Origin of the sequence: Micromonospora sp. NPDC047707, from assembly GCF_040704235.1 — a bacterium.
In the GTDB taxonomy this organism is placed as follows: Bacteria; Actinomycetota; Actinomycetes; order Mycobacteriales; family Micromonosporaceae; genus Micromonospora.
Map to the genome: position 1 here is coordinate 1 of NZ_JBEYSU010000010.1, position 57671 is coordinate 57671.

Sequence of the window (57671 nt, forward strand, 5' to 3'; positions counted from 1 at the left end):
CACCCGCCCTCTCAAACTCCACACCCTTGTGCACCAACAACGTCGCGTCCCCACCGTCGTCGAGGATCATGTTCGGACCCCCACCATCCGGCCACGCCAACACCTGCTCCGTGCACCACCAGTACTCCTGAAGGCTCTCGCCCTTCCACGCATACACCGGCACCCCCGCCGGGCTGTCCGCAGTACCGTCCGGACCAACCACGACCGCCGCAGCCGCATGGTCCTGAGTGGAGAAGATGTTGCACGACGCCCACCGCACCTGCGCACCCAACGCCACCAGGGTCTCAATCAACACGGCGGTCTGAATCGTCATATGCAAAGAACCCGTGATCCGCGCACCCGCCAACGGCTGCGCCCCGGCGAACTCACCACGAATCGCCATCAAACCCGGCATCTCATGCTCCGCAAGCCGGATCTCCTTACGCCCAAACTCAGCAAGCGACAGATCCGCCACCTTGAAATCGCCCTCGGCGAGGGTGCTCGGCCGGGGCGTTCCGCTGGCGGACGCCGGGAGGGTGCTGGTCATGAAAGCTCCTGTCGGACGATGTGCAGCGCGACCATCCACCTTACGCGCGCATCCCGAGGGACCACCGCCCGGTCGGTGAACAGCGCACGGGGCGGTCGGTGGTGGACGGACTTTCCGCCCACGGGCCGGCCGCCCCGTGCATCCCCCCGGTTTGGTTCCCCGCGCGTTCTCGGGACCGTCGTCGCGATAACGCTGCGTACTCATAGAGTCACACTGCGCTGATACCGCGTCAAGCCATTCCGGGAAAGTCGGACTTGTTCGTTCGACAGGACCCGCGCCGCTCAGCGCAGGCCGCAGCTCGCGACGTACGCCTCACCCGCACCCGAGAGGTGCAGGTCACCCGCGGCAGCCGGGCCCACGGCGGCCTGCCCCGGCGCGAGCGCCACCTTGCCGGTCCCGTCATCGACCGTGAGCCCGCCAGCCCCGCAGAGCACCACCCGGGGCCCGGCCAGCGGCAGCGTCACCTCGGGCAGGTCCGCGCCCACCCGCACCCGGTGCAGTGCGAAGTCGTCCACCGGCACCGGCCAGCAGACCACCCCGGGCGCGACGTCGCGGGCACGCACCACCGGGTCGTGCAGCACCTCGAACCGCAGCACCCGGAGTAGCTCGTCCACGTCCACACGCTTCGGGGTGAGGCCACCGCGCAGCACGTTGTCACTCGCGGCCATGATCTCCACGCCCGTGCCACGCAGGTAGGCGTGCAGGTTGCCGGCCGGCATCCAGATCGCCTCTCCCGGCGCGATCCGCACGCGATTGAGCAGCAGCGCCACCAACACCCCGGGATCACCCGGATAGGCCGCCGCCAGATCGCGCGCCAACTCGGCGTCGAGCCCGCCGCCCGGCGCCGACGCCACGGCGGCCACCAGCGCGTCCCGCTCGGCGGCGGGCCAGGTCAGCAGCAGGCGTACGGCGTCGGACAGGCCCGCCGGCCCGGCGCGCAACGCGGTCAGCACCGGCTCCAGTGACGGTACGCCGAACGCGGCGAGCACCTCCGCCGACACCGCCGGATCACGGAAGCCGCAGAGCGCCTCCATCGACGACAGCGCCACCAGCAGCTCGGGCTTGTGGTGCGGATCCACGTAGTTGCGTTGCGCCTCGGGACGCGCCGCGTCAGCGGCGTGCCCGGCGCGGGCCTGGTCCGGGTCCGGGTGCGCCTGGAGGCTGAGCGGCGCGTCGGCGGCGAGCACCTTGAGCAGGAACGGCAGCCGGGTGCCGAACCGGTCGACCACCTGCTCGCCGAGCCAGTGCCCCGGCTCGGCGAGCAACAGGTCGACCAGGCTGACGCGGTCGCCGTCCCGGTCCACCGTGGCCGGAGCGCCCGGGTGGGCGCCCAGCCACAGCTCCGCCTCCGGCTCGTCGCTCGGCACCGGCCGCCCCTGCAGGGTGGCGATCGCCGATCGGGACCCCCAGGCGTAGTTCCGGATCGGCCCGTACAGCAGCTCCACCCGTCAGCCCCCGGACCGCCCGGCGGCTTCTCCGGGCCCGGTGTGGCCGGCGGCGCCGGAGTCGGCCCGGTCCGCGCCGGCGTGGTAGATGTCCGGCTCCAGGTAGATGACCCGGGCGGCGGGAACGGCCGTGCGGATCCGCGCCTCGACCGCGTTGATGCCACCGGCCAGCTCCTCGGCGCTGTGCCAGGTGCGGACGCCGATCTTCGCCGCCACCATCAGCTCATCCGGGCCCAGGTAGAGCGTCTTCATGTGGATGATCCGCTCGATCTCCGGGCCGGCCGTGATCGCCTTCTCGATGGCCGTCACGTCGTGCGCCTCGGCACCCTCACCGAGCAGCAGGCTCTTGGTCTCGATGGCCAGGATGACGGCGATGACCACCAACAGCACACCGATCATGGCGGTGCCGGCGGCGTCCCACCGCGAATTGTCCGTGATCAGCGTCATGCTCACGCCGAAGAGCGCGAAGACCAGACCGAGCAGCGCGCCGAGGTCCTCCAGCAGCACCACCGGAAGCTCGGGGGCCTTGGCCCGCCGCACGAAGCGCACCCAGGACTGGTTGCCCCGAACGCGGTTCGACTCCACGATCGCGGTGCGGAAGGAGAACGACTCCATCACGATCGCCACCACCAGCACGACCACCGGGACCCACTGCCACTTGTCCGGAGTCTCGGGGTGGGACCACTTGTGGTACGCCTCGTAGAGCGCGAAGAGGCCACCGACGGTGAACAGCACGATTGACACGATGAACGCGTAGATGTAGCGCTCCCGCCCGTACCCGAACGGGTGCTGCGGGGTGGCGGCGCGCTTGGCCCGCTTGCCGCCGAGCAGCAGCAGCGCCTGGTTGCCGGAGTCGGCGACCGAGTGGATCGACTCGGCCAGCATCGACGAGAGGCCGGTCAGCAGGAACGCGATGAACTTGGTGATGGCGATGCCGACGTTGGCCAGCAGCGCGGCGACGATCGCCTTCGTACCACCGTCGGCACTCACGCCGCCGCCTCGCTCCGCCGCGCCGTCTTGCGTTCGCTCACTGGTTCGCCAGCTCCTTCATCTCCGTGATGGCCGGGACGGCCATCGGGTCCAGCCCGTGTGCCAGGGCAAGGTAGATCGAGGCGAAGTCCGGGACCGCGACCAGAGAGGCGAGCCGCTCCAACGCGGAACCGCCCTCGGCGGTGACCACGTCGCAGCGCACGCCCCGCCGTTCGGCGAGCGTCTGGACGGCCTCCGCCCGCCGCTCCTCGACCGCGAGGGGCTCGTCGGCGTCCTCCTCGGGGTTGAGCCCGCCGTCCCGCAGCAGCACCAGCCGCAGCCGCGTGCCGGCGGGCCGCTCCTCGTCCGGGTCGGCGAAGATGTCCCGCTCCCCCTCGACCAGGCCGCCGAAGACACCGTCGAGGAGGCCGACGCGGCCCCGGCCGGCCTCGCCGAGCGCCCCGGACACGACCGGGTAGCGGGCGTTCGCCGACAGCGTGTCGCCGAACCGGCGGGCCGCGACGGTCGCCAGCGGTGACGAGCCCCAGACGATGGGAACGGAGCCGGCCAGGCCCAGCGCGAGCGACTTCGCCGGGTTGACGAAGGACTCGGCCGTCGGGCGGCAGCGGTCGGCGTCGGCGTCGAGCCGGGCCGCGGTCTCGGCCAGGTCCGCCTCGTTCACCTTCACGAGGCCGAGCGTACGGGCGGCGAGCAGAACCGGCACGGTGAGCGCCCAGAGGCTGGCCCGGGCCGGCGCGCGGCGGGGCACCGGGATGAACGGCGCGCGGGCGCGCTCGGCCACGGACTGGAGCTGCGAGTCCGGGGCGCCGACCGCGACCAGGCGGGCACCGCGCCGGTGAGCCGCCTCGGCCGCGCCGAGCGCCTCAGGGCTCCGGCCGGAGGCACTGACCGCGATGACCACGTCGGCGGCGCCGACCCAGCCGGGCACGCCGGCGCTGCGGTGCGGGATCACCGGGACCGGGCAGCGCGGGCCGGCGACCGTGGCGAGGACGTCACCGGTCCGCCCGGCGGTGCCGATGCCGGCGATGACGACCGCGCGTGGCCGCCCCTCGTCACCGAGCACGGCGAGGTTGGCCTCGGCGGCGAGTGCCGCCGACTCGCGGACCTGCGCACCCGCCGAGGCGATGTGCCGCAGCATTCCGCCCGGGTCCCGCTCGGCGAGCGCATCCGGGTCGTCGAGCAGGGCCTCGTCGGCGTCGCGGTGGCCGCTCACTCCGGCCGTACCGTCGATCACGACCGCTCCGCGGGGCCGCCGCGCGCCTCGTCGAGCAGCAGTACCGGCACGTCGTCGCGGACCTCGAAGATCCGGCCGCACTCCGTGCAGGTCAGCGTCTGCGCCTGGGCGTCGTAGTCCAGCGGGGCGTGGTGCGTGTCCGGGCAGGCGAGGATCTCGAGCAACTGCGGATCCAGGGCCATGGCACGGCTCCTTCCACGTGTGCGGCTTCACCGGACGGCGGTGCCGACCGGCGCACGCGATCTTATCGGCGAACCCGGTCGAGCACCTCGTCGCGGAGCGAGGTCATCCGCTGCCGGGTCGGCGCCTCCACGTTGAGCCGCAGCAGCGGCTCGGTGTTCGAGGCCCGCAGGTTGAACCAGGCGCCGTCGGGGAAACGCAGGGTGAGGCCGTCCAGCTCGTCCGCCTCCGCGTCGGGGTACGCGTCGCGCACCTCGGCGATCTTCGCCGCCTGGTCGGCCACGGTGGAGTTGATCTCGCCGGAGGCGACGTACCGCTCGTACTCGCCGGCCAGCACCGACAGCGGCAGCGACTGCTCGCCCAACGCGGCCAGGGTGTGCATCGCCGCGAGCATGCCGGTGTCGGCGAACCAGAAGTCCCGGAAGTAGTAGTGGGCGGAGTGCTCACCACCGAAGACCGCGTTGGTCCGGGCCATCTCCGCCTTGATGAACGAGTGCCCCACCCGGGAGACGACCGGCTGGCCGCCGTTCTCCCGGATGATCTCGGGCACCGCGCTGGACGTGATGAGGTTGTGGATCACCGTCGAGCCGGGGTGCTTGGCCAGCTCACGGGCGGCGACCATCGCGGTGATCGCGGACGGCGAGACCGGCTCCCCACGCTCGTCCACCACGAAGCACCGATCCGCGTCGCCGTCGAAGGCCAGGCCGATCTCCGCGCCGTGCGCGAGCACGGCCCGCTGGAGGTCGACCAGGTTCTTGGGGTCGAGCGGGTTCGCCTCGTGGTTGGGGAACGTGCCGTCCAGCTCGAAGTAGAGCGGCACGATCTCCAGTGGCAGGGCCGGCAGCGCGGCGTCACCGAGCACGGTCGGGACGGTGTACCCGCCCATGCCGTTCCCCGCGTCCACCACGACCTTCAGCGGCCGGATCCGGGAGAGGTCGACCAGCTTGCGCAGGTACGCCGCGTAGTCGGCGAGTAGGTTGCGCTGCTGCACCGGCGCGGTCGGGTCGCCGGCGGGCCGCGCCTCGCCCGAGTCCAGCAGAGCCTGCGCCCGGTCGCGGATCTCGGCCAGGCCGCTGTCCTGGCCGATCGGCCGGGCCCCGGAACGGCACATCTTGATGCCGTTGTACTGCGCCGGGTTGTGGCTTGCGGTGAACATCGCCCCGGGCAGGTCGAGCGATCCGGAGGCGTAGTAGAGCATGTCGGTGGAGGCCAGGCCCAGCTCGATGACCGTACGACCCTCGGTGCGGACGCCGGCGGCGAAGGCCGCGGCGAGGCCGGGGCCGGTGGCGCGCATGTCGTGGGCGATCAGCACCGCCTCGCCGGGCTCACCGGAGGCGTTGAGGACCTGGGTGAAGGCCACGCCCAGCGCCTCCGCCGTGCGCTCGTCCCACTGGTCCGGCACCGTCCCACGAATGTCGTAGGCCTTCACGATCTGGGACAGATCAGACACCGGTTCCGCTCCTCGGGCTGCAGGTCGTCAACGGCCTGAGCGTATCGGAGGGCGGCTCCGCGGCTGGGCTCAGGCGCGGAGCCGGGAGGTGAACTCGTGCGGCCACCCGTCGACGGGCCACGTCCGCAATTCCCAGAATAATTAGATTTGTGTATGCGGGGTTGCCGGGATTCCTTAACGCGCAATAGCCTCCGTTCCAGCGCCTGAGGAATGCTGCCGAACAGCATCCGCGCCAATCCCCGGTCCGGGCACCTTTATCGGTGTCGGGACGTGGCGTACCGCAATGCAGGCGCTATGGAAATGGGAGCAACCTTGGCACGAAGGAAGCGACTTCTCCGGCTCGCCGCGATGTCCGTGGCCGCCACGTCCCTGGCCGCCGCGGGAGCGCTGCTACCGGCCTCCCCCGCCGCAGCGCGGCCGCACGACTGCAGCCTCAGCGTGAAGATCAGCAAGGACCCGGGCTCGATGTACGCCCGGGCGGACGTGAACTGCCTGAAGAAGGAACACTTCGCTATTCGCATCTCCATCTATCGCGACGACTGGCACGGCAACACCTCCGTCGCCAGCCGGTACAAGGGCTTCCACGCCTCGGGTTACACGTATCTCTCGACCTCCGAGCCGTGTTCTGACGTCGATCCGAAGAAGAAATACCACGCGATCGCGAAGCTGTACGACACCCGTTTTGGTCCGGGCATCGAGGTCAAGGACATCAAGAGCACCACCGTGTCCGGTCACTGCTGACCGGCAGCAGGCGCCCGGCCGAATCACCGGCGCCCTGCACGGTTCCACCCGGGCGGGCGGCGCGCTGCGCCGTCCGCCCGGAGTCAGTCGGGCATCCGGGGCATGAACCGGGTGCGGTTCTCATCCCCGGCGCCTCCGGGCGTTCCGGAAGCCGGCGTGCCGTGCTGCCCGGGTACGGGAGGAGTCGACGGTGGCGGGGTGCCGTAGGGGTCCCGAGGGGTGGGGGCACCCGGCATCGCCTGGGTCGCATCCGGCGGGGCGCCGTAGAGGCCGGCGGAACGCTGGGCGGGCGGGGCTCCGTACAGGCCGGGCGTGGCCGGACGGCCGGTGGCCGGCTGCCCGTACACCTGACCGGGCTGGCCGGGCAGGACCGGCGGGCCCTGCGCCGAGCGGTAGGTGCTGCCACCGGAGGTCGGGGCACCGCTCCCCGGCTCCTCCTTGTCCTCCCGGAAGCGGCGGACCAGCAGGACGATCAGCACGATCCCGACCGCGACCATGGCCAGGCCGAAGAACATGATCGGGGACCCGCCGGACTCCTCGGCCGCCACCGGGCTGGCCGCCCCACCCGCGGGATTGGCGAGGGCCTCGACGGACGCCCCGTCCTCGGCGGCGGCCTCCGTCACGGCCGCGCTGGGGGTCGGTGACGGGGTCCGCGACCGCGACGGCGTGGGCGAGGCGGAAACCCGGCCACCGTCCACACGGGAGTTGTCGGACCCTCGACCCAGCACCTGCCCGACCGCGTTGGTCGCCTCGCCGACGACGGTCAACCGGCCGTCCGGTGTGCCGGCGGCGAACGCCACCCGGTACCGCACGGTGATGCTTTTGCCCTTGCACAGCCGCGGGTTCGCCGGGGAGGTGGCCGCCGTGCTCACCCCGCCCCCGCTTCCGGACAGCGCCACCGGGAACCAGCGTCCGCCCGCGTTGACCTCCACCCGGACCTGGTCGGCCCGGAGCCCGTCCAGACGAAGGGCGAGCGCGGTACGCAGCAGGACACAGCCGTCCGTACGCTTGCGCACCTCCACGGCGACGCCCTCAGCCGAGCCACCGGCCTTGAATCGCCCGGCGGCGCCCACCCGGACCGAGTCCTCGTCGGCGAGCGCCGGGGTCGCACCGAGAGCGACGAGGCCGCCCACCACCGCGCTGACCGCCGCGAGTCGCGCCGCGTGCCGCCGAACCGACATGATCACCTCGCCGTTCCTCCCCCAGGGACGGGGGTCCGCCGGTCAGGCTACTACCGGGGGTGGACAACGCCCGGTCATAGAGCGCTCCGGATGTGCCCCGCATTACCCTGCTGGACCGCCGCTGCACCCGCCCGCGTCCGCCCGTCTCGTGCCGCCCGCCCGGCCCGTTCGCCCGTCTCATGCCGCCCGCCCGGGCCCCGCCCGGCGCGCTTGCAGGTCAACGCCTGCTTGGCCGTCTGAGGCTCGACACGATCGTCAGGCCCATGGATGCTGCGGCCTCCTGGACCTCAGCCAGAACCTCTGCTGCCTGAGCCTCAGACAGTTCCGAGGGCATCTCGACATCGAGGCGCCACTCTGACGTGTCAACGTCCCGCCACAGTTCGACTTGGACCGACTTGTCGCCGATCGCCCTCGTGCCTTCGCCAAACAACTCGTCCCAGTCGTCCGTCAGCCTGCCCGACGCGCGCATGCCCAGCTTCGACCTGAGTTCATCGAGGCTCGACTGGTCAAGCTTCTCGCCGAGCCTGACGGCCCAACTGTTAATCACGGCCGCCCTCGATTCGCCAGTCGGAGTCTCTGAAATGGGACGATACGCCTAGGTGTGAGCGGTCCGGCGGCCCGGCACCCGTGAAGATCGCTGGCACAACGTCCCGGCCAAGGAGTCGCGTGTACTCGTCGGCCCATGCGAACAGGGCAGGGAAGCACAGTCGGGCGATCTTCTTCGTCACGAAGCCGTATGTCTTGTTGACGACCGGCACATCCGGAAAGTGCTGGGCACCCAACTCCCGCGCTCGGTCCACCATCGGGTCCGACGAAAGCTGGAAGTCATAGTCGCTCGGATCCTCCAGGCCCAACTTGTGCATAGAGTCGAACGGCCGCCGTACGGGTAGGTCACCGTCTCCCCGCCACGCGTCCAGCCGCGCCGCGGCTTCCGGACGTTCGGCCAACTCTTCCTTTGCCGGCAGCCGCTTATGAAGACCGGAAAAGAAGGCGGACGAGGAGCCTTTGAGGCGAACATCGGCCTGATTCGCCTCGATGCCATCTGCCTCGAGCGCACGGAAGAGATCCTTGGAGAGCCGATCGAACTCCTCTGGCGTCAAGCCGAGGGGCGCGATCCTCTCGGCCCACATCGCTACCGCCTCCGGTGTGATACCGAGGAATTCGCAGTCCCGTGGCGAAATCCGATACCCAGAGTCATCCGACGGGAGGAGCCCTCGCACGCGCTCCCAGTGCCCTTGACTCCCGCTCTCGCCCTGGCCTCGTCCCGGTTGTTCTCCTCCGGCATGGGCAGATTCAGGGTCTGCGGAGCCGGGGGTGGCGAGGAGGTGAACGCGGTTGAGGTACGGCTCGCCGTACCCCTGATGCTCGGTCGCCGGTGGGTACGCCGGCAGGTCCGGTCGTTGGCTGAACAGGCCACGCCGCAGCCCCGCCAGCGGCATCGGTTCGCCGTCACCGGCGAGGATGAGGACGTCCGCGTCGACGGCGTTGTACGGGTGCGGCACGCCCCGGTGGTGGCCCAGCGGTTCGTCGGCGATCTCGCCGGACTGCGGGTCGAGGTGGAGGACGGTCCCGTTCTGGTTCAACGCCACCCAGATGTGGGAGCCGCCGCCCTCCCACCGGTTGATGACGAACGCGAAGCTGCCGTGGCCGCCGACGAGCAACTGGTCGCGCAGGTTCCGGTAGCCGGTGTCGAGAACGCGCGCCCGCTCGGCCGGCGGCATCTCCGTCGGCGTCTCGCAGAGGCGCTGGAAGCGCCCGCCGGTGACGTCCTCGATCCGCCCCGGACCATCCGCCTCACCGTTGAGGGGCCGGGTGACGTCGCCGAGGGCGTACGCGTCGAAGGTGCGGGGTGCCGAGACCCGGGGACGCCCGTGCACCCAGGTGTCGAAGAGGGACAGGGTGCAGTCGACGCAGTTGATGCCGCGCGTCGGGTCGGCCTGCGGCCCGCCGTCGTTGACCAGCCCGAACCACCCGCCGACGCGCGGGTCCGCCGTACGGGTCACGGTGCCGTCGGACCGTCTCGGCATCCGCCGCTCCACGTCGCGCTGGTGCAGCGCCAGCGGCGGGCGCAGGCCACCTCGACGGTGGTACCGCCGGGTGCGGTCGATCGGCGGCGGATGGTCGTCGCCGGTCAGCGCCGAACGGTCACTGGTCCCGACCGCGCCGCGCGCAAGGTCCCCCACGTCGTCGTTGATGCGCTCGAAGTCGTCGCCGACGACCGCGACGACGCCCGGCGCCCGCGTCCCGGCCAGGACCGCGTCCGCGACATCCCGCTGCCGGTGGCACCAACTCTCGCGCTCGCGGCCCTCGGCGAAGATCCGCTCTGACACCGCCCGGTACCCGGCCCGGGCCAGTCGCCGGCTCTCGCCGATCAGCCAGCGCGCCTCGTCGTACGCGCGGTCCGCCGCCTGGCGCAGGTGGTCGGCGCGGTCCCGGCGGCGGTTCTCCTCGTGGTTGTTCCGCTGGTGCTCGAAGTGCCCCCGGTAGCGGCGCCGTTCGAAGGCCTCGTGGTCGGCGGCCCACCGCGCGGCGTACCACTCGGGGGTGCGGGGCCGGAGCGCTTCCGGTCCGACCACCAACGGGGCGTCCGACGGCCGGAGGGTCGGTGGCGGCGTCGGCGGGAGAGGTGGCGCGAAGCCGGTGCCGTGCCGGGTGTCCGGCCCGGCCAGCGGCGGCGCGCTCCCGGACCGCGTCACCGCGTCATCCGGGGCCGGCGTGTTCGGGCCGGTGAGCGGCGGCGCCACAGCACCGGACCGTGCCACCGGATCGGTGGTGACGGGCGGCGTCGGACCGGCGAGCGGCGGCGTCGCCGCGCCGGTCTGGGGCACCGGGCCAACCGGGACGGCGGCGACCGAGCCGGCGAGGGGCGCGGCGGCGGACTGCGCCACCGGGCCGGCGGTGACCGGTGACTGTCCCGCGGAGACCGGTGGTGCGGCTACCGGCGGACCGTCGGCACCGGCCAGCCCGGCCGAGGGCAGCGGCCCGTTGGCCACCGATGAGAGCGTCGGCGTCCCGGCCAGCGACGGCGACGCGTCGACCTGCATGGACGGCACGTCAAGCGGCCGGGACGGGGCGGCGACGGGCGGCTCGGCCCGCACCTGCGGCGGCTCCACCGGTCCCGCAGCCGCGGACACCACCGGATTCGACGCTGCCGCGGGGCTGGCGGTGTCGGGCCCGTCAGCCGTCGCACCAGCTACGGCCTCGGCCGGCCCAGCAGTCGTCGCAGGACCGGCGGCCTCGGCAGACCCGACCGCCACCGGCGGGACGGCGGGGCCGGCGGCCAGAACGCTCGGCGCGGACGCCATCCCACCGGATGCCCCACCCGCGTCCGCGCCGCCCACTCCGGATGCCCCTCCCACGTCCGTGCCGGGCAGGGCCCCGCCCGTCGACGGCGCGTCCGTGCCGACGGCGACCGGCGGGGCGAGCACGGATGGCGGCAGGCTCGTGCCGGCGAGGGCGCTGAGCCGGCCGTCGAGGCGGGCCTGGAGCGCGGCGTCCGCCTGGGTGGTGGCCGAGCCGCGGGCACCCGAGACGGCCGCCCGCGCGGCCTCCTCCAGGGAGGTCGGCCCCTGGCCGGTGGCGAGGCTCGCGGCCTGCTCGGCGAGCACCTCGCCGGTCATCTCGCGGGCGACGTGTTCACCGACGCGGGCGCCCCGGCCGGTCGCGTGCCGCCCCAGCCCGGCCAGCGGCGCCACCGCGCCGCCGGCCAGCCCGCCGACGGCGGAGGTGCCCAGCTCGGCCATGTCGAGGCCGTCCCGCCGGCCGGTGGAGTTCTGGTACGCCTGGGTGGCGAGGGTGACGCCGGTCTCCTCGCCCGCCTCGGCCAGACCGCCGGCGGCGGCCCGCCGGGCGAAGCCGCGGACGCCGCCCTTGCCGACGTCCTTGGCGGCACGCTCGCCGGCCTCCTTCAGCCCCTGCCGGAGGGTCTTGCGGGCGAGCTGCGCCAGGAGTCGCTTGAAGATCTGCTGGACGATGACGCGGGTGGCGGTGATCGCGGCGGCGGCCGCGGGTGAGGCCGCGCCGGCGGTCAGCACGGTGGCGACCGCGAGGCCGACCAGCTCGACGACGAGGATGCCCAGCTCGATCCAGACCTCCAGCTTGGCCGCCTCGATGTCGCAGCCGCACTCCTCGACGAGACGACCCAGGTCGGTGCTGACCGTCAGGAGCAGCGGCAGCGGGGCGTCGTCGCCCTCGGCCACGCGTCGCCAGGCGCCGTCGAAGGCCGCGGCGACCGCGCCGACCCCGCCGTACCCGGTGCGCACCTCCGCGGCGGCGGCGGCCGCGTCGGCGTGCGGGCCGGCGAGGACGGCGGCGACCGCGTACCACTGGTCGGCCAGGTCCCACACGGCACGTTCGTCGCCGTCCGGCCACTCCACACCCACGACCCAGTCCAGGGCGTCGTACATCCAGCCGGGCAGATCCCAGGGCGAGTAGTCGAGCGGGTGCGGAATCGGACTCGGCAACAGGGTCATCCGGACCTCCTCGCCGGTCAGCGCCCGTCGGCCACGCGGTCGATCCGGCCCGCGTTCACCGCGTCGGTCCGTACCGTGGCGTCGACGGACCGGACCACGTCCGCGCCGAGACCCTCCAGGTGACGGCCGACGCCCTCCCAGACCCGGAGCACGGTCTGCTCGAACCCCCGGTAGCTGCGTTCGAACGCGGCACCGATGTCGTCGCGGCCCCAGGGCCGCCCCGCGCTCGCCGCCGCGATCTCGCCGCCGACCTGCCGGCGCCGGTCGGTGACCTCCGCGCCGGCGTGCGCCAGGTCCGCGCCGCCGCGCCGCGCCCGGTGCGGGTCGAGCCAGAGCTGATCGCCCATCACGCCTCCCGGTGCAGTGCGGCGTCGGCCCGCCCGAGCAGGGCCGACAGATCGCCGGTACGCAGGAAGCCGGCCGCCCCGGTGTCCTCCGGGAGGTAGCCGGCGGTGAGGTCGCGGGTGGCCTTCCCGGCCGCGGCCGCGGCGCGCTGCGCCGTCTCGGTGATCGTCCGGGCCAGCCCCTTCGCGTCCCGGTCCCGGTAGATCGCGGGATCCAGGTCCACCGAGACCAGGTCGCCGCGGGCGCCGACCACCACGGTCACCCGTCCGTCGTCCGAACGTTCGGTGACACGCAGCTCGGCCAGCTTCCGCTGCAGGTCGTCCACTCCGGACCGTAACCGCTGGTACTGGCCGTACACCTCGTCGAACCGCGCCCGCAGCGCGCGATTGGCGTCCCGGTCCGCGTTCTCGCCCAACGTCACCCTCCCCCGGTCACTGTCGGTAGGGCGAACCATACCGGGCGCCACGAAACCGTGGGGTCCGGTAGTTTCAGAGGCGTGATCGACCGCCAGCAGGCCGAGCAGCTCGCCGCCGTGTGGGCCCGCCGCGACTCACAGCGTCTCGGCCACGAGTGCCATCCGATCGTCGACGAGTTCGACCTCGGGTTCGTGATCCGGTCCACTGTGGCCGCCGAGGTCCGCACGGTCCCGGGCGACCTGCCGACCACGGTGGTCGACAAGCAGACCGGCGAGGTGACCACGTGGCCCCGCGTGCCGATCGAACAGGTCGAGCGGATGTACCGGCGGAACCGGCCGGAGGGGCCGCCCGCGCCGCGCACCGTCGATCCGGCAGGTCAGCTGCTCCGCGAGATCCGGCGGATACCGACGCCGGCCACCGCCGCGCACCTCAGCGTCGACGGGCAACTGTTCCGCGCGCAGGGCGCCAAGGGTGACGTCGAGCTGAACCACCACCCCCTCGTCCGGGCCTACCTGGACGAGCTGCCCCCGGGCCATCTGGTCCGCGGTGGGGAGCGGCACGCCGAACTGGTCGTCGTCTCGGACGTCCTGCACGAGTACGACCACCGCCGCGCCGCCGAGGGCATCGAACCGATGGCCATGCCGGACGCGGAGACGCTGCTGGCGCGCGCCCGTTTCGAGGTGTTCCGGGTCCGCGAGCCGGGCGACCGCTACGCGGGGCGGGCCGAGCGCAGCTGCGACTCGTGCGTGAACTTCCTGGTGCACTTCAATGTCCTGCCCTGGTCGGAGCTGGCCTTCACCGCCGAGTGGCGGCCCGACCCGCAGGTGCCGCACCACCCGGGCCGGTTCCCGACCGAGGTCGCCGACGCGCTGATGGAGGGCGGCTGGGAGGACAGCGAGTTCAATCCGGCTCTCGCGAACGGCGCGATCCGGGAGACGTGCGAGGTGCCGGGCCGGACGCACCGCCACGAGCCGTTCCCCGCCGCCCGGCGGGCCCTCACGGCCTTCCCCGCCGTGGTGAGCAGCCGCCGTGGCCCCGGCGAGACGGTGTGGATCAGCCGGTTCACCACCAACCCGCTGCACGGCGCCCACTCGGCCGACATCCTGGCCGACCTCGGCGCGGTGATCGGGGCGCGCCTGTTCCCGTTCGGCTCCGAGTTCGGCGAGAGCGTCTTCGCCGTGGACGAGCACGGCCGGGTCTTCGCACTCGACCAGGCGGGCGAGTGGTTCCTCGGCGAAGACGTGGACACCGCCCTGACGGCCCTCGTCCTCGGCCGCAGCCCGGCCCGCGTCCGCGACGACGGCACCTGGTGAGCCCGGCAGGTGTCAGGAAGGGACCCTTTCAGTACGCCAGGCGTTAACAGGGGGCCCTTCCTTACAGCGCCACGCCGGTGAGGACCACGACGCGCGGCTCGGTGTAGTCGTCCATCGCGCTGCGGACGCCCTCGCGGCCGACGCCGCTGCCCTTCATCCCCCCGTACGGCATCTGGTCCGCCCGGTACGACGGCACGTCCCCGACGATCACCCCACCGACCTCGAGGACCCGGCCGGCGCGGAAGGCCGTGTCCAGACGGTGGGTGAAGACGCCCGCCTGCAACCCGTACGCCGAGTCGTTGACCGCCGCGAACGCGGCGTCGTCGGTCTCCACCCGGGCGACCACCAGCACCGGGCCGAAGACCTCCTCGGCGCTGACCCTGGCGTCCTTCGGGACGCCGGACAGGACGGTCGGCGGGTAGCTGGCGCCCTCGCGCCGGCCGCCGACCTCGATCGTCGCGCCGGCCGCGACGGCCTCGTCCACCCACGCCTCGACCCGGAGCGCCGCGTCCTCGGAGACCAGCGGCCCGACGTCGGTCGCCGGGTCGGTCGGGTCACCGGTGCGCAACTCCTGCACGGCGGCGACCAGCCGGGGCAGGAAGCCGTCGTAGAGCCACTCGTGCACGTACACCCGTTGCACCGCGATGCACGACTGCCCGGCCTGGTAGTTGGAGAAGAGCGCGATCCGCCGCGCGGCGAAGCTGAGGTCGTCGTCGGAGTTCCAGTCCTCGCAGATCACCGTCGCCGCGTTGCCGCCCAGTTCCAGGGTCACGTGCTTGTCCGGCACGGACCGGCGGATGGCCGCGCCGACCGGCCCGGAGCCGGTGAACGACACCACCGGCAGCCGCGGGTCGGTCACCAGGTCGGCGGCGCGCTCGTTGGGCAGCGGCAGCACCGAGAACATGCCCGCCGGCAGGTCCGTCTCGGCCAGGAGTTCACCGAGCAGCAGCGCCGACAGCGGGGTGGCCGGGGCCGGCTTGACGATGATCGGGGCGCCGACGGCGATGGCCGGGGCGACCTTGTGGGCCACCAGGTTCAGCGGGAAGTTGAACGGTGCGATGCCCAGGACCGGGCCTCGCGGCACCCGGCGGACCAGCGCGATCCGCGCGGTGCCGGCCGGGTCGGTGTCGAGTCGTTGCAGCTCGCCGGAGAAGCGCCGCGCCTCCTCGGCCGCCCAGCGGAACGTGGAGACCGCCCGGCCGACCTCGGCGCGGGCCCACTTGACCGGCTTGCCGTTCTCGGCGGTGATCAGCGCCGCGACCTCGTCGGCCCGCTCGGCGAGCCGCCGGGAGACGTGGTCCAGGGCCGCCGCGCGCACGTGCGCGGGCAGGGCCGCGGCCGCCGCGGCCACCCCGGCGGCTGCCGCGATCGCGGCCTCGACCTGGTTCGGCGTGGCGAGGGTGGTACGCCTGACGGCGCGGCCGTCGTACGGGTGGTGGACGGTCAGCTCACCCTCGCCGTGGGCGGGCCGGGAGGCGACATAGAACGCTACGGACTCCACGCTGAGCAGCCTAGACGGGACGCCGACCAGACCCGCGGGTGCGAGGAAGGGCACCTTGTTAACAGACGTCTGTTAACAAGGGGCCCTTCCTTGCACGCCCGGCTAGCGGAGCACCTCGACGGTGTTGCGGCGGACCAGGTTCTTGCCGGGCTCGCGGATCGCGTCCATGGCCGACAGGTTCAGCAGCGCGCAACTGCCCGACGGGCCGGTGACGCTCACCGTCACCGCCTTGCCGTTGTCCAGGTTCGTCACCCGCAGCCGCGTCCCGACCGGGAACCGGTTGCTGGTCGCCGCCGGCGCACCGGCCTCACCGGAGAAGGTGAGCGCCCCCTGGCAGGCCGACACCGGGGCCGGGCCGGACGCCCCGGGCGAGGCCGCACCGGGCCGTATCGTGCCGGCGTCCGGAGGCGTCGCACCCGCCCCCGACTGCGCCGCGCCGCCACCGACCACCTCGACGACGTTGCGCCGGATCACGTTCTTGCCCGGCTCGCGCACGAGTTCCATCGCCGCCGCGTTGAGCAGGACGCAGCTGCCCGACGGCCCGGTCACGGTCACCTCGGCCGACCGGTTGTTGTCCAGGTTGGTCACCCGCAGCCGGGTGCCGGCCGGAAACCGGTTGCTGGTCGCGGCCGGCGCGCCACCGTCGGCCGAGAAGGTCACCGACCCCTGGCAGACCGACGCCCGGGTGGAGTTGGTGTCCGCGAACCCGAGTCCGGTTCCCACCGCCACCGCTGCCGCGGCTACCACCGCCACGCCCGCCGCCAGTACGTGCTTCCGCTGCACCTTCACGTCGTTCCTCCTCGTCCGGTGGTGCCGTGTCGCGGGCGGGTACGGCGTGGGAGCGCGGATCAGTTCAGCGCTGTGACATCTATCGAAAACAAACCTGCGAATGAACCGGCCACCGATCCGCCTTGGCGATCGGGGGTGAGCTGCGTCACGATGGGGTTGGAGGAGGTCGCCGATGGCTGACCCGTGGCTGGCTCTGGAGTTCGGCGCGGATCCCGCGGAGCGGATCGCGCAGGTCGGCGCCGCCCACGAGGCGTTCCTCACCGCCGGGGCCGCACCGCACCGGGTACGCGAGGTGGTCCGCCGGTCCTGGGAGCGGTCGGCGCTGCTCGACCCGGAGACCACGCCCCCGGTCGAGCTGACCGACGACGCGCTGGAGCGCTACCGGGCCGCCCACCCGCTGTCCCGGGTGCTGCCGCTCTTCCGCGACCTGCTCGGCGGCATCGCGCAGGACGGCGCGCACCTGATGGCGGTCTGCGACGCGTACGGGCGGCTGCTCTGGGTGGAGGGGCACCCGGGGGTGTTGCGGCACGCCGAGCGGATGAACTTCGTTCCCGGCGCCCGCTGGGACGAGCCGCACGCCGGCACGAACGCCCCCGGCACCGCCCTCGCCGTCGACCACAGCGTGCAGATCTTCGCCACCGAGCACTTCAGCCGCCGCGTACAGCGGTGGACCTGCGCGGCCGCCCCGATCCACGACCCGGCGACCGGCCGGCTGCTCGGCGCGGTCGACATCACCGGCGGCGATCACCTGGCCAACCCGCAGAGCCTGGCGCTGGTCCGGGCCACCGCCCGCGCCGCTGAGGCGTTCCTGGCCGGCGCGGCGCCCGTCGAGCCGGACGTGGTCCACGTGTCCGCACTCGGCCGGGACGAGGCGGAGCTGCGCGTCGGCGGGCGCCGGATCCGGCTCGGCCGCCGACACAGCGAACTGCTGGTCCTGCTCGTCGACCACCCTGAGGGGCGCACCGGCGAGCAACTCGGCCTCGACCTCTACGGCGACGACCGGCTGCACCCCGTCACCCTGCGCGCCGAACTCTCCCGCCTGCGCCGGGTGCTCGGCCGCGACCTGCTCAACTCCCGCCCGTACCGGCTGCGCGGGCGGGTGCGCGCCGACTTCCGTACCGTCACCGACCTGCTGGAGCGCGGCGACCCGGCGGGCGCGCTCGACGCGTACCCCGGGGTTCTGCTGCCCGGCTCCGACGCGCCGGGAGTGACGCGGCTGCGCCGGCTGGTCGACGGCCAGCTGCGCGCGGCCGTGCTGGCCACCGCGGACCCGGCGCTGCTCGCGGCCTGGACCGCGACGCCCGCCGGCGCCGACGACCTGGCCGCCTGGGAGGCCCTGGCGCGGGCCCTGCCGCCGGGAGCGCCCCGCCGGCCCCTCGCGGTCACGCGCATCCGCCAGCTCGCCGAGGAGTACGACGTGGGCCGCGCAACGTCGCTGCAACGTACCCGGAACTAGCGTCACCGCCGTCCACCACCTGTAGACGGCGGAGGTCCCCATGACGCGCTACGACGCGCCCACCCACTGGCAGTCCCGCTACGACCACTTCATCGGCGGCGAGTACGTGAAGCCGCACGGCGGGCAGTACTTCGAGAACCCGACCCCGGTCACCGGGCAGACCTTCACCGAGGTGGCCCGGGGCACCGCCGAGGACGTCGAGAAGGCCCTCGACGCCGCGCACGGCGCGGCCGACGCGTGGGGCCGCACGCCGGTCGCCGAGCGGTCGCTGATCCTCAACCGGATCGCCGACCGCATGCAGGACAACCTGGAATCCCTGGCGATCGCCGAGACCTGGGAGAACGGCAAGCCGGTACGCGAGACGCTGGCCGCCGACCTCCCGCTCGCCATCGACCACTTCCGGTACTTCGCCGGGGCGATCCGCGCCCAGGAGGGGTCCCTCGGCGAACTCGACGACGACACCGTCGCGTACCACTTCCACGAGCCGCTCGGCGTGGTCGGCCAGATCATCCCGTGGAACTTCCCGCTGCTCATGGCCACCTGGAAGCTCGCCCCGGCGCTCGCCGCCGGTAACGCGGTGGTGCTCAAGCCGGCCGAGCAGACGCCCGCGTCGATCCACTACTGGCTGTCCCTGGTGGCGGACCTGCTGCCGCCCGGCGTGGTCAACGTCGTCAACGGCTTCGGCGTCGAGGCGGGCAAGCCGCTCGCGTCCTCGCCGAGAGTGGCGAAGGTGGCGTTCACCGGCGAGACGACCACCGGACGGCTGATCATGCAGTACGCCAGCGAGAACATCAGGCCGGTCACCCTGGAACTGGGCGGCAAGAGCCCGAACATCTTCTTCGACGACGTCAGCGCCTCCCGCGACGACTTCTTCGACAAGGCCCTCGAAGGCTTCACCATGTTCGCCCTCAACCAGGGCGAGGTGTGCACCTGCCCGTCCCGGGCGCTGATCCAGCAGGGGCACTACCCGGACTTCCTGGCGGCGGCCGTGGAACGGACCCGCGCCGTCGTGCAGGGGCACCCGCTGGACACCGACACCATGATCGGCGCCCAGGCGTCGAACGACCAGTTGGAGAAAATCCTGTCCTACCTGGACATCGGCCGGCAGGAGGGCGCTCGCGTGCTCACCGGCGGCGCCCGGGCCGACCTCGGGGGCGAGCTTTCCGGCGGGTACTACGTCGAGCCGACCATTTTCGAGGGGGACAACTCGATGCGGATCTTCCAGGAGGAGATCTTCGGACCGGTCGTCTCGGTGACCTCGTTCGCCGACCTCGACGACGCCGTGAAGATCGCCAACGACACCCTGTACGGGCTGGGCGCCGGTGTGTGGACGCGGGACATCAACACCGCGTACCGGGCCGGGCGGGCCATCCAGGCCGGGCGGGTCTGGACGAACTGCTATCACGCGTATCCGGCGCACGCCGCGTTCGGCGGGTACAAGCAGTCCGGCATCGGCCGGGAGAACCACAAGATGATGCTGGAGCACTACCAGCAGACCAAGAACCTGCTGGTCAGCTACTCCCCGAAGAAGCTGGGTTTCTTCTGATGGCCGATGTCGTGACGGTGACCCCCGCGGCGGCCGGGCTGATCCGGTCGCTGCGGGGGCGGCACGGACCGCTGATGTTCCACCAGTCCGGCGGCTGCTGCGACGGCAGTGCCCCGATGTGCTACCCCGCCGGCGAGTTCCGGACCGGATCGTCGGACGTCCTGCTCGCGTCGCTCACCGTCGAGGGCGTGCCGGAGCCGGTCGACTTCTGGATGTCCCGCTCGCAGTGGGAGCTGTGGAGACACACGAGGCTGACGGTCGACGTGGTCCCCGGCCGAGGCAGCGGCTTCTCCCTCGAAGCCCCGGAGGGAGTCCGCTTCCTCATCCGCTCCCACCTCGCCGGGCCCGTCGAGGAGGCAGTATCGGACAACTGACAGAACATGCACGTTCAGCCGAACAGTTGGCCGTTCAATTGACGCGAAGCATCCAGATATCTGATCGAGACGTTTGACTATTCTGTCCACAATGGCAAGATGCCATCAACGACGTCGCAGAAGATGCGCGCCCTGGCCGCCGCCGTTTCGGCGCTCGTCCTCACGGTTGTCGCGGTCTTCTGGGGTCTGCGCGGCGTGGAGGTGGTCAGCTGGCTGGCCGGCTTCGGCAGCTTCGTGGCAACAGTGGCATTCTTCGCCTCCGGCACCGGCGGCGCACTTTCCCGCCAAGTGGGCCACCGTCTCACCGCTCGGCTCGGCGGGAAGATCCGCAGGGTGGTCCTCCCCAGCGAGGGCGGCAGCACCTTCCACGCCGGGACCGGCGGCGTCATCGAGGACATCCAGGCGGCCGGGCCGGCGGCGCCGGCACTGCCGGTCGCGCCGACGCCGCCGGTCGCGCCGACGCCGCCCGCCCGGCCGGAACCACCGCACCTGGACGACCCGAGGTCGGAACGAGGTGCAGGATCGGCGCGTGGGACGGCGGTGGCCGCCGCCCCGGCGCACGGGGTCGTCGCCGTCACCGAGGCGGGGCCGGCCGGCGTGGCGAGCGCATCCGGCAGGACCGCCCCCGAACCCGTCATTCACGTGGTCGACGGCTTGATCGACCGCGACGACCAACTTCGCACGGTGCTGACCGGCATCCGTGAGACCGGCCGGGGAACCTTCGGGGTGGTCGGCGGGCACGGCATGGGCAAGACCTCGTTCCTGAACATGCTGCGCGACGCCGTCAGGCGGGAGTTCCCGGACGCGGTGCTGATGCCGATGCGGCCGCATGAGTCACCGGAGTTGTACGGGCTCAGCGACGCGTACAGCGGCGAGTACGGTTCCGCCACCACCCCCGCTGTCGCCGCCCTGCTCCTGGACAAGTCGACACAGCTCCTCGGCGACCTGGTGCAGGACGTGGTGGAGCAGTTCAGCGGGTTCGTCGTCGCCAAGGAGGGGGCCCCGCGCGCGACCGCCGTCACGATGCACAACACGTTGGTCGCGAAATCCTGGAGCACCCTCTCCAACGCCCAGTTCGACGTGAACGTGAAGACCCCGGCGGAGAGCGCGATCGAACGGCTGAGCCGGGCCCAACGACGCATCGACGACGCGTTCCTCGCCGATTGGCGCACCTTTCTGGCCGGTCGGCGGGCGATCCTGATCCTCGACGGATTCGAGACGCTCATCGACGACGCGGTGGGCCAGTGGTTCGTGAAGCTCGCCCGACGCCTGCCGGACACCGCGGTGGTGCTGTCCCTGGTGCCGCGGGAGTACGCCGAGCACGGCCGCCGGGTGCTGGACCCGGATCTCGTCGAGGAACTGCCGCGGTTCACCGTGGCCGAGGCGCATGCCTACCTGACGTACCACTTCGGCGACCGGGCCGGGGTCCGCCTCGCGCAGGTCGTCACGAAGTTCACCGGCGGCCATCCGTACGGGCTCAAACTCGTCGTGCAGTTCATCCACGCCCACATCGACGACGCACTCAACGCGGACCGGCTGTGGGAGATGCTGATCCACCTTTCCGACGGCGGCGATCCGCGGCTCGACCGGCTGGTCCGGGAGGTGATCCGACCGGACCGGAACCCGAACGTGTGGCGGGTGGCCGAGGTGGCATCGCTCCTGAACAGCTTCGACGTGCCGATGTTGCTCGACCTGCTCGACGGCGACGAGTTGGGGGCCGACCCGGAGCAGGTGAGCAACGCCGTACGGCAGGTCGAGCGACTCGGTCTGCTCGACCCGCTGTCGGTCGCCGGACGGTTCCGCCTGCACGACTTCATCCGACCCGCGATGGCCGAGGCGGTACGGAGGTTCACGCCGGACAGGTGGACGCACATCCACCGGCGGGCGGCCGCCTACTACTACCGCCGGATAACCACGATCGAGGCGAAGACGGCGAGCGTGTACGGGTCCTGGTTCAAGTACGAGGACGCCGTCTGGCAGATGCACGAGACCGAATGGATGTTCCACTCGGCCCAACTGTCCGACGATCGGGACCTGACCCGGGCGCAGATCGTCGTGCTGTTCCTGGAGGCGTTCTGGTGGTGGGGTCTGTACGTGGACTTCTCGTTCTGTCACCAACTGCTGGAGAGTTGGCAGCGGGCGGTCCGGACCCAGCACGACAGAGACCTGCTCGACGAGATGCGCCGCTTCCACCGCAACTACCCGACCGGGCCGGACAAGCCGGCGGGCGCACACTGGACCGAGGCGCGGCACGCGCTGCGTACGATCGGTGAGCTGTGCGGCATCCGCCACGGCTGGCGGGCTCCGGGACGCTCGTCGGAGGCTGCGGAGGTCCACCGTCGGGCCTGGCTCTACCTGCGCCTGTTCACCGCCCACACCTACTGGTACGACCGCCGGTCCGCCGAGGCCGAGGACGCCTACCGTCAGCTGGAACCAGAGTTCCTCGACCTCGACGACGAATGGATGCTCGCCTGGCTCTACTTCGAGTGGGCGGAGGTCGCGCTCGGGGCAGGTGACCGCAGCTCGGCCGCAGCCCGCTGCCGACGGTCGAGCGCGCTGATCCGACGGCTGGCCGAAGCGGGGGAGGTCGAATCGGAGTTGCTGGCCTACCTGCACCGACTGCTGGGCGACCTGCTGCACGACACCGACCCGGTCGCCGCCGCGCAGCAGTACGGGCAAGCTGTCAAGCGGGCGTTCGTGTTCCACCGCATGGACAACTCGCTCGATCCCGCCATCAGCGCTCCCGACGAGTACACCAGCCAGTTCTACGACGAGATGACCACCCGAGCGGCCAACCGGATGGCCGAGTGGGCCGGGCACGTCCACTGTAGGGCCATCCTGGCGGCCCTGGTCGAAGCGACCGCCGGCACGGTGCCGGACGTCGAGGTCCTCGGCTCGGGCGGCGATGCGGGCACCGACGCCGCAGCGCTGGCGGCCACGCTCTTCCCGCGTGGGCCCCTGCCGAACGAGCTGCACCAGCGCAGAGGCCCCTTCACGGACTACTGGGGGGACCTCGTGGACCGACTCGACCTGGACGCCGGGGCCGAGCTAGACCGCATCGACCAGCTCGCCGACGCACTGGCCGATGAGTCAGTCGCCTGAATTCAACCCCAGACGGTCGACCAGCCAGCCAGCCTGCCAGCGCCGCTCAACGTCGTCGCGGTCACCGGCCGGGTCGGGGCGGCGGGCCTGAGCCGCCCGGGCCGCGACATAGCTGAGCGCCGGCACCGGGTAGACCGTGGCCATCTCGACAGCGTCGGCCAGGTAGCCGCAGACCAGGGCGGCCGTTCGCCGAGCGGACCGCGCCGCCGCCTCCTGCCGGCGCAGAGCCAGCTCACGAACACCAGTGAACGGGTCGAGGCCCGCGACGGTGGCACCATCTCCGGCCGCCGGCGCCAGCAGCCGTTCGGCCACCTCGGTCAGGGAACCGTCGTCGAGGTCGCCACACTCGGCGGCGGCATGCACCGCCGTCCGCCCGACGCATGCCCGGGCGAACGCAGCCGAGGTGACGGCGTTCCACCGGGACACCCGAGCCGACAACCGGCCGCGCCGGCCGACCACCTTGTGGCCCACGGCGGTGACCGGGCCATCGAATTCGATCAACCACAGTTCGTCGTGCAACCAGTAGGGCAGGTCCTCGACCCGGCACGCATGCAGCCCGCGCTCGCAGGGAGATACCTCCGGCACCTCCAGCCAGCTGGTCGACCACGCCTGGCCTGAGAAGGGTGCGACCTGGCCCGCGCCGAGGAACTTGTAGTACCTCACGATGGAGTGCCCTCCGCCAGCTCGCCCTCGCCCGTCCCGGCTGTGGACCCCGCCGGAGCGGTCCCCAGCATCAGGGTGGCCAGGTGCTCCGGGGCGTGCCGGCCCGGCAGCGCGGTGAGGCTGCTCCGCATGAGCTGTACCTTGCGGACGTGCTGGAGGCAGGATGGGCAGGCCAGCAGGTGCATCTCCACCAGTTCCCGCCGGTCCGCGGCCACGGTGCCGTCGGCCAGACGAGCGGTCAGTGCCACCACGCTGTCACAGCGCAGGAAGGCGTCCACCGGTCCCCTCCTCGTCGAGTCGTTGGTCGATGAGTGCGACCACCTCGGCGCGAGCGGCTCCGACCAGCTCCTGGTACTCCTCCTCGCCCTGACCCAGGACGGCCGCCGCCTCGGCGGGCGCAACGCCGAGTACGTCGGAAAGGATGAGCGTGACCCGGGGCAACGGAGGCAACCGCCGGACGGCCTGCGCGACCAACTGCTGGAGCGGCATCTCGTCGGTCCACTCCGGCGGGTCCTTGCGCCACCATCCGGCCCACGGGTCGTCCTCGCCGGCGAACCACCACTGGAGCACGGCCGCGTCGGCGGGTTCCGCCGACACGAAGAGCAGTCCGTCGTGCGACAGCGCGTCGAGCAGTTCGGTCAGTACGGCGACCCGTGGCCGGGGCAGCCGTTCCCCTCGGGCCAACCGGACCAGCACGCGCGCCCAGGCGGTGTCGAGCACCGCTCCGGCGCGGTCGTCGGTGGCCAGCAGGTCCAGCGCAGCGGCAGTCGCCGGGTAGTCCCGACGGAGCAACTCGGCCGGCACGTCCAGGGTGGGTATGTCCGCGTACCGGTCGGGGGCGAGCGGGGTCAGCGCGGGCGGCTGCCGATCGACGGCCGCCAGCAGGGCAGCGAACTCAGGATCGTCGTGTACGCCCTGCCCCTCGGCTTCTTCGTAGTAGTCGACGACGAACGACCTGACCAGTTCTTGCGGTACCGCCTCGCCACTCGGGTGCACGGCGAGGAACATGCCGCGTTCCCGTTCGGCGTCGCTGCTCACCCGCGGCTGGACGAAGGGGATCGGCAGCAGGCCGAACCCTGCCCGCTGGTAGAAACGTAGCCGGGCTGCGGGGTCGCCGAACTCACCGGCAGGGTGCACGCGGGGGTCCTCGACCTCGGCGAACACCAGGTCGCATCCCGAGCGGCGCCGCCAAGCCGGCAACAGGTGGCTGAGCAGCGCACCCCCGACCCCGCCACCGCGGATTCCTGGACGAACCGCCAGGTAGCTCAGCAGCAACACCCGGTCGAAAGGATCGGACACGATAGCGCCGACGGGAGACCCGTCGTGCAGCGCGACACCGACGTACGTCGTGTCGGATTCGGCGATGGAATCGAAGCTCACCAACTGGTCCGGCGTGAAGCTGGGCGCGAGGATCTCGTGGTACGCCTGCCGCAGCAGGGCGGGCTCGGGCTCCCTGGTCAGGTCACGCAGTTGGATCCGCCCGATGGCCGCATCGGCGGTCGACGGCGTCATCCCCACATCCTCAGCCCCCGGCACGTCACCCGCAAGCCTCGCCCCCGTCGATCATGAAGTTGGCGGACGATGTGGAGATCGATCCACCCGCTAACTCCATGATCGACGCGGAGGGTCTGGGGTGGGTGGGTCAGTGGGTTGGGGGGATCACGCGGAGGTGGCCACGGCGGCCGGTTGGCGGGGTGGTCGTGGCCGGGCCGTGGTCGTCCTCCGGGGGGCGGGGGGCGACCGGGCGGGCGGCCTCGCGGACCGCTCCGGCCAGGGCGACCAGGTCGTCCGTGGTGGGCGGGGGCGGCTCGAACTCGCCCTCGTGCCGGACCACGTCCCAGCCACGCGGGGCGGTCAGGCTACGGGCGTGCGGCTCGCAGAGGTCGTACGTGTGCGGCTCGGCGAAGGCGGCCAGCGGGCCCACCACGGCGGTCGACTCGTTGTAGACATAGGTCAATGTGGCGACCGCTTGCCGGGGGCAGCCGTTTCGGGAGCAGCGCCGTGGTGACCTCACGGCGGCAGGGTATCTCCATTACCGGCTCCGGCGCACCGGCTCGCGTTACGACACGCCCGTCTTGGTGATCACAATTCGGCCGGTCGGCTCCCGCCGCGCCAGATGGGCGGCGCTGCCGCAGGCCGGCCCAGGTCGGGGGCTACCCTGTGCGTCATGGGAAGCCCGGAACACCGCCGCCCCGGCTCCGGCCGGCGCACCCGCCGCGACCGGCACGGACGCGGCCTGCGCGGGCGCCTGGTTCCGGCCACCGTGCCACTGGCACGCACCAAGGCGGAGATCTTCGACGACCTGGTGCTGGACACCGTGGAGACCCTCGAACGGCGGTTCGCCAAGGAGCTGGCGGGCGTCGAGTTCGCCGTCGAGGACGTGCCCCCGGATCTGAACGTCTACGACTCCGACGTGCTGGAGGACGGCGAGGTGCCGCTCGCCCGCCTGCTGCCCGGCCGGCCGGGCCGGCAGGAGGTGCCCCCGCGGATCGTGCTCTACCGTCGGCCGCTGGAGTTCCGGGCAATGGACCGGGATGACCTCGCGGACCTCGTCCACGACGTCATCATCGAGCAGGTGGCGAACCTGCTCGGCGTCGATCCGGACGAGTTGGCCTGAGACGGTCGACGCGCGGACCGGATCCGGAGCGGCCCCCACCACCCCGGATCCGTCGCTGCGTCAGGCGGCCCGGCGCTTGAGCTTGCGGCGCTCACGCTCGGAGAGGCCGCCCCAGATGCCGAACCGCTCGTCGTGGCCGAGAGCGTATTCGAGGCACTCGGTCTTGACCTCGCAACGCGAGCAGATCCGCTTCGCCTCACGGGTCGAGCCGCCCTTCTCGGGGAAGAACGCCTCCGGGTCGGTCTGCGAGCACAGCGCCCGCTCCTGCCACTCCGGCGCGTTTCCGAGCAGGTCGGCCGCCTCAAGCTGGCCGTCCATCAATTGCCTCCTTGTCGCGCACCGGCGTCATCGCCGCTGCAACCCCCCACGCGAAAGGCGTGCTTGTCCGTCCGGTACCGATTTGTAGCGTTCCGCGCGAACAACCCCATTCAAATTACACGCGTGTAATGCGTGCGCCGTCAAGCCAAACTTGATAATGGAGTCGCCCTCCCGACACCCTCCGGACGGCCATCCGGCCACCCGGCCTCGCAACCTGCCCTATCGATTCAGACCCCGACCGAGTAACGCCCTCTCCGGCGAGTTGCCGGAGTTTTCTCCCGTGGCGCCCCCGCCGGTCCGGTGGACCGTCTCCGCCCCGGGGATCGTTGATCTTGGTGAGGGTCAGGTTAACGCGACTGCGCGCCGACCGCCCGTCGAGCCGGTGAACGCCGCAAGCGCCCTGTCCACATGGTGGACAGGGCGCAGCGGCCGGAACAGAGCGGAGGGTCAGCCCACCACCCCTGGAGCGTTGGTCGGCCAGACGAATTCGGCGATCGCTCCACCCAGGACGTCGATCGTTCCGGCGGACGTACGGTCGTCCCACCAGACGGTATAGCGACCGGCCGGCAGGTCCGGGTAGACGGCACTGTGGAACGTGCCGTCCTGGACCCGGCGCTCCCGCACGGCCGAATGCGTCCGGGGGGTGTCCGGCCGGCTGACCTCGATCTCCCGGCCACGCTCGTCCTGTCCGGTGTAGATGATCAGGGCCCCGGTGTCGCCGCCCAGGTCGAGGACGACGCTCCCCCGTTCCGACGGCCCGTACGCGTGCTCGTGCGTGTGCATCAGCGCTCCCGGTCTGGTCAGGCGGCCGAGTCGGCCGACGGATTGTTGAAGCCGTCGTACGGCGTACCCAGGTAGGGAAAGTTGGCGAGGAACGGAGCGGTCACGTCGGCGGCGCTCAGCCCCGGCGTCACCGCGGCAGCCGCCGCGTCCGGCTGGAACGCCCGGTCGACCAGCGGCACGGTCAGGCCGGCGATGGCCCGCAGCGAGATGCTCACCACGTCGTCGGTGACCCGGCGGCCGTTCGGGAACCCGGCCAGGTCTCCACCCAGGACACCGAAGCGGTCCGGCGTGCGGCTCGGCGGGATCGCCGTGTTCAGCCGCAGCATGTCGGCCTGGATCTCGCCGGTGTTGTTGGTGAAGCCCTCGATCAGGCCCTCCGGGACACCGGTCAGCAGGATCGCCACCAGGTCGGCGCGGGCCTTCTTCGCCCTGTTGAGCCGGTCGAGGTTCGGGAAGACGTCGGGGTAGAGCGCCGGCAGCAGGGCGGCCAACTCCGGCCGCTCCACGAACCTCGCGAACCGCTTGTCCTCGGTGGGCGGCAGCGAGTTCCAGACGTCCTTCTGCGCCATCGGCACGATCACCTCGTTGAACAACGGGTTGCCGAGGCGGGAGACCTGCGTGAAGGGGCCGGCGGGGATGTCCGCCGCGCCCCGGTCGCCGAGCACCCGGACCTGCCGGCGGGACGCCGCCGTCCACACCCCGATGACCGAGGCGCGGTCGCCGACGCCGTACCGGTTGGCGCGCCGGCGCACCTTGGTGAAGGGGATCTGGAGAGCGATGCTGTGCACGTTCATCCGGTCGGTGGCGTTGACCGGTTCCCCCTCGGCCTTGAAGATCTTCTTCCCGGCCACGTGGAGCTGCTGGAACGGGCGCAGCGTCCCCAGGTCGAAGATGGCGCCCAGGTCGACGAAGAACCCGTCGGCCCGCTGCCCGGCGAACACCCGCTCCCCGGTGGAGAGCGTGTACGTGGCCTGCCGCGCGAGGTCGGCGTACTTCGGGGTGGAGAGCGGGCCCACGTTGCAGGGCGGGCACGGAAGCTTGTGCGCCAGGCGGTGCTCCCGGCCGTCCGCGACGCGGGTCAGGCTGTAGAACTGCCGGCGGTTCCAGTTCGGGCTGTCCAGGGAGTCGATCGGCCCGGTGTTGTAGAGGAAGCTGTTCGGATTCGTGATCTCGGTGGTGAATTCGAACCGGTAGGTGACGTCGGCCTGGCCGTCACCGTCGTTGTCGATGTTGATCTCGTAGCGCACGTCGTCGCCGAACTCGAAGAAGTTCGGGCCGCCGGACGGCAGTTGCAGCGGAACGTAGTTCGCGATGACCGTCACCGAGTCGGGCCGGTCGGGGCTGACGAACGCGTACAGGTCGGAGCTGTCGGCGACCGGATCCTTGGCGATCTCCGGTGCCTCGCGGTGCGAAGACATGGCGGACCAAACCTCACTGTGCGGGGAAGGGAAGTTACGGACGGCCGGGCGCCGGGAGCCCGCGCCCGGCCGGGACGTGCCGAACGGCCGTGCGGCGGCTCAGCGCCACGGGGTACGGCTCAGCGCCGTGCGGCGCGCCGCAGCCGGTCCGCCAGGCCGCGGTCGCGTACCTCGATGCGGGACGTGCCGACGAAGACGTCCATGGTGCCGGTGGCGGCGTCGCGCAGGTGGACGACGATCGGGTCGTCCGCGTTCGCCGCGGCACCCGGCGCGTTCTCTGCCGCGGACAGACCCGGCACGGTGAGCGCGGCGGCGCCGAGCGTGGCGCTCGCGGCCGCGGTCAACGTCTGCCGGCGGGTCAGTCGCGGCCAGGGCCGCTTCGGCTGATCGAGCTGATCGCTGGGCATGGGCAACCTTTCCGGCGGCGGGGCGGTGCGCCCGCGGTGACGGACGCGGGGCCCGGCCGGCGGTGCCCGCCCCGCGGAGGGGGTCGCCGGCGGCGGTCCTCGCCGTAACCGCCGCCGGCACGCTCTGGTACGGCCGGCGGCGGGGAAAGGTTCGAAACTACGAGGAGACGTGACCGTACGCGGTGGTCCGCTTGCGCGCCGGCCGCCCGGCAGCCGCCGCGATCGCGATCAACTGTTCCTCGGTACGCGCCGAACCGTTGCCGGAGCCGGCCATCCGGGAGATGGTCTCCTCCATCAGGGTGCCGCCCAGGTCGTTGCAGCCGCTGCGGAGCATCTCGGCCGTGCCCTCGTCCCCCAGCTTGACCCACGAGCACTGGATGTTGTCGATGCGCCCGTGCAGGAGCAGGCGGGACATCGCGTGCACCACCCGGTTCTCCCGCCACGTCGGCCCCGGGCGGGCGATGCCGGCGAGGTAGATCGGGGCGTTGGTGTGCACGAACGGCAGCGCCACGAACTCGGTGAACCCGCCGGTGCGGTCCTGCACCCCGGCCAGCACCCGGAAGTGCGCGAGCCACTGGGCCGGGTGGTCGACGTGCCCGTACATCATCGTGGAGCTGGACCGGATGCCCAGCTCGTGGGCCGTGCCCACCACCTCGACCCAGGCGGCGGCCGGCAGCTTGCCCTTGGTGAGCACCCAGCGCACGTCGTCGTCGAGGATCTCGGCGGCGGTGCCGGGAATGGTGTCGAGCCCGGCCTCCCGCAGCCCGGTCAGCCACTCGCGGACGGACACGCCCGCCTTCGCCGCGGCGGTGACGATCTCCATCGGGGAGAAGGCGTGCACGTGCATGCCGGGCACCCGCGCCTTGATCGCGCGCACCAGGTCGGCGTAGACGGTCACCGGCAGCTTCGGGTCGATGCCGCCCTGGAGGCAGACCTCGCTGGCGCCGGCCGACCACGCCTCCTCGGCCCGGTCGGCGACCTGGTCCACCGAGAGCCGGTACGCGTCGGCGTCGCGCTCCCGCTGGGCGAAGGCACAGAACCGGCACCCCACGTAGCAGACGTTGCTGAAGTTGATGTTGCGGTTGACCACGTACGTCACGTCGTCGCCGACGGTGTCGCGGCGGACGTCGTCGGCGATCCGGCACAGCTCGGCCAACGCCGGACCGTCGGCGGCGAACAGCGCCAGGGCCGCCTCCGCGTGCCGGGGCTCCAGCAGCACCGCCGGATCGGCGGCGGCGAGCCGCAGGCCGGCCCGCAGGTCGTGGTCGCCGGAGCCGGTCGTCGCGCCGGCGCTCACCTTGCCGGCCACCGCCGACCAGTCGCCGTAGACGTGGTCGAAGTCGCCGCGCCGGTCCGCCGTACGGCCGGTCGTGTCGATGGTGGCGTGCAGGTCCGTCCGCCCGCCGTACGTCTCGTCCGGCTCCTGCCACGGCCGGCCCACCGGCCGGGCCTCCTCCACCGCGAGACCGGTGGCCGGGTCGGCCAGGGCGTCGACGTGCGGCAGCAGGCGCGGGTCGAGCCACGGGTCGCCGGCCCGGACGTACTCCGGGTAGATGGTCAACCGCTCCCGCAGCGTGAAGCCGGCCTTCTCGGTGTGCCGGGCCAGCTCGTCGATCTGCGGCCAGGGACGCTCCGGGTTCACATGGTCCGGGGTCAGCGGGGACACGCCACCCCAGTCGTCGATGCCGGCGCGCAGCAGCAGGTCGTACTCGCCGGCGATGAGGTTCGGCGGGGCCTGGATGCGGGCCTTCGGGCCGAGCAGCACCCGGGCCACCGCGACGGTGGCGGCGAGATCGTGCAGCTCCGCGTCCGGCATCCCGCGCATCGCCGTGTCCGGCTTCGCGCGGAAGTTCTGCACGATCACCTCCTGGAGGTGGCCGTACTCCCGGTGCGCGCGGCGGATCGCGAACAGCGCGTCGACCCGCTCGGCCGGCGTCTCGCCGATGCCGATGAGGAGACCGGTGGTGAACGGCACGTTCACCCGGCCGGCGTCGTCGAGCACGCGCAGCCGGACGGCGGGCTCCTTGTCCGGCGAGCCGTAGTGCGGGCCGCCCGGCTCCGCCCACAGGCGGGTGGCCGTCGTCTCCAGCATCATCCCCATGCTCGGCGCGACCGGCTTGAGCCGTTGCAGCTCGGACCAGGTCAGCACGCCGGGGTTGAGGTGCGGCAACAGGCCGGTCTCCTCCAGCACGGCCACCGCGCAGGAGCGCAGGTAGTCGAGCGTGGAGTCGTACCCGCGCTCGTCCAGCCACTGCCGGGCCGCCGGCCAGCGCTCCTCCGGCCGGTCGCCGAGGGTGAACAGCGCCTCCTTGCAGCCCAGCTCCGCGCCCTGCCGGGCGATCGCCAGGACCTCCTCGCGGTCGAGGAACGCCGCCGGGAGCCGGTGCGGCACGGTGGCGAAGGTGCAGTAGTGGCACCGGTCCCGGCACAGCCGGGTGAGCGGGATGAAGACCTTCTTCGAGTACGTGACGACGCCCGGCCGCCCCGCCTCGCGCAGCCCGGCGTCGCGGATCGCCCCGGCGACCCGCAGCAGTTCGTCCAGCGCGTCGCCCCGCGCGCCGAGCAGCGCGGTGGCCTCGTCGGCGTCGAGCGCCCGGCCGGACGCGGCCCGGCGCAGTGCCCGCCGCACGCTCGCGTCGGTGGGCCCCGGCTCCGTGCGATCAACCATCCGCTCAGCGTAGGCGGTCGGCACGGAGGCTCGCTCGACCCGATCCGCGCGGTGGCAAACCCCACGCGTCCCCGCCCCCGGCGCCTCCACCGCGTTGATCAAGAGGTTTTCGGTGCGGTGCGGGTGCTACCGGGACGAAAACCTCTTGATCACCGCTCGACTGCGGGGCCGTTCACTCGTCGGCGGGGTTGATGCGCTGCGTGCGGTGGGACTCGTCGTGCGGCGGCGCCGGAGGTTCGGCCGGCTGGCGGGGGATCGCCTGGGTGGGATCGGCCGAGGGCGGCTGCCCGAACGGGGGCCCGGCCGGCGGGGCCGGGTGGGGCGCCGGGTTCGCCGGCGGGGCCGGGTGGGGCGCCGGGTTCGCCGGCGGGGCCGGGGGCGGTGCGGCCGGGAACTGCGGGGCCGGCTGGCCGTACGGGGCGCCGTACTGCGTCGGGGCCGTCCAGCCGCCGGACTGGCCGGTGCCGGGCCAGCCCGGCTGGCCGAGCTGGCCAGGGTGGCCGGGCTGGCCAGGGTGGCCGCCGGGGTGGCCGCCGGGCCACCCGGACTGCGGCTTGCCGTAGACGCCCGGCTGCGGCTTGGGCTTCGGCACGTGGTAGAGCGTGCGCCAGATCCGGTACCCGGCGTACCCGGCGGTCACCAGGAGGGCCAGCCCGGCCAGCCGGGCCAGCACGCCGAGGAAGGCGTCCGTCACCTCACCCTCGGCGAGACGACCGAACGACCAGATCAGGAAGGTCAGCCCGCCGAGGGCGGTGCTGACCGCGTACTCCCCGACCGCCACCTGGGTGATCAGTTTCGCCCTGGGCAGGACCGGCCGCAGGTGCGTGGCGAGCAGCACCGCCAGCAGGGGCAGGACCACCGCCTCGATCCCGGCGAAGGCGAAGAACGCGCTGCCCGCGCGCCCGGTGAAGGTGCCGTACCCGGTCGGCGTCAGCAGTCGGACCAGGCCGACGAACAGGAAGACGGCGTTCGCGCCGAGGAGCACGAACGCGGCCGGTTCACGCAGCGGCCGGGTCAGCTGGCTGGCCGGCGTCGGATCGGTCGACGCCGGCTCGGCGGGGCTGGTCAAGAAGTCCCCCTTCGGGGCGGAAGCGGACAGATGCCGACGTGAGCCTAGTCTCCCGGATGGGCGGGGCCCCGGAGGCGGCGCGTACGCGAGGATGGTCGACATGCGCATCGTGGTTCTGACCGGCGGCATCGGCGGCGCCCGGTTCCTGCTCGGCGTCCGGGCGTACGCCCGGGAGGTCGGCGCCGAGGTGACCGCCGTGGTGAACGTGGGCGACGACCTCTATCTGCACGGGCTCAAGGTCTGCCCCGACCTGGACAGCGTCATGTACACGCTGGGCGGAGGCGCCGATCCCGAGCGCGGCTGGGGCCGCGTCGGCGAGAGCTGGACGGTGAAGGAGGAACTGGCCGCGTACGGGGCGGAGCCCACCTGGTTCGGCCTCGGCGACAAGGACGTCGCCACGCACCTGGTCCGCACCACGATGATCGACGGCGGGTACCCGTTGCACCAGGTCACCGCGGCGCTGGCCAGCCGCTGGGAGCCCGGCGTGCGCCTGCTGCCGGCCACCGACGACCGCCTGGAGACCCACGTCGTCGTGGACGTGGACGGCGGCCAGCGGGCCATCCACTTCCAGGAGTGGTGGATCCGGTACCGGGCGGACCTGCCCACGCACCGGTTCGTCTTCGTCGGTGCGGAGACCGCGAAGCCGGCCCCCGGGGTGAGCGAGGCGATCGCCGGCGCCGACGTGGTGCTGATCGCGCCCAGCAATCCGGTGGTGAGCATCGCGCCGATCCTCGCCGTGCCCGGGCTGCGGGAAGCGGTCAACGACGGTCCCGCCCCGGTGGTCGGCGTGTCGCCGATCATCGGCGCCGCCCCGGTGCGCGGGATGGCCGACCGTTGCCTGGCCGTCCTCGGCGTCGAGTGCAGCGCGGCCGGCGTCGGCCGGCTCTACGGCGGACGCCCGGACGGCGGCCTGCTCGACGGCTGGCTGGTCGCGCCGGAGGACGCGGAGACGACGGTGCCGGGAGTGACCGTCCGCGCGGTGCCGCTGCGGATGACCGACGAGGCGGCGACGGCGGCCATGGTCCGCGCCGCGGTGGAGTTGACGTGAGGCTGGAGATCCTGCCGGTGCTCGGCATCGGCCACGTGTCCGAGGGCGACGACCTGGCCGCCATGATCACGACCGCCGCGCCCTGGCTGCGCGACGGGGACGTGCTGGTGGTGACCAGCAAGATCGTCTCGAAGGCGGAGGGGCGCCTTGTCGACGTCCCGGCGGACGGTCCGGAGCGGCTCGCCGCCCGGGCCGACGTCCTGGCCGCGGAGACCGCACGGGTGGTCGCCACCCGGGGCGCGACGCGCATCGTGCAGACGCACCACGGCTTCGTCATGGCCTCGGCCGGCATCGACGCCTCCAACGTGGACAAGACCCGGCTGGTGCTGCTGCCGGTCGACCCGGACGCGTCGGCCCGGCTGCTCCGCGCCGCGCTCCGCGAGCGGTACGACCTGGACGTGGCGGTGATCATCAGCGACACGATGGGGCGGCCCTGGCGCAACGGGCTCACCGACGTGGCGCTCGGTGTGGCCGGGATGGACGCCATCCGGGACCACCGGGGCGAGGTCGACCCGTACGGCAACGAACTCGAACTCACCGAGATGGCGGTGGTCGACGAACTGGCCGGCGCCGGCGAGCTGATCAAGGGCAAGTGTGACCAGGTGCCGGTGGCGGTGGTCCGCGGCTACCTGACCACCGCCCGTGCGGACGACGGCGCCGGCGCGAAGGCGCTGGTCCGGGACTCCTCGCTCGACCTGTTCTCGCTCGGCACCGCCGAGGCCCGGACCGCGGGGCTGACCGACGCCGCCGGCCTCACCGACGGCACCGCCACCGCGCCGCCCGACCCGGCCGCGGTCGACCGGGCGATCGCCGCGGTGGCCCACGCGGTCATGCCCGGCACGGTCTTCACCCACGTCACCGATCCGGAGGTACGCGGACGGCTCGTCGCCACCGTTCCCGACTGGCCCGCCGGGGCCACGACGCTGGTGCTCGGCTCCCCGGCGACCCCGGTCGATCCCTTCGGTCTGGTGCGGTTCGGGGCGGACGTGCACCGCCTCCGCGCCGCCCTGGCCGCCGAGGGCCTCCGATCGACCCTCCTGCCACCCCCACCCGGCACCCCCGCGACAGCAGCCCTGGCGCTCTGACCCGCGCCCGCACCCGTGGGGCCGGTCAGGCGTTCAGGACCGCGCGGCCCAGCGGGGTGATGGTGTGCAGGACGGTGTTTCGGTCGCGCTGGCTCACCAGCAGGCCGGCGTTGCGGAGCACGGTCGCGTGCTGGCTCGCGGCGGCGGCCGAGATGTCCAGGCGGCGGGCCACCTCCCCGGTGGTGCAGCCGTCGGTGCTCGCCTCGAGCACCGCGGCCCGGGTACGCCCGAGCAGCGCCGCCAAGGCGTCTCGCCCGGCGGCCGGCACGCCGTCCCCACCGCCGGCCGGTGCGAGCCCGCCCAGCCGGTCGACCGGATAGACCAGCACCGGCGGCAGCGCCGGGTCGAGCAGCGCCACCGGCGTACGCGCACAGAAGAACGACGGCACCAGCAGCAGCCCCCGGCCCTCGAGGTGCAGTTCCCGGCTGTGCGGGTAGTCGCGGACCTCCAGCACGCCCGACGCCCACCGCATCGCGGGGCGCAGGCTGGCGAGCAACCCCTCCACGCCGCCGTCGAGCAGGGCCCGGGCCCGCCGGTTGCGGTCGGCCTCCACCGCGGCCTGGATCCGCGGCCAGTACGGGCTGATCGCCAGGTCGCGGTACTGCTCCATGGACCGGGTCAGCTGCGCGAGCACCTCGGTCTCGCCCCGCGCCAGCGCGGACGCCGAGGCCGGCAGAGGGTTGGCGCCGGCGAGCAGGGCGACGTCCCGCCGGAGCATGGGCGCGGGAGTGCTGCGAACCGCGTCGAGCCCGGCGTCGAAGCCCGACACGCTCTCGTACGGGGTCAGGAAGTCGGGGAAGTAGCCGCGCGGCGGGTTGAGGGCGAAGAGCAGCCGCATCTGGTCGGCGGCGGTGTCCTGGCTGAGCCGTCGGGTGACACTGCGCCGCCAGGTCGACATGAGCGGGTCACGGCTGCGGCCCTGGAGCAGATGCAGGCTCAGGACCAGTTCCCAGAGCGGGTCCGGTGCCGGCGCCACCCGGGTGCGGAGAATGTCCTCTCCGGTGAAGTAGATCCTCAGCATGGGCACTCCCCTGCCGGCGGCGGAGGGGGCACCGACGGCTTTTCGCACTCTACCTGGGCGGCAGTTATCACCACCTTTAAGCCTGGACTGAAAATCCTCGACGCCTCCCCGGCGGGTTGGGCATGCTTCCACTGCCCGGGCACGACACGCCGCACGGCGGGGTGGCCGGGCAACCCGGGGGCCGGGGACCGATCGGCGACCGGGTGGCACCACGAGGGTCTGCGGGCCGAACGTCCGCAGAGGTGCCGCCCGGCCGCCGACTTGTTCGCGGCCACCGCCCGGCCGCCGACTTGTTCGCGGCCACCGCCCGGTCAGCCTGCCCAGAGCGCGACCCGGTGGTCCTCGTCCGTGACGTAGAAGCAGCTCCCGTCCAGCTCCGCGAGCCCCTCCACATGGTGGAACGGCGCCAGGTCCGCGACCAGTTCACCGGTGACCAGGTGGCCCGCACCCGGCAGGCGGAAGCGGACGTGCCGGGAGGTGACGTCACCGCCGGCCGGGTGGTCCTCCAGCAGCACCGATCCCTTGCCGAGCGCGTCGATCGAACCGATCACGGCCGCGTACCCACCGTCGGCGGTGGGCGCGACCGCCCGGAACCCGGTCAGCGCGCCGGGCGGAGTCACGCCGGTGAGGACGTACGCGCCGAGGGCCTCCGGCCAGACCGGCGCGGCGTCGAACATGCCCGGCACCCCGGCCAGCTCGACGAGGATCGGCTCGCCGGCGGCGGTGACCGGGAACCGCAGCCCGAGCAGCGCCGTACCGGCCGGGGTGAACGCGACGGCCTCCACGTTCAGCGGCAGGTCGTCGGGGACCAGCCGGTCGACCCAGCCCTTGGACCGGGCGGTGCCCCGGGCCACGGTCTCGCCGATGAACCGGGACCGGACCCGCTCCCCCGACGGGAGCGGGGTGAACGGCGCCTTGAGCAGGGCGTCGTTGACCGCCCGGTGGACCCGGAACCGGTTGCGCACCACCTGCACCGGCAGCCGGCCACCCACCGCGTCGTCCTCCCGGAACCGGGCCACGAACGCCCGGCGCGGGCGCAGCGGACCGGCCTTGGAACCGAAGTGCGAGCCGAAGACGTACACCCAGCCGTCGTGGTGGGCGAGGGCCTCGCCGTCCTCGGTGCGGCCGTTCTCCGGCCCGGCGTCGGCGGCCACGTGGTGCGCCGTCCAGGTGCCGTCGTCGAGTTCGAGGAGCAGAGCCAGGCAGTGCTCGACCGGGCCCTCGTCGAGGACGGTCCAGAAGCCGCGCCGGGCGCCGTGCGCCCGCAGCAGGGCCGTGGAGTGCACGGGGAGCAGGTCGCTGGCCTCGTTACCGGCCACCACGAACTCCAGGAGTCGCAACGTCACCGCGCCAGCGTACGAAGACCCCGCACGTAAGGTGTCCAGGTGCCCGCGGATGACAGGAAGGGCCCCTTGTTAACGCCTGACGTAGTAAAAGGGTCCCTTCCTAACACGGAGCTGCACGCCGACGCCGTCGCTGTGCTGCGCGGCTGGACACCCACCTCGGCCGCCGCCGCGGACGCCCGGGACCGCACCCTCGACCTGCTGGCCGCCGGGCCGGTCGCGATGAGCCGCGAACACCGGGGCGGGCACGTCACGGCGAGCGCGCTCGTGCTGGACGCCACCGGCGAGCGGGTGCTGCTCTGCCTGCACGGCAAGTTCCACCGGTGGGTGCAGCTCGGTGGGCACTGCGAGCCCGGCGACCGTACGCTGGCCGCCGCCGCCCTGCGCGAGGCGACCGAGGAGTCCGGACTGGCCGGTCTGCGGATCGACCCGGTGCCGATCGACGTGGACGTCCACCCGGTCGGCTGTCAGGGCGGCTCGTTCCACCACGACGTACGCTTCGCCGTCCTCGCGCCGCCCGGCGCGCAGGCCCGGGTCAGCGAGGAGTCCGAGGACCTGGGCTGGTTCCCGCCGGACCGGCTGCCGGAGCCGCTGGCCGGCGGGACCACCCAGTTGATCGCGCCCGCGCTGGCGGCACTCAGACGAGCCCCTCTTCGCCCCGTTCCTTGAGCTCGTCGACGATCTTCTTGACGTCCTGGGCCCGGTCGCGCGGGCACACCAGCAGCGCGTCCGGGGTGTCGACCACGATCAGGTCGCGCACCCCGACGGTGGCGACGAGGCGACCGGAGTACGGAACGACCACCAGGTTCGCGCTGTCCCGCAGGAGAACACCCGGCTTCGCGTCACCGCCGAGCACGACGTTGCCGTCCTGGTCGGCCGGCAGCACCTCGCCGAGCGTGTGGAAGTCGCCGACGTCGTTCCACCCGAAGTCGCCGGGCACGGTCGCCACCTTGCCGGCCGTCGCCGCGCCCTCCATCACCGCGTAGTCCACCGAGATCTTCGGCAGCGTCGGCCAGACCGTGCCCAGCACGTCGTCCTGGTCCTCGGTGCCCCACGCCCCGGCGATCGCGGCGATGCCCGCGTGCAGGGCCGGCTGCTGGCGGGCCAGCTCGGCGAGGAAGACGTCGACCCGCCAGACGAACATGCTGGCGTTCCAGAGGTGCCGCCCGGACCGCAGGTACGCCTCGGCCACGTCGGCGCTCGGCTTCTCCTTGAACTCGGCCACCGGCCGCAGCGGCCCGTCACCGGCCGGCGCCCCGGTCTCCAGGTAGCCGTAGCCGGTCTCCGCGCGGGTGGGGGTGATCCCCACCGTCATCAGCAGCCCCTGCTCGGCGCCGCGGACCGCCTGGCGGACGGTCTCCCGCCACCGCTCCGGGTCGCCGATCAGGTGGTCGGCCGCGAACGACCCCATCACCGCCGTCGGCTCCCGCCGCGCGATCACCGCGGCGGCCAAAGCGATCGCCGCGCACGAGTCCCGCGGCGACGGTTCGACCAGGATGTTCTCCTCCGGCAGCACGGACAACTGACGCGCCACCGCGGTGACGTGCGCCGCCCCCGTCACCACGAGCGTGCGCTCCGGCGTGGTCAACGGACCGAGCCGATCCACGGTCGCCTGGAGCAGCGACGCGGCGGTGCCGGTGAGCGGGTGGAGGAACTTCGGGTGCCCGGCGCGGGACAGCGGCCACAGCCTGGTGCCGCTGCCTCCCGCCGGGATGACGGCGTAAATCACCGGGACATCATGCCCGACGCCGCAAGCGGGCGCCGGGCGGTCACCCCCACGGAACCCGCGCTCACGCCCGCGCCCGGGACCAGGCCGCGATGTGCACCTCGGCGCTGGACTCCCAGGTGAACTCCTTGGCCCGGTCGAAGCCGGCCTTCGCGAGCGACAGCCGGCGCGGCTCGTCGTCGAGCAGCGCGGCCAGGTCGGTCGCGATCTGGTCCGGCGCCTCGCTGGTGTACGCGACCGCGTCGCCACCCACCTCCGGCAGCGAGAGCCGGGGGGTGGTGAGCACCGGCGCGGCGCACGCCATCGCCTCCAGGATCGGCAGCCCGAAGCCCTCGCCGTACGACGGGTAGGCCGCGACGAGCGCCCCGCCGAGGAAGCCCGGCAGGTCGGCGTACCGCAGGTAGCCGGGGCGGAGCAGCCGCAGGTGCGACGGAACCTCGGCCACCGCGCGGTCGATGTCGTCGTCGTGGCCCTGACCGCCGGCGATCACCAGGGCGGGCGGGTTCTTTCGGTCGGCGACGGCGCGGGCCCAACCCCGGATCAGGTTGGGGACGTTCTTGCGGGGCTCCTTCGCCCCGAGGAAGGCGATGTAGCTCTGGCTGCCGAGCCCCAGCCGGGCCCGGACCCGGGCCTTCTCCTCCTCGCCCGGCGCGTGGAACGCGGCGTGGTCCACACCGTGGTACGCGACGTCGATGCGGGTCGGGTCGGCGTCCAGCAGCCGGATCAGCTCGTCCCGGGTGGCCTTGCTCGGCACGATCACCCGGTCGGCCCGGCGCAGCGAGGTCTTGATCGCGCTGCGGAAGAAGGTGCGGCGACTCTTGTCGTAGTGCTCCGGCTCGGTGAAGAACGTCGCGTCGTGCACGGTCACCGTGACCGGACAACCGGCACGCAGCGGGCAGGTGTAGAAGGGCGAGTGCAGCACCTGCGCGCCGACCTGCTGGGCGAGCAGCGGCAGGCCGGTCTGCTCCCAGGCGAGCCGGGCGGGGCGGTGCGCGACGGCGGCCGGCGCCGGGATGATCTCCGCGCCGGGCAGCATGCGGGTGTAGCGCTCGAGATCGGTGCGGAGACTGACCACCGCCAGGTCCACGCCCGACCCGCACACCTTGCCGAGCGCACCGAGCAGGCCGTCGACGTATCTACCGACGCCGCCGCGGTCGGCGGGGACACTCGTGGCGTCGATGAGCACGCGGGGCGGTCGGCCGGCGGTCACGGGGCGACTCCTTGAAACTGGCGGGCCTGTGGGGAACAACACTCCGGGGGCAAGCCTACGCCGGGCCCCCCGGTGGGCAATGACTGCGACCCGACGGTACGCCGACCTGGAGAGTGTCGGGTAGCCGCACGCCGGCAGTCTCTCGGTCGTCGCCATCTTCTACGGCCGGCGGGGGCGTATCGTTCGCGCCGATGGCCGACAACATTGCCCGGGTGTTCGCCGCCGCGACCGCGCCCGACCCGACCCGACCGCTGCTGACCTGGTACGACGACGCGACCGGTGAACGGACCGAGCTCTCCGGAGCGACCTGCGCGAACTGGGTGGCCAAGACGGCGAACCTGCTCGTCGACGGGCTGGGCCTCGGGCCCGGCGACACGGCCGCGGTGCTGCTGCCGCCGCACTGGCAGACCGCCGCCGTCCTGCTCGGCACCTGGTCGGCCGGCCTGGGCGTGGCCGGGGATCCGGGCGACGTGGACGTCCTCTTCGTCGCCGCCGGCCGGCTGGCCGAGGCGGACGCGTGGTCCGCCGGCGACCGCTACGTCCTCGCCCTGGACCCGTTCGCCCTGCCGATGCGGCAGGTCCCGCCAGGCTTCGCCGACTTCGTGTCCGAGGTACGCGTGCACGGCGACCACTTCACCCCGTACGCCGCCGGCGGGGAGGAGCCGGTGGAGCGCGCGCGGCGACGCGCGGACGAACTCGGCATCGCCCGCGACGACCGCGTCCTGATCGACACGGGGGCGTACCCCGATCCGGTCGACTGGCTGCTCGCCCCGCTGGCGGCCGGCGCCAGCACGGTCCTCTGCGCCAACCTCGACCCCGCCCGCGTCGAGTCCCGCGCCGCGGCGGAGCAGGTCACCCGCACCGTCGGCCGGACCTGAGCCTGGTCAGGCCGGGGTGGACTGGTCGTGCTCGGCGCGGCGTTGGGTCGCCAGGGCGGCGAACGCCGTCAGGGACTCCGGGTTCGCCAGGGCGCCCTTCGCGGCGGCGCTGTCGACCGGGGTACCCGTGAGGATCTTCTTGACCGGGATCTCCAGCTTCTTCGCCGACAGGGTGCGCGGGACGGCCCGGACCTGGTGGATCTCGTCGGGCACGTGCCGGGGCGACAGGGCGGTACGCAGCTCGCGGCAGATCTTCGCGCGAAGCGCGTCGTCCAGGTCGAGCCCCTCCGCGAGCACCACGAAGAGCAGCAGTTCGCCGGCGCCACCCTCGTCGTCCTCCAGGTGGACGACGACCGAGTCGACGACCTCGTCCAGCCCCTCCACCACCGAGTAGAACTCGGCGGTGCCGAGGCGGACGCCGCCCCGGTTCAGGGTGGCGTCGGAGCGGCCGGTGATCACGCAGCCGCCGCGCTCGTTGATCGTGATCCAGTCGCCGTGCCGCCAGACCCCGGGGTAGACGTCGAAGTACGCCTCGCGGTAGCGGCTGCCGTCGGGGTCGTTCCAGAAACCCACCGGCATGCTCGGCATCGGCTCGGTGATGACCAGCTCACCCAACTCCCCGATGACCGGGGTGCCGTCGCCCGAGCGGGCCTCCACCTTCGCCCCGAGCGCCCGGCAGGCGATCTCGCCCGCGTACACCGGCAGCAGCGGCACGCCGCCGACGAAGCCGGTGCAGACGTCGGTGCCGCCGGAGAGCGACTGGAGCTGGAGGTGGTCGCCGACGTGCTCGTACACCCAGGTGAAGCCCTCGGCGGGCAGCGGCGCACCGGTCGAGCCGAGGCCGCGCAGCGCGGACAGGTCGGCGATCTCCTTCGGGGCCAGCCCGGCCTTGCGGCAGGCCAGCAGGAACGGGGCCGAGGTGCCGAGGTACGTGGTGCCGGTGTCCGCCGCGAGTCGCCACAGCGCCCCGAGGTCGGGGTGGCCGGGGTTGCCGTCGAAGAGCACGATCGCCGCGCCCACCGCCGGCCCGGACACCAGGAAGTTCCACATCATCCAGCCGGTCGTGGTGAACCAGAAGAACCGGTCGGTCGGGCCGAGGTCGTGGTGCAGCGCGAGCATCTTCAGGTGCTCCAGCAGGATGCCCCCGTGGCCGTGCACGATCGGCTTGGGCAGGCCGGTGGTGCCGGAGGAGTAGAGCACGTACAGCGGGTGGTCGAACGGCACCGGCGTGAAGGTCAGCGGCTCGTCGGTCTCGGCGGCCAGGTCCGCCCAGGTGAGCGCGCCCTCGGGCGCGGTCGTCATCCGGTCCGCAGCGCCGTCCAGCGGCGCGGAGGCCGCATCATGGCCGTCTGCGCCGGCCGGATTCAGGTACGCGATGCCGACGGTGTGCCGCAGTGACGGCAGCGCGGCGCGGATGGCGGCCACCTCGGCGCGCCGGTCCACCGGCTTGTCGCCGTAGCGGTAGCCGTCCACGGCGACCAGGACCTTCGGCTCGATCTGCTGCCAGCGGTCGGTGACGCTGCGGGTGCCGAACTCGGGCGCGCACGAGGAGAAGACGGCGCCGAGGCTGGCGGTGGCCAGCAGCAGCACGTACGTCTCGGGGATGTTCGGCGCGTACGCGGCCACCCGGTCGCCGGCGCCGACGCCGAGCCGGCGCAGCCCGGCGGCGACCCGGCGGACCTGCTCCCGCAGCCCGGCGGCGGTGAGCGTGGCGGGCGACCGGGTCTGCCCGTGCGCGATCACCACCGGGTCGTCGTCCGCGCGGCCGGGCATGCGCAGCACGTTCTCGGCGTAGTTGAGGGTGGCGTCGGGGAACCAGCGCGCGCCGGGCATGCCCCGGTCGGCGAGCGTGGCGCTGGGCGGGGTGTGTGCCACCACCTCGAAGTGGTCCCAGATCGACTGCCAGAAGGCGGGCAGGTCGGTGACCGACCACTGCCACAGCGCGTCGTAGTCGGCGAAGTCGAGCCCCCGGTGCTCGCGCAGCCAGCGCAGGTAGTTCCCGATCCGGGACCGCTCACGGACGTCCGCCGGCGGCGTCCACAGCACGTCACCCACTGATCCACCCTCCCTCGGGCCCCGGCACGACGCTGTGCATGGGCCGTGGCGCCATCTTGCCCTACCTCGCAGCGCCATTCTCCGCACCCGACCCCGGCCGGCGCACGTGCCGGGCCCACATGCCCGGGTGCCACCCTGTGTGGGTCGCGCGGCCTACAGGTGTTAACAAGGGGCCCTTCCTTGCACCTCAGCCGGCGCGGTGGGCTTGGATGGCGCGGCGGCGGGCGAGCCGGTGGGCGCGGCGGATCTCCGCCTCCCGGAAGCGCCGCTCGTCCTCGACGGTCTCCGGCAGCACCGGCGGGATCATCCGCGGGGTGCCGCCGACGTCGACGCCGACGAACACCAGGTACGCCGTCGCGACCCGGACCGCCTTGTCCTCGGCCGAGTCCCACCGCTCGGCGGTGACCCGTACGCCGACCTCCATCGAGGTCTGCCCGGTCCAGTTGACCTGGGCGTACGCGTGCACGAGGTCACCCACCCGCACCGCTTCCGAGAAGACAATCTCGTCGATGGCCGCGGTCACCGCCGTCCCGCCGCTGTGCCGCGCCGCCGCGGCCCCCGCCACGTCGTCGACGAACTTCATCAGCACGCCGCCGTGCACCGTGCCGTAGAGGTTCACGTCGACGGCGGTCATGATCCGGCTCAGGGTCACCCGGGAGTACGAGGTCGGCTTCCCTGGCGGCGTGGTGGAGGGGTGCTCGGTCATGACGGAAACGGTACGGTGCGCGGATGCGACATCTCTGGAGCTTCCTCGCCGGGTTGGTGGTGGCGCCCGTCACCTGGGTCCTGGTCACCCTCGGGCAGGACGGTTCGGCCCGCACCGTCGCCCGCTGGGTGGAGATCGGTAGTTTCAACTCGGCCAACCTCATCGAGCCGGCCGTCTGGCTGGCCGTGGGCGGCATCCTGCTCGGGCTGCTCGGCACCCTGCGGGTCTCGCCGGTCGGCCCGCTGGTCGCGGGGCTGCTGCTCGCCGCCCCGTACGTGGGGACGTTCGTCGCACCGTTCACCGTGCGCGACCGGATCCCAGACGGGTGGAAGGTCCTCGGTGACCCGCTCCCGCTGCGGCTGCCGGTGGAGAACGGGACGCTCTTCCTCCTCGGCCTGATGCTGATGATGGCCGCCTTCAGCGGGCAGCGCTGGCGGCAGTGGCCACGGCCGGAGGCCGGGGCGGAGCTGACCCCGGTGGACGGCCCGCAGCGGACGGACTTCACCCTCAGCGACTGGCCGACGACGTCGGACCGGGACACGGCCCCGATGACGCTCGGCTACCCCGACCCGACGCCGACGGAGCCGCTGCCCCGCCGGGCGAGCGGCGAGTCGCCGTGGTCGGCTCCGCCGCGCGGCGCGAGCCGGCCGGACGACACGACCACCGAACTGCGCTGACCGTGCGGGCGGGCCGGGACGACCGGCCCGCCCCCGACCGTCAGCCCTTGAGCAGCTGGCGGGCCATCACGATGCGCTGCACCTGGTTGGTGCCCTCGTAGATCTGGGTGATCTTCGCGTCGCGCATCATCCGCTCGACCGGGTAGTCCCGGGTGTAGCCGTACCCGCCCAGCAGCTGGACGGCGTCGGTGGTGATCTCCATGGCGGCGTCGGAGGCGAAGCACTTGGCCGCCGCGCCGAAGTACGTCAGGTCGGCGTCGCCCCGCTCGGACTTGCCGGCCGCCGTGTACGTCAGCTGCCGCGCCGCCTCCAGCTTCATGCCCATGTCGGCGATCATGAACTGGATGCCCTGGAAGTCGGCGACCGGCTTGCCGAACTGCTTGCGCTCCTGGACGTACCCCAGGGCGTAGTCGAGCGCGCCCTGGGCGATGCCGACGGCCTGGGCGGCGATGGTGACCCGGGTGTGGTCCAGGGTCTTCATGGCGGTGGCGAAGCCGGTGCCCGCCGCGCCGATCATGCGGTCGGCCGGGATGCGGACGTTGTCCAGGTACACCTCGCGGGTCGGCGACCCCTTGATGCCGAGCTTCTTCTCCGGCGCACCGAAGCTGACCCCGGAGTCCGACTTCTCGACCACGAAGGCCGAGATGCCCCGGGACCGCGCGGACGGGTCGGTGACGGCGAAGACCGTGTAGAACTCGGACACCCCGGCGTTGGTGATCCACCGCTTCACGCCGTTGAGCACCCAGTGGTCGCCGTCGCGGACCGCCCGGGTGGTCATCGAGGCGGCGTCGCTGCCGGCCTCCGGCTCGGACAGGCAGTACGAGAACATCGCGTCGCCGGACGCGACCTGGGTCAGGTACTTCCGCTTGAGCTCCTCGGAGCCGGCCAGGATCAGCGGCATGGTGCCGAGCTTGTTGACCGCCGGGATGAGCGAGGACGAGCCGCAGGCACGGGCGACCTCCTCGATCACGATGGCGGTGGCCAGGGCGTCCGCCCCGGCGCCGCCGTACTCGACCGGGATGTGCGGTGCGTGGAAGTCGGCCGCCCGCAGGGCGTCGTACGACGCCTTCGGGAACTCGCCGGTCTCGTCGGCCTCGGCGGCGTGCGGAGCCACCTTGGCGGCACAGACCTCACGGACCGCCTCCCGGACCGCCCGGTGCTCGTCGGTAAGCCGGTAGACGTCGAATGATTGCTCTGCGGCCATGTCGGCCCCTCCCCTTCACGGCTATCATGCGCAGTCTGTAGCGTCACACGGCCGCGGACAGCGCAGACTGAAGGATAGCGACCACGGTCCGGGCGATGTTACCGCCGCGTAGGGCTGGGGTCTTCCACACCTCCGACCTGCCGGCGACCATGACAGGACAGGACGAATACCACTACCACCTCCGGTGCCCTGGCAGGCGCCGCAGCAGGATGCGACGCTACGAGCGGCGCCAGTGCGAGCGGAGAAGACAGGCGTGACGATCCCCTACCCGAACAGCCAGCCGATGCCTCCCATCGGCGCGGTGACGCCGCCCTCGGGCGCCGCCCGTCCCCGGGTGACCTTCCTCGGCACCGGCTATCTCGGCGCGACGTACGCCATCTGTTACGCCGAACTGGGGTACGAGGTGCTCGGCTTCGACGTCGACGCCGACAAGATCGCCATGCTGAACGCGGGCGAGGTGCCGATCCACGAGCCGGGCCTCGACGAGCTGCTCAAGCGCAACCTCGCGGCCGGGCGGCTGCGGTTCAGCACCGACATGGCCGAGACCGCCGACTTCGGCGACGTGCACTTCATCTGCGTGGGCACCCCCCAGCGCGCCGACGGCATGGGCGCCGACCTGTCGTACGTCGAGGCCGCCGTCACCAGCCTGGCCCAGCACCTCACCCGCAAGGCGCTGATCGTCGGCAAGTCGACCGTGCCGGTCGGCACGGCCGAGTGGGTCGAGCAGCTCGTGAGCAAGCACACACCGGCTGACCTCGGCGTCGAGGTGGCGTGGAGCCCCGAGTTCCTCCAGGAGGGCTTCGCCGTCGACGACGTGCTGCGACCCAACCGGATCGTGGTGGGCGTCAAGAGCGAGTGGGCCAACGGCATGCTCTACGCCGCCCACAAGGGCGTCTTCGACCTGGCCGCGACCGAGGACCGCGAGGTGCCCCTGGTGGTCACCGACTTCGCCACCGCCGAGCTGGTGAAGGTCGCCGCGAACGCCTTCCTCGCCACCAAGATCTCGTTCATCAACGCGATGGCCGAGGTCTGCGAGGCGTCCGGCGGCGACGTGACCCACCTCGCCCGGGCGATCGGCTTCGACCCCCGGATCGGCAACCGGTTCCTCCAGGCCGGTCTCGGCTTCGGCGGCGCCTGCCTGCCCAAGGACATCCGGGCCTTCCAGGCCCGGGCGCAGGAGCTGGGCGCCGGCGAGGCGCTGCGCTTCCTGCACGAGGTCGACCTGATCAACCTGCGCCGCCGCACCCGCGTCGTGCAGCTCGCCGCCGACCTGCTCGGCCGCCGCTCCGGCCCGGCCGGCCCCGACCTGTCCGGCACGAGGATCGGGGTGCTGGGTGCGACCTTCAAGCCCAACACCGACGACGTCCGCGACGCGCCCGCCCTCGCGGTGGCGTCGCTGCTCCGCAAGGCCGGCGCCGACGTGCACGTCTACGACCCGCAGGGCATGGAGCGCGCCCGCGCGGTGGCGCCCGAGCTGACCTACGAGCCGGGCGTCAGCGAGGCGGTGACCGGCGCCGACCTGGTCTGCGTCCTGACCGAGTGGGCCGACTTCCGCAACGCCGACCCGGTGGCCCTCGGCGAGCTGGTCGCCGGCCGCAAGGTGGTCGACGGCCGCAACTGCCTCGACCCGACACTGTGGACGCAGGCCGGCTGGGAGTACCGCGGCATGGGCCGGCCCTGACACCTGCCTGACCTCGCCTGACGGCCGGTCGCGCGGGCTCTGCCGCGGCCGGCCGTCATCGGGTACGCCGACGGTCGTCACCCCGGACCCGCCGACAACGGTCGAAATCCACGCCAGCTTTGGGCATGCTGCGACAGTGGAGGTCCACAGTGCGGGTGGAGGGGTGTCGTGGCGAGCTTTCAGTGCTCCTCGTGCGGCCGTGAGATCAAGCCGGCCGTCCGCTGCCCGCACTGCGGCGCGGAGCAGCCACAGTGGCTGGAACACCTGGCGGAGATCGAGCGGTCCATCGCGGAGATGAAGGCGCGGGACGCCGAGATCGCCCGCGAGCAGCGGCAGATCGCCGCCAAGATGCAGGCCGCGCTCTTCCAGCGGGACATCCTCGCCCACGCCGGCGAGGAACGGACCAAGCAGGCCACCCGCCCGCGCCGGGTGCTGCGCCGCCGGCCCGGCCGACGCCCGCCGACCGCCGCCACCGGCGCGCCGCCGCGGGTGCCCCGCCAGGGCACGCCCCCGGGGCCGGACGACGCGCCGCCACCACCTCCGCCGGCCGCCTGGCTGGACGCCGACAACCCGGAACACCCGCCGGAGGCGTCCAGCCGTGAGGTGCAGAACATCCCGCTCGGCCTCGGCGCGCTGCTGCTCGGGGTCGCCGCGGTGGTCTTCGCCGCGGTCGCCACCAGTTCGATGGACGCGCTCGCCCGGCTGGGCGTGCTGCTCCTCGCGACGGTGTTGATGCTGCTCGCGCCGCCGGTGCTGGCCCGGCGTGGGCTGACCTCCACCGCCGAGACCATCGCCGCCGTGGGGCTGCTCCTGGTGCCGCTCGCCGGGTACGCGCTGTGGGCCGTGGACCGGATCGGCAACGGCGGTGCCTCCGGCGCGGTCTTCGCCGGCGTGATCTTCGCGGTGACCGCTGGGGTGTCGTTCGCGTACGCCGGCTGGACCGGGCTGCGCGCCCCCCGGTTCGCCAGCGTGCTGGCCGCCCAACCCGTGCTGCCGCTGCTCGCGTACGACCGGGTCACCGGGCCCGGGGGCTGGGCGGTGCTGCTCACCCTGGTCGCTGTCCTCGACCTCTGGCTGGCCCGCTCACCGGTCGCCGTGGAGCGACCGGTCCGCCGGGACCTGCCCGAGACGCCCGCGACCGCCGCACCGGAAGCCACGACCGGACGGCCGGACGGCACCCCGGTCGCGCCGCGGCAGCGCCAGGGCACCGGGCGGCCCGAGGGCGCCCCCGAGGAGGCGGAGGAGGTGCTCGGCGGCCCCGTGGCGGGCGCCGACGCCCCGACCGCCCGACCGGTGCCGTGGCTGCGGGAGGCGGCCTGGGGGCTGCACGCCGTCGCGGTGGCGGTCGCCCTCGCGTACGCCGTCACCGCGCTGCTGCGCGCGACCACCGTGCCGGCCGCGACCGGCGCGGGTGTCGCGCTGCTGTTCGCCGCGGTCGTCTGCCTCGCCGGCACGCTCGGGCTGGGCCGGCCGCCGCTGCCCGACGTCGGGGCCGGCATCGTCACCCTCGCCGTGATCGGCGCGGTGGGCCGGGTCGTCTCGGTGGCGCTGCCCGGTCAGTCGCTGCTGCTGATCGCCGCCGTCATCGCGATCACCGGCGTGGCCGTCCGTGCCGTTCCGGAGGCGGCCCGGCGCGGGCCGCAGTTCGCCTCCGCCATCGCGCTGACGGTCAGCGGTGTGGTGGTGGCCGGCGGCGCCCTGCGCGCCGGGGTGGCCGCGGTCCGGGCCGCGCAACCGGCGTGGGCGGCCGACCTCGACCGGTACGCGACCGAGTTGGCCGCCGCGGCCGGCCCGGTCACCGGGCAGCTCGCCGCGAGCGCCCTGCTGTTGACCGTCGCCGCCGTGGTGGCCCTGCCGTCCGAGATCCGCCGGGAGTTCGCGGTGGTGGGTGGGGCGTTGACCGCGCTCGCCGTGCCGGCGTCGTTCGGGCTCGGGTGGGCGGCGGCGCCCTGGCCGATGGTGCTCGCCGCGATCGTCATCGGGGTGCTCGGCCTGTCGGCGCGGACGGAGCGGGCCGCGCTGGCACACGCCGCCACCGCCGCCGGGGTGGGGCTGTTCGGTGCGGGGGCCGGCCTGGCCCGGCCCGCGCTGACCGCCGCCGTCCTGCTCACGCTGTTCGCGGCGGGGGTGCTGGTCGCCGCGGCACCCCGGGTCCGCCTCGCTCCGGCCCCGGCGGACACCGTGTCGGCGTGGGCCGCGGGCGGCGCGGCGTTCGCGCTACCGGGTGCCGTGGCCGCCTTCGTCGCCGCCACCGCGCCGGCCGGCCCGACCCTCACGCCGGCCGGCGTGCGCGAGGTGACCGTGCCGGTGCTGGCCGCCAGCTTCCTCGCCGTCTGCGTCACGCTCGGGTACGCCGCCATCGTGCAGGTGTCGCAGCGGCACCTTCCGGTCCCGTTGGCGGTGGGCACCGGTCTGGGCGCCCTGGCGGTGGCCGCCGCCGCCTTCGGGGCACCGGGCACCACCGCCGCCGACGCGTGGGTCGGCGCGCTGCTGCTGGTCGCCGCCGTCCTGCTGTTCCTCGCACCGTCCATCGACGCCGGCCGGCGCTCCGACCTCAGCCTGGACGGATCCGACCTGGCCGCCGCGGCGGTGACCGCCGCGCTGATCGCCACCCTGCTCCGGATCGCCGCTGTCATCGCCCCCGGCGGGCAGCTGGCGGTGGCGGCGGGGCTGGTGCTGGTCGTCGCCATGGCCGCCCGCGCCCTGCCCGAGGAGTGGCGGCGCGGGCCGACCCTCGGTCTCGCCGTCGGCGGCGTGCTCATCGGGTTGCTGGCCGGCTGGTCCGCCCTGCGCGGTGGCCTGGGCGTGCTCGCCACCCCGGGGCCGATCTGGGCCGGTGACCTGACGGGTTGGCCGGCCGCCCCGACCGGTGGCTCCACCTGGCAGGCACCGGTCGCACTGCTGCTGCTGGCCGTCGCCGCGGCGGTCCTGCTGCCGCCGCCGTGGCGGTACGACGTCTCCGGCGCCGCCGTCGTCCTGGCCACCATCGGCGCTCCGGCCGCGTTCGCGCTGGAGTGGTGGTCGCCGGTGCTGGTCGGCGCGACGGTCGCCACCGTGTACGGCATGGCCGCCGTGGCCTCCGTCGACCCGCGCGCCGCCGTCTCCCGGGCCGTCGTGGCCGGTGTGGTGGCGCTGCACGCGGCCGGCGCCGGGCTGGTCCGGCCGTGGACGACCGCGCTGGCGCTCGGCAGCATCGTGCTGATCGGCGTCGTGGTGGCGGCGCTGGCCCGCACCCTCGCGACGCCCGAGGTGGACGACATCGACGTCGAGGGGATGCCGTCGCACCTCGCCCAGATCGGCGGCGCCGCGACGGGCGCCGCACTGCTCGCGCTACCCGGCGCCGTCGCCGCCCTGGCCGCCGAGTTCGGTCGCTCGCCGCAGGTGGTGCTGACCGCCGCGCTGGCCGCGTCCAGTCTCGGTCTGGCCGCCGTGGCCGCCGTCCGCCGGCAGGTGCCGCAGTACCTGCCCTGGGTGAGTGTCGCGGTGGTCGGCGGCGCGACGGTCAGTGCCCTCGCCGCCGCCCCCACCGGTCTCCCGGTCGGGGTGTACGCCGCCGCCGCGGCCCTCCTCGGGGTGCTCGCCGAACTGGTCCGCAGCGCCACCGAGCCGCCCGCCGGCTCGGCGGCGCCGGTGCGCCGGTGGTCGGTGCTCCTCGACGGCGCTCTCCGGCGCTTCCCCGAGACCGGCACACGGCGCTGGCGGGTCAACCCGGCCGCCGGGGCCCTCGCCGCGGCCGCGCTGCCGACGGTGCTGGCCCTGGTGTCGCTGGCACCAGCGCTGTACGTGGCGCTGGTCGAGCCGCAGCGCACCCTCAGCCGGATCTGGCAGGGGCCACCGCCGGAGCTGCTCACCCCGCCGCCCGCCGCGGTGGACCCGACCCACGTGCTCACCGCGCTGCTGCTGACGGCGACCGCCGCGCTGGCCGCGGTCGGCTTCAGCGGCGGCCGCCGGAGCCGGGCGGTGCCGGTGGTGCTGCCGGGTGCCGCGGTGACCCTGCTCATCACACCCGTGGCCCTGGGCATCGGCTGGCGGGCGACCACCCTCGCCGGGCTGGCGGTCTTCACGATCTCGATGCTGGGGTTGGCCCTCACGCCGCCGCCGGCGCTGGTCGAGCGGGCCCGCTCGCTCCGCCTGGCCCGGGTGCTCGTCTTCGTGATCGGGCTGGCCGCCGGCGGTGCCGGGCTCGCCGGCAGCCTCGCCACCCGGGAGCTGACCCTGTTCACGCTGGGCGGTGCCGTGGGCGTCGGTACGGTGGCGGCGATCTTCGGCGCCACGCAGCGGGCCCGCATCCTCGGCTGGCTGTTCGCCTCGCTGATGGCGCAGCTCTTCGTGCTCACCGCCGGCCTGGTCGCCGGTCTCGCGGCGGTGTGGTCCGCATTCGGCGTCCTCGCCGTCGGCGCGGCCCTCCAGGTGTTCGCGGCGACGCTGCCCCGCCTGCGCCGCCCGGAGGCGCAGCGCGAGGCGGCCACCGTCGAGTGGAGCGGCCACGCCGCCGCACTGATCGCCCTGGCTCTCGCGTACGACTCACCCCGGCACATCGCCGCGCTGCTCGCCGCCTGGGGCGCGGTCCTCGGGGTGGCGGCGGCGCGACCCGGCCGTCGGCCGGTGGAACGCCGGATCCTGTTCTGGGCGGTCGTGGTCTGCGAGATCGCCGCCTGGTGGATCCTCATGCGGGTCGCCGAGGTCGCGCTGCCCGAGGCGTACACGCTGCCGTTCGCCGCGTTGGCCCTGCTCGTCGGGGTGTTGGAGCTGCGCCAGCACGCCGAGATCAGCAGCTGGGTGGCGTACGGGCCGGCGCTGGTGGCCGCCTTCGTCCCCACGCTGGCGATCGTGCTGGCCACCGATACGAGCACGCTGCGGCAGGTGCTCCTGCTGCTCGGCGCGGTCGCCGTACTGATCTTCGGCTCGATGAGCCAGCAGCAGGCGCCGGTGATCGTGGGTGCGACGGTCACCGCGATCACGGCCATCCACGCGCTGTTCAGCCTCGGCCCGTGGCTGGCGCTGATCCCGGTCGGGATCCTGCTGCTGATCCTGGGGGCCAGCAACGAACGGCGCCGCCGCGCCCAGGAACGCCTCCAGACCGCCCTCCGCGGCATGCGGTGAATTCGAGGGTCATTGGATCCTCGGCGAGGTCGAGCAGAGCGTGCCGGCGCCGCACCCACCCTTCCGGAGCAGCGTGCCGGCGCCGCACCCACCCTTGCGGAGCGGGCGGGCTGTCAGCTGAGGGAGGCGCGGAGGGCGGCGTCCTTGTCGGCGACGAGCTGCTCCAGGCCGGCCTGGTAGGCCGACATGCGGTCGAGCAACGTGCGGTCGGCGGCGGCGAGGATGCGGACGGCGAGCAGGCCGGCGTTACGGGCGTTGCCGATCGACACCGTGGCCACCGGCACGCCGGCCGGCATCTGCACGATGGACAGCAGCGAATCCATCCCGTCCAGGTACTTCAGCGGCACCGGCACGCCGATCACCGGCAGCGGCGTCACCGCGGCGACCATGCCCGGCAGGTGGGCGGCACCGCCCGCCCCCGCGATGATCACCTTGAGGCCCCGGTCCGCAGCGGTACGCGCGTACTCGATCATCTTGACCGGCGTGCGGTGGGCGGAGACGACGCCGACCTCGTACGGCACCTCGAACTCGTCCAGCGCCTCCGCGGCGGCCTTCATCGTCGGCCAGTCCGAGTCGCTGCCCATGATCAGACCGACCGTGCTCACGAGCGCCCCTCCCGCAGCCAGCGGGCGGCGCGCGCCGCCCGCGTCCGTACGTCGTCCAGGTCGTCGCCGAGCACCGTCACGTGCCCGATCTTGCGGCCGGGGCGTACCTGCTTGCCGTACAGGTGCACCTTGGCGCCCGGCTCGGCCGCGAAGAGGTGGTGCAGCCGCTCGTCGATCGACATGCCGCCCGGCTCGCCGCCGAGCACGTTCGCCATCACCACGACCGGCGCGGTCAGCGAGGTGTCGCCCATCGGGTAGTCGAGGACCGCCCGCAGGTGCTGCTCGAACTGCGACGTCCGGGCCCCCTCGATCGTCCAGTGCCCCGAGTTGTGGGGACGCATCGCCAGCTCGTTGACGACGATGCGGCTGCCGGTGGGCGCGGAGGAGTCGGCCACCTCGAACAGCTCCACCGCCAGCAGGCCCACCACACCGAGCGCCGTGGCGAGGTCGATGGCGAGCTGCTGCGCACCGACCGCCAGCTCCTCGGGCAGGTCCGGCGCGGGGGCCAGCACCTCGACGCAGATCCCGTCCCGCTGGACGGTCTCCACCACCGGGTACGCGGCGACCTGCCCGAACGGCGACCGGGCCACCTGCACGGCCAGCTCCCGGCGCAGCGCCACCCGCTCCTCGACGATCAGCCGCGTCCCGCCCGCGAGCAGCGTGGCGGCCAGCTCGGCCGCCTGCGCCGCGTCGTCCACCAGCCACACGCCGCGGCCGTCGTACCCGCCCCGGGCGGCCTTGAGCACCACCGGCCAGCCGACCTCGTCACCGAAGGCGACCAGGTCGGCGGGGGCCGCCACCGGCCGCCAGGCCGGGTTCGGCGCGCCGAGTGAGCCCAGCCGCTCCCGCATGACCTGCTTGTCCTGCGCGTGCACCAGCGCCTCGCCCGGCGGGAAGAGCTTCACGCCCTCGCCCGCCAGGGTCGCGATGTGCTCGGTGGGGACGTGCTCGTGGTCGAACGTGACCACGTCGCAGCCCTTGGCGAAGGTGCGCAGCGCCGCGAGGTCGGTGTGGTCGCCGTACTGCACGTCGGCGGCTACCAGGGCGGCGCCGTCGTCGGGGGCGAGCGCGAGCACGCGCAGGGACTGGCCGAGGGCGATCGCGGCCTGGTGGGTCATCCGGGCCAGCTGGCCGCCGCCCACCATGCCGACAACAGGCAGACCGGTACGGGAATCCATAGCGGCGCCAGCCTATCCGGCCTGCCGTTCCGTCCCGCCGCCGCCCGGCCCTCCCGGCCACCCGCCGCCCGGCGGGTGGCCCGGGACACCGCCCGGTTCCGCTCCGTCGGACACACCGGCCGCAACCGGACCTACCGGGCGGTGAGCTGCGCCACCAGATCGCCGAGCTGGGTCACCGGGCGTTCGCAGACGAAACCCCGGCAGGCGTACGCGGTGGGCCGCCCGTCGACCATCGGCCGGTCGGCGAGCAGCGGCACCCCGGGCTGGTCCGGCCGGCCGGCCACGATCACCGCACCGGGCGGGGCGTGCCGGTGCGCCGCCAGGACCAGTGGCTCGCCGGCCGGGTCGTCGGTGACCACGGCCACCTCGTACGGCCCGGAGAGCAGCGCCTCGCCGACGGTCGCCGCGTACCCGGTGAAGCGGGCGTGCCGGGCCACGATCGGCGCCACGGTGGCGAGCGCCGCCTCCGCCGCCTCCCGGTACCGGCTCTCCCCGGTCAGTGCCGTGTACGCGACCAGCGCCGCGACGATCGCCGAGCGGCCGGACGGGGTGGCGTTGTCGGTCGGGTCGGCCGGCCGGGTGACGAGGCGTTCCGCGTCGTCGGCGGTGTCGTAGAACCCGCCGTCGGGAGCGCCGAACCGCTCCAGCGCCACGTCGAGGAGTTGGCCGGCCAGGGCGAGCCACCGCGCCTCCCCGGTGAGCTGGTGCATGGCGCAGAACGCCTCGGCGACGCAGCCGTAGTCCTCCAGGACCCCGGCGGACTCGCCGACCCGGCCGTCCCGCGAGGTCCGCCGGAGCCGCCCGTCCACGAGGTGTACGCGCGCCAGGTGCTCGGCCGCGTCCCGCATCGCCCCGTCGGCGACGATCGTGACGCCCTCCATCAGGTTGGCGTCGTCGCCCGGGGCGTCCTGCGCATACCCGGCGGCGACCTGCTGGAACTCGGCTATGGCGGTGATCGCGAGGCCGTTCCACGCGGCCACCACCTTGTCGTCGCGGGCCGGTTGCGGGCGCGCGTCGCGGGCGACCAGCAGCCGGCTCACGACGTCCTGCCAGCGCTGCCGGATCTCCGGCGCGGTGTCGTCGACGTCCCGGGCCAGCCGCAGCACGCTCGTGCCGTGCTCAAAGTTGCCGGCCTCGGTCACGTCGAACAGGTCGGCGGCCCAGCGGCCGTCCTCCTCCCCGAGCACCTCGACCAACTGGGCGGGCGTCCAGACGTACGTGCGGCCCTCGACGCCCTCGGTGTCGGCGTCCAGCGCGGACGCGAAGCCCTCGCCCGGCCGGTGCAGCTCGTCGGCGAGGAAACGGGCCGTGTCCCGGGCGACCCGCCGCGCCATCGGGTCGCCGGTCAGCCGCCACAGGTGCGTGTAGACGCGCAGCAGCAGCGCGTTGTCGTAGAGCATCTTCTCGAAGTGCGGCACGGTCCAGTGCGCGTCCACCGAGTAGCGGGCGAAGCCCCCGGCGAGCTGGTCGTGGATGCCACCGCGGGCCATCGCCTCGCAGGTGTGCCGGACCAGTTCCAGGCTCTGGTCGGAGCCGGTGCGCTGGTGGTGCCGCAGCAGGAAGAGCAGGTTCATGTGCGGCGGGAACTTGGGCGCCCCGCCGAAACCGCCGTGCGTCCCGTCGTACTCCTTGGCGAGCTGGTCGGCGGCGGCGTCGAGCAGGTCGGCGGTGAGCGGGGTGGACGGACCCCCGACGGCCTGGGCGCCGCCGATCGCCTCGACCACCGCGGCCCCCTGCCGGAGTACGGCGTCCCGCTGGTCCCGCCAGGCGGTGGTGACCGACTGGAGCAGCCGGATGAAGTTGGGTTGCGGGAAGTACGTGCCGCAGAAGAACGGGGTGCCGTCCGGGGTGGCGAAGACCGTCATCGGCCAGCCGCCCTGCCCGGTCATGGCCTGCGTGGCCGTCATGTAGACGGCGTCGACGTCCGGGCGCTCCTCGCGGTCCACCTTGATGGACACGAAGTTCTCGTTCATCAGGGCGCCGACCTGCTCGTCCTCGAACGACTCGTGCGCCATGACGTGGCACCAGTGGCAGGCCGCGTAACCGACCGAGATGACGACCGGGACGTCCCGCCGCTTCGCCTCGGCGAACGCCTCGTCGCACCACGGCCACCAGTCGACCGGGTTGTCCTTGTGCTGGAGCAGGTACGGGCTGGTGGCGTCAGCGAGTCGGTTCACCCGACGACCATAACCAGCCCCGGCGCTGCCCGCTCCGCGGTCGGCGGCACGCCTTCCGCCGTTCACATTTATCTATTTGGATCTGTGCAGGCATCCCCGACCCGAGGAGACACGCCGATGCGCAGACTCCCGCTCCTGTCCGCCCTCGCCGCCGGCACGGTCGCCGCGGCGCTGCTCACCCCCACCCCCGCGCAGGCGGCGGTCGACCCGGCCACGCGCGTCTCGGCGGCCACCGCCGTCGGCACCCACAACGCGTACGAGAAGTCGACGTACACCTACCTCGCGCAGGCGCTCGACGCCCGCCCGGGGATGATCGAGCTGGACGTCTGGCCGGACATCTTCGTCCGGCAGTGGCGGGTCAGCCACTCCAACCCGCTCGGCAACGACAACAACTGCGTGGCCGCGACCAGCGCCGCCCAGCTCTACACGGGAACCCGGAACCGGAACCTGGAGCACTGCCTGGACAACATCCGGCTGTGGCTGGCCGCCCACCCGGACGCCGGACCGCTGATCCTCAAGTTGGAGCTGAAGACCGGCTTCAGCAGCCGCACCGGGCAGGGGCCGGCCCAACTCGACGCGGTGCTCGCCGCCCGGCTGGGCGACCGCGTGTTCACCCCCGCCCAGCTGCGCGGGGCGTACCCCTCCCTGGACGCCGCCGCCCGCGCGGACGCCTGGCCGACCCGGGCGCAGCTCGCCGGGAAGGTGATCGTCGAGCTGATCCCCGGCACGGTGGAGGAGGGCAACCCGACCGACGTGCTCTGGACGGACGTGGAGTACGCCCGCCACCTGGCCGCCCTCGCCGGCGCCGGCACGCTGGCCCGGGCCCAGGCGTTCCCGGCCGTGCACCGGGCACAGGCCGGTGATCCCCGCAGCCGGTACGCCGACACCAGTTTGCGCCCCTGGTTCGTGGTCTTCGACGGGGACGCGACGGCGTACGTCACCGGCGGCATCGACACCGCCTGGTACTCGA

48 protein-coding genes (1 of these 48 running past the window's edge) are annotated in these 57671 nt (G+C 73.3%); 15 read left to right on the plus strand and 33 right to left on the minus strand.

The window, feature by feature from the left end; genetic code table 11:
* From AB0873_RS13695 to AB0873_RS13720, 6 genes are all read right to left on the minus strand, one after another.
* A partial coding sequence (locus tag AB0873_RS13695; RefSeq protein WP_366600011.1) for an adenosylhomocysteinase occupies positions 1-526 on the minus strand: 526 nt, incomplete at its 3' end.
* 281 nt (positions 527-807) lie between these two features.
* Positions 808-1971 (minus strand): mannose-6-phosphate isomerase, class I, encoded by a 1164-nt coding sequence (gene manA, locus AB0873_RS13700; protein ID WP_366600013.1) that lies wholly within the window; start codon positions 1969-1971, stop codon positions 808-810.
* A 3-nt stretch (positions 1972-1974) separates the two neighbouring features.
* Entirely contained in the window at positions 1975-2961 is a 987-nt protein-coding gene (locus AB0873_RS13705) for a cation diffusion facilitator family transporter (protein WP_366600014.1), read from the minus strand.
* A gap of 37 nt (positions 2962-2998) precedes the next feature.
* The gene (locus AB0873_RS13710) at positions 2999-4195 is read right to left on the minus strand and encodes an SIS domain-containing protein (RefSeq protein WP_366600015.1); all 1197 of its coding nucleotides are present in this window, start codon (positions 4193-4195) and stop codon (positions 2999-3001) included.
* Entirely contained in the window at positions 4192-4377 is a 186-nt protein-coding gene (locus AB0873_RS13715) for a Trm112 family protein (protein WP_366600016.1), read from the minus strand. Before AB0873_RS13715 ends, AB0873_RS13710 begins: the two co-directional genes overlap by 4 nt.
* A 62-nt stretch (positions 4378-4439) precedes the next feature.
* A complete protein-coding gene (locus AB0873_RS13720; protein WP_366600018.1) occupies positions 4440-5825 on the minus strand; it encodes a phosphomannomutase/phosphoglucomutase in 1386 nt (461 codons plus the stop codon).
* 270 nt (positions 5826-6095) lie between these two features.
* On the opposite strand from AB0873_RS13720, the gene AB0873_RS13725 reads away from it, so the two are divergent.
* Entirely contained in the window at positions 6096-6566 is a 471-nt protein-coding gene (locus tag AB0873_RS13725) for a hypothetical protein (protein ID WP_366600019.1), read from the plus strand.
* Between the two features lie 83 nt (positions 6567-6649).
* Here the strand turns inward: AB0873_RS13725 and AB0873_RS13730 are convergent, their stop codons facing one another.
* The 5 genes from AB0873_RS13730 to AB0873_RS13750 all read right to left on the minus strand — a co-directional run bounded on the left by AB0873_RS13730 (position 6650) and on the right by AB0873_RS13750 (position 12985).
* Positions 6650-7747, minus strand: a complete 1098-nt coding sequence (locus AB0873_RS13730; RefSeq protein WP_366600172.1) for a hypothetical protein — start codon at positions 7745-7747, stop codon at positions 6650-6652.
* A 217-nt stretch (positions 7748-7964) separates the two neighbouring features.
* Positions 7965-8294, minus strand: coding sequence for a hypothetical protein (locus tag AB0873_RS13735; RefSeq protein WP_366600020.1), 330 nt, complete (start codon positions 8292-8294; stop codon positions 7965-7967).
* Positions 8287-12219 carry a toxin glutamine deamidase domain-containing protein gene (locus AB0873_RS13740; protein WP_366600021.1) on the minus strand — a complete coding sequence of 1311 codons (3933 nt, stop codon included), beginning with the start codon at positions 12217-12219 and terminating at the stop codon, positions 8287-8289. The genes AB0873_RS13735 and AB0873_RS13740 overlap by 8 nt, the downstream gene beginning before the upstream one ends.
* Positions 12220-12236: 17 nt before the next feature.
* On the minus strand, positions 12237-12566 hold the full coding sequence (locus AB0873_RS13745) for a hypothetical protein (protein WP_366600022.1): 330 nt from the start codon (positions 12564-12566) through the stop codon (positions 12237-12239).
* Positions 12566-12985: a YbaB/EbfC family nucleoid-associated protein gene (locus tag AB0873_RS13750; RefSeq protein ID WP_366600023.1), complete on the minus strand. Its 420-nt coding sequence runs from the start codon at positions 12983-12985 to the stop codon at positions 12566-12568. The genes AB0873_RS13745 and AB0873_RS13750 overlap by 1 nt, the downstream gene beginning before the upstream one ends.
* Before the next feature lie 75 nt (positions 12986-13060).
* Between AB0873_RS13750 and AB0873_RS13755 the strand changes: the two genes are divergently transcribed.
* Entirely contained in the window at positions 13061-14293 is a 1233-nt protein-coding gene (locus AB0873_RS13755; protein ID WP_366600025.1) for an SUKH-3 domain-containing protein, read from the plus strand.
* 61 nt (positions 14294-14354) lie between these two features.
* On the opposite strand, the gene AB0873_RS13760 is transcribed toward AB0873_RS13755, so the two are convergent.
* Positions 14355-15794, minus strand: coding sequence for an aldehyde dehydrogenase family protein (locus tag AB0873_RS13760; protein ID WP_366600026.1), 1440 nt, complete (start codon positions 15792-15794; stop codon positions 14355-14357).
* A 102-nt stretch (positions 15795-15896) separates the two neighbouring features.
* Complete coding sequence (locus AB0873_RS13765) at positions 15897-16583, minus strand: hypothetical protein (RefSeq protein ID WP_366600027.1); 687 nt, start codon at positions 16581-16583, stop codon at positions 15897-15899.
* Positions 16584-16755: 172 nt separating this feature from the next.
* On the opposite strand from AB0873_RS13765, the gene AB0873_RS13770 reads away from it, so the two are divergent.
* From AB0873_RS13770 to AB0873_RS13785, 4 genes are all read left to right on the plus strand, one after another.
* Entirely contained in the window at positions 16756-18039 is a 1284-nt protein-coding gene (locus tag AB0873_RS13770) for a GAF domain-containing protein (RefSeq protein WP_366600028.1), read from the plus strand.
* Between the two features lie 40 nt (positions 18040-18079).
* The gene (gene adh / locus AB0873_RS13775; RefSeq protein WP_366600029.1) at positions 18080-19585 is read left to right on the plus strand and encodes an aldehyde dehydrogenase; all 1506 of its coding nucleotides are present in this window, start codon (positions 18080-18082) and stop codon (positions 19583-19585) included.
* On the plus strand, positions 19585-19959 hold the full coding sequence (locus AB0873_RS13780; protein WP_366600030.1) for a DUF779 domain-containing protein: 375 nt from the start codon (positions 19585-19587) through the stop codon (positions 19957-19959). Before adh ends, AB0873_RS13780 begins: the two co-directional genes overlap by 1 nt.
* A 99-nt stretch (positions 19960-20058) precedes the next feature.
* Complete coding sequence (locus AB0873_RS13785) at positions 20059-23061, plus strand: hypothetical protein (protein ID WP_366600031.1); 3003 nt, start codon at positions 20059-20061, stop codon at positions 23059-23061.
* Here AB0873_RS13785 and AB0873_RS13790 read toward each other — a convergent pair.
* The 4 genes from AB0873_RS13790 to AB0873_RS13805 all read right to left on the minus strand — a co-directional run bounded on the left by AB0873_RS13790 (position 23050) and on the right by AB0873_RS13805 (position 25738).
* A complete protein-coding gene (locus AB0873_RS13790) occupies positions 23050-23724 on the minus strand; it encodes a hypothetical protein (protein ID WP_366600032.1) in 675 nt (224 codons plus the stop codon). The two genes, AB0873_RS13785 and AB0873_RS13790, sit on opposite strands and share 12 nt — an antisense overlap.
* Positions 23721-24002 carry a zf-HC2 domain-containing protein gene (locus AB0873_RS13795; RefSeq protein WP_366600033.1) on the minus strand — a complete coding sequence of 94 codons (282 nt, stop codon included), beginning with the start codon at positions 24000-24002 and terminating at the stop codon, positions 23721-23723. The genes AB0873_RS13790 and AB0873_RS13795 overlap by 4 nt, the downstream gene beginning before the upstream one ends.
* Entirely contained in the window at positions 23980-25236 is a 1257-nt protein-coding gene (locus tag AB0873_RS13800; RefSeq protein WP_366600034.1) for a GNAT family N-acetyltransferase, read from the minus strand. Before AB0873_RS13800 ends, AB0873_RS13795 begins: the two co-directional genes overlap by 23 nt.
* A 130-nt stretch (positions 25237-25366) precedes the next feature.
* Entirely contained in the window at positions 25367-25738 is a 372-nt protein-coding gene (locus tag AB0873_RS13805) for a DUF3499 domain-containing protein (protein WP_366600035.1), read from the minus strand.
* A 153-nt stretch (positions 25739-25891) separates the two neighbouring features.
* Between AB0873_RS13805 and AB0873_RS13810 the strand changes: the two genes are divergently transcribed.
* Complete coding sequence (locus AB0873_RS13810) at positions 25892-26341, plus strand: metallopeptidase family protein (RefSeq protein WP_366600036.1); 450 nt, start codon at positions 25892-25894, stop codon at positions 26339-26341.
* 60 nt (positions 26342-26401) lie between these two features.
* On the opposite strand, the gene AB0873_RS13815 is transcribed toward AB0873_RS13810, so the two are convergent.
* From AB0873_RS13815 to AB0873_RS13840, 6 genes are all read right to left on the minus strand, one after another.
* Positions 26402-26659 carry a WhiB family transcriptional regulator gene (locus AB0873_RS13815; RefSeq protein ID WP_013731688.1) on the minus strand — a complete coding sequence of 86 codons (258 nt, stop codon included), beginning with the start codon at positions 26657-26659 and terminating at the stop codon, positions 26402-26404.
* Positions 26660-27106: 447 nt separating this feature from the next.
* Positions 27107-27442, minus strand: coding sequence for a phospholipase (locus AB0873_RS13820; protein WP_366600038.1), 336 nt, complete (start codon positions 27440-27442; stop codon positions 27107-27109).
* Between the two features lie 17 nt (positions 27443-27459).
* The gene (locus AB0873_RS13825) at positions 27460-28860 is read right to left on the minus strand and encodes a DUF4331 domain-containing protein (RefSeq protein WP_366600040.1); all 1401 of its coding nucleotides are present in this window, start codon (positions 28858-28860) and stop codon (positions 27460-27462) included.
* A gap of 119 nt (positions 28861-28979) precedes the next feature.
* Positions 28980-29267 (minus strand): hypothetical protein, encoded by a 288-nt coding sequence (locus tag AB0873_RS13830; RefSeq protein WP_366600042.1) that lies wholly within the window; start codon positions 29265-29267, stop codon positions 28980-28982.
* A 157-nt stretch (positions 29268-29424) separates the two neighbouring features.
* Complete coding sequence (locus AB0873_RS13835) at positions 29425-31935, minus strand: bifunctional FO biosynthesis protein CofGH (RefSeq protein WP_366600043.1); 2511 nt, start codon at positions 31933-31935, stop codon at positions 29425-29427.
* A gap of 172 nt (positions 31936-32107) precedes the next feature.
* Positions 32108-33004: a hypothetical protein gene (locus tag AB0873_RS13840; protein ID WP_366600044.1), complete on the minus strand. Its 897-nt coding sequence runs from the start codon at positions 33002-33004 to the stop codon at positions 32108-32110.
* 100 nt (positions 33005-33104) lie between these two features.
* On the opposite strand from AB0873_RS13840, the gene cofD reads away from it, so the two are divergent.
* Positions 33105-34052, plus strand: a complete 948-nt coding sequence (gene cofD, locus AB0873_RS13845; RefSeq protein ID WP_366600045.1) for a 2-phospho-L-lactate transferase — start codon at positions 33105-33107, stop codon at positions 34050-34052.
* Entirely contained in the window at positions 34049-35137 is a 1089-nt protein-coding gene (locus AB0873_RS13850; RefSeq protein WP_366600046.1) for a coenzyme F420-0:L-glutamate ligase, read from the plus strand. Before cofD ends, AB0873_RS13850 begins: the two co-directional genes overlap by 4 nt.
* Positions 35138-35162: 25 nt before the next feature.
* Here AB0873_RS13850 and AB0873_RS13855 read toward each other — a convergent pair whose 3' ends face one another.
* Together AB0873_RS13855 and AB0873_RS13860 are read right to left on the minus strand one after the other, a co-directional pair.
* A complete protein-coding gene (locus tag AB0873_RS13855) occupies positions 35163-36158 on the minus strand; it encodes a helix-turn-helix domain-containing protein (RefSeq protein WP_366600047.1) in 996 nt (331 codons plus the stop codon).
* 311 nt (positions 36159-36469) lie between these two features.
* Positions 36470-37504: a hypothetical protein gene (locus tag AB0873_RS13860; protein ID WP_366600048.1), complete on the minus strand. Its 1035-nt coding sequence runs from the start codon at positions 37502-37504 to the stop codon at positions 36470-36472.
* Positions 37505-37570: 66 nt separating this feature from the next.
* On the opposite strand from AB0873_RS13860, the gene AB0873_RS13865 reads away from it, so the two are divergent.
* On the plus strand, positions 37571-38170 hold the full coding sequence (locus tag AB0873_RS13865) for an NUDIX domain-containing protein (RefSeq protein ID WP_366600049.1): 600 nt from the start codon (positions 37571-37573) through the stop codon (positions 38168-38170).
* Here AB0873_RS13865 and AB0873_RS13870 read toward each other — a convergent pair.
* Together AB0873_RS13870 and AB0873_RS13875 are read right to left on the minus strand one after the other, a co-directional pair.
* A complete protein-coding gene (locus tag AB0873_RS13870) occupies positions 38139-39230 on the minus strand; it encodes a sugar phosphate nucleotidyltransferase (RefSeq protein ID WP_366600050.1) in 1092 nt (363 codons plus the stop codon). The two genes, AB0873_RS13865 and AB0873_RS13870, sit on opposite strands and share 32 nt — an antisense overlap.
* Before the next feature lie 61 nt (positions 39231-39291).
* The gene (locus AB0873_RS13875) at positions 39292-40437 is read right to left on the minus strand and encodes a glycosyltransferase family 1 protein (protein WP_366600051.1); all 1146 of its coding nucleotides are present in this window, start codon (positions 40435-40437) and stop codon (positions 39292-39294) included.
* Positions 40438-40628: 191 nt separating this feature from the next.
* On the opposite strand from AB0873_RS13875, the gene AB0873_RS13880 reads away from it, so the two are divergent.
* Positions 40629-41315 (plus strand): TIGR03089 family protein, encoded by a 687-nt coding sequence (locus tag AB0873_RS13880; RefSeq protein ID WP_366600053.1) that lies wholly within the window; start codon positions 40629-40631, stop codon positions 41313-41315.
* Positions 41316-41321: 6 nt separating this feature from the next.
* Here AB0873_RS13880 and AB0873_RS13885 read toward each other — a convergent pair whose 3' ends face one another.
* A complete protein-coding gene (locus tag AB0873_RS13885) occupies positions 41322-43370 on the minus strand; it encodes an acetoacetate--CoA ligase (protein ID WP_366600054.1) in 2049 nt (682 codons plus the stop codon).
* Positions 43371-43557: 187 nt separating this feature from the next.
* Positions 43558-44076 (minus strand): hotdog domain-containing protein, encoded by a 519-nt coding sequence (locus tag AB0873_RS13890; protein ID WP_366600055.1) that lies wholly within the window; start codon positions 44074-44076, stop codon positions 43558-43560.
* A gap of 23 nt (positions 44077-44099) precedes the next feature.
* Between AB0873_RS13890 and AB0873_RS13895 the strand changes: the two genes are divergently transcribed.
* Positions 44100-44753, plus strand: a complete 654-nt coding sequence (locus AB0873_RS13895; RefSeq protein ID WP_366600057.1) for a hypothetical protein — start codon at positions 44100-44102, stop codon at positions 44751-44753.
* Positions 44754-44793: 40 nt separating this feature from the next.
* On the opposite strand, the gene AB0873_RS13900 is transcribed toward AB0873_RS13895, so the two are convergent.
* On the minus strand, positions 44794-45957 hold the full coding sequence (locus tag AB0873_RS13900; RefSeq protein WP_366600058.1) for an acyl-CoA dehydrogenase family protein: 1164 nt from the start codon (positions 45955-45957) through the stop codon (positions 44794-44796).
* Positions 45958-46210: 253 nt separating this feature from the next.
* Here AB0873_RS13900 and AB0873_RS13905 point away from each other — a divergent pair, with 253 nt between their 5' ends.
* Together AB0873_RS13905 and AB0873_RS13910 are read left to right on the plus strand one after the other, a co-directional pair.
* Positions 46211-47638: a UDP-glucose/GDP-mannose dehydrogenase family protein gene (locus AB0873_RS13905; protein WP_366600059.1), complete on the plus strand. Its 1428-nt coding sequence runs from the start codon at positions 46211-46213 to the stop codon at positions 47636-47638.
* 168 nt (positions 47639-47806) lie between these two features.
* On the plus strand, positions 47807-52741 hold the full coding sequence (locus AB0873_RS13910; RefSeq protein WP_366600060.1) for a permease: 4935 nt from the start codon (positions 47807-47809) through the stop codon (positions 52739-52741).
* 113 nt (positions 52742-52854) lie between these two features.
* Here AB0873_RS13910 and purE read toward each other — a convergent pair whose 3' ends face one another.
* From purE to AB0873_RS13925, 3 genes are all read right to left on the minus strand, one after another.
* On the minus strand, positions 52855-53346 hold the full coding sequence (gene purE / locus AB0873_RS13915) for a 5-(carboxyamino)imidazole ribonucleotide mutase (protein WP_366600061.1): 492 nt from the start codon (positions 53344-53346) through the stop codon (positions 52855-52857).
* Positions 53343-54524, minus strand: a complete 1182-nt coding sequence (locus tag AB0873_RS13920) for a 5-(carboxyamino)imidazole ribonucleotide synthase (RefSeq protein ID WP_366600062.1) — start codon at positions 54522-54524, stop codon at positions 53343-53345. Before AB0873_RS13920 ends, purE begins: the two co-directional genes overlap by 4 nt.
* Positions 54525-54655: 131 nt before the next feature.
* Complete coding sequence (locus AB0873_RS13925) at positions 54656-56701, minus strand: thioredoxin domain-containing protein (RefSeq protein WP_366600064.1); 2046 nt, start codon at positions 56699-56701, stop codon at positions 54656-54658.
* Between the two features lie 117 nt (positions 56702-56818).
* On the opposite strand from AB0873_RS13925, the gene AB0873_RS13930 reads away from it, so the two are divergent.
* Positions 56819-57671, plus strand: partial view of a phosphatidylinositol-specific phospholipase C domain-containing protein gene (locus tag AB0873_RS13930; RefSeq protein ID WP_366600065.1) — the 5' portion only. 176 nt of this gene lie beyond the right edge of the window; only the first 853 of its 1029 coding nucleotides appear in the window; it begins with the start codon at positions 56819-56821; its stop codon lies beyond the right edge, outside the window.

What these genes read in the sequence shown, in the direction of transcription:
- AB0873_RS13715 (WP_366600016.1), bottom strand. Translation starts at nt 4,377, where the DNA reads ATGGCCCTGGATCCGCAGTTGCTCGAGATCCTCGCCTGCCCGGACACG.
- AB0873_RS13730 (WP_366600172.1), bottom strand. Translation starts at nt 7,747, where the DNA reads ATGTCGGTTCGGCGGCACGCGGCGCGACTCGCGGCGGTCAGCGCGGTG.
- AB0873_RS13740 (WP_366600021.1), bottom strand. Translation starts at nt 12,219, where the DNA reads ATGACCCTGTTGCCGAGTCCGATTCCGCACCCGCTCGACTACTCGCCC.
- AB0873_RS13745 (WP_366600022.1), bottom strand. Translation starts at nt 12,566, where the DNA reads ATGGGCGATCAGCTCTGGCTCGACCCGCACCGGGCGCGGCGCGGCGGC.
- AB0873_RS13770 (WP_366600028.1), top strand. Translation starts at nt 16,756, where the DNA reads ATGGCTGACCCGTGGCTGGCTCTGGAGTTCGGCGCGGATCCCGCGGAG.
- adh (WP_366600029.1), top strand. Translation starts at nt 18,080, where the DNA reads ATGACGCGCTACGACGCGCCCACCCACTGGCAGTCCCGCTACGACCAC.
- AB0873_RS13780 (WP_366600030.1), top strand. Translation starts at nt 19,585, where the DNA reads ATGGCCGATGTCGTGACGGTGACCCCCGCGGCGGCCGGGCTGATCCGG.
- AB0873_RS13785 (WP_366600031.1), top strand. Translation starts at nt 20,059, where the DNA reads ATGCCATCAACGACGTCGCAGAAGATGCGCGCCCTGGCCGCCGCCGTT.
- AB0873_RS13800 (WP_366600034.1), bottom strand. Translation starts at nt 25,236, where the DNA reads ATGACGCCGTCGACCGCCGATGCGGCCATCGGGCGGATCCAACTGCGT.
- AB0873_RS13810 (WP_366600036.1), top strand. Translation starts at nt 25,892, where the DNA reads ATGGGAAGCCCGGAACACCGCCGCCCCGGCTCCGGCCGGCGCACCCGC.
- AB0873_RS13815 (WP_013731688.1), bottom strand. Translation starts at nt 26,659, where the DNA reads ATGGACGGCCAGCTTGAGGCGGCCGACCTGCTCGGAAACGCGCCGGAG.
- AB0873_RS13820 (WP_366600038.1), bottom strand. Translation starts at nt 27,442, where the DNA reads ATGCACACGCACGAGCACGCGTACGGGCCGTCGGAACGGGGGAGCGTC.
- AB0873_RS13825 (WP_366600040.1), bottom strand. Translation starts at nt 28,860, where the DNA reads ATGTCTTCGCACCGCGAGGCACCGGAGATCGCCAAGGATCCGGTCGCC.
- AB0873_RS13830 (WP_366600042.1), bottom strand. Translation starts at nt 29,267, where the DNA reads ATGCCCAGCGATCAGCTCGATCAGCCGAAGCGGCCCTGGCCGCGACTG.
- AB0873_RS13835 (WP_366600043.1), bottom strand. Translation starts at nt 31,935, where the DNA reads ATGGTTGATCGCACGGAGCCGGGGCCCACCGACGCGAGCGTGCGGCGG.
- cofD (WP_366600045.1), top strand. Translation starts at nt 33,105, where the DNA reads ATGCGCATCGTGGTTCTGACCGGCGGCATCGGCGGCGCCCGGTTCCTG.
- AB0873_RS13855 (WP_366600047.1), bottom strand. Translation starts at nt 36,158, where the DNA reads ATGCTGAGGATCTACTTCACCGGAGAGGACATTCTCCGCACCCGGGTG.
- AB0873_RS13880 (WP_366600053.1), top strand. Translation starts at nt 40,629, where the DNA reads ATGGCCGACAACATTGCCCGGGTGTTCGCCGCCGCGACCGCGCCCGAC.
- AB0873_RS13890 (WP_366600055.1), bottom strand. Translation starts at nt 44,076, where the DNA reads ATGACCGAGCACCCCTCCACCACGCCGCCAGGGAAGCCGACCTCGTAC.
- AB0873_RS13895 (WP_366600057.1), top strand. Translation starts at nt 44,100, where the DNA reads ATGCGACATCTCTGGAGCTTCCTCGCCGGGTTGGTGGTGGCGCCCGTC.
- AB0873_RS13900 (WP_366600058.1), bottom strand. Translation starts at nt 45,957, where the DNA reads ATGGCCGCAGAGCAATCATTCGACGTCTACCGGCTTACCGACGAGCAC.
- AB0873_RS13920 (WP_366600062.1), bottom strand. Translation starts at nt 54,524, where the DNA reads ATGGATTCCCGTACCGGTCTGCCTGTTGTCGGCATGGTGGGCGGCGGC.